The organism is Natrinema sp. HArc-T2, assembly GCF_041821085.1.
Taxonomy (GTDB): domain Archaea; phylum Halobacteriota; class Halobacteria; order Halobacteriales; family Natrialbaceae; genus Natrinema.
Window position 1 is genome coordinate 1 of record NZ_JBGUAZ010000012.1, and the last position, 57,671, is coordinate 57,671.

The 57,671-nt window shown below is 54.7% G+C and carries 51 protein-coding genes and 1 pseudogene (1 of these 52 running past the window's edge); 23 read left to right on the forward strand and 29 right to left on the reverse strand.

Annotated elements, in window-relative coordinates:
• Positions 1-169 precede the first annotated feature (169 nt).
• The 3 genes from xseB to ACERI1_RS17835 all read right to left on the reverse strand — a co-directional run bounded on the left by xseB (position 170) and on the right by ACERI1_RS17835 (position 5,074).
• The gene (gene xseB, locus ACERI1_RS17825) at positions 170-370 is read right to left on the reverse strand and encodes an exodeoxyribonuclease VII small subunit (protein ID WP_373619806.1); all 201 of its coding nucleotides are present in this window, start codon (positions 368-370) and stop codon (positions 170-172) included.
• 431 nt (positions 371-801) lie between these two features.
• Positions 802-1,845 carry an exodeoxyribonuclease VII large subunit gene (gene xseA, locus ACERI1_RS17830; RefSeq protein ID WP_373619807.1) on the reverse strand — a complete coding sequence of 348 codons (1,044 nt, stop codon included), beginning with the start codon at positions 1,843-1,845 and terminating at the stop codon, positions 802-804.
• Between the two features lie 310 nt (positions 1,846-2,155).
• On the reverse strand, positions 2,156-5,074 hold the full coding sequence (locus ACERI1_RS17835; protein ID WP_373619808.1) for a helicase-related protein: 2,919 nt from the start codon (positions 5,072-5,074) through the stop codon (positions 2,156-2,158).
• A 147-nt stretch (positions 5,075-5,221) separates the two neighbouring features.
• Here ACERI1_RS17835 and ACERI1_RS17840 point away from each other — a divergent pair, with 147 nt between their 5' ends.
• On the forward strand, positions 5,222-6,502 hold the full coding sequence (locus ACERI1_RS17840) for a PD-(D/E)XK nuclease family protein (RefSeq protein ID WP_373619809.1): 1,281 nt from the start codon (positions 5,222-5,224) through the stop codon (positions 6,500-6,502).
• Between the two features lie 29 nt (positions 6,503-6,531).
• Here the strand turns inward: ACERI1_RS17840 and pglZ are convergent, their stop codons facing one another.
• Together pglZ and pglX are read right to left on the reverse strand one after the other, a co-directional pair.
• Positions 6,532-8,724, reverse strand: a complete 2,193-nt coding sequence (gene pglZ / locus ACERI1_RS17845; RefSeq protein WP_373619810.1) for a BREX-5 system phosphatase PglZ — start codon at positions 8,722-8,724, stop codon at positions 6,532-6,534.
• 3 nt (positions 8,725-8,727) lie between these two features.
• The gene (gene pglX, locus ACERI1_RS17850) at positions 8,728-13,038 is read right to left on the reverse strand and encodes a BREX-5 system adenine-specific DNA-methyltransferase PglX (RefSeq protein WP_373619811.1); all 4,311 of its coding nucleotides are present in this window, start codon (positions 13,036-13,038) and stop codon (positions 8,728-8,730) included.
• Between the two features lie 152 nt (positions 13,039-13,190).
• Between pglX and ACERI1_RS17855 the strand changes: the two genes are divergently transcribed.
• Together ACERI1_RS17855 and ACERI1_RS17860 are read left to right on the forward strand one after the other, a co-directional pair.
• On the forward strand, positions 13,191-13,760 hold the full coding sequence (locus tag ACERI1_RS17855; protein ID WP_373619812.1) for a hypothetical protein: 570 nt from the start codon (positions 13,191-13,193) through the stop codon (positions 13,758-13,760).
• Between the two features lie 203 nt (positions 13,761-13,963).
• The gene (locus tag ACERI1_RS17860) at positions 13,964-14,770 is read left to right on the forward strand and encodes a Kiwa anti-phage protein KwaB-like domain-containing protein (protein WP_373619813.1); all 807 of its coding nucleotides are present in this window, start codon (positions 13,964-13,966) and stop codon (positions 14,768-14,770) included.
• Between the two features lie 2 nt (positions 14,771-14,772).
• On the opposite strand, the gene ACERI1_RS17865 is transcribed toward ACERI1_RS17860, so the two are convergent.
• Positions 14,773-15,816, reverse strand: a complete 1,044-nt coding sequence (locus ACERI1_RS17865) for a hypothetical protein (protein WP_373619814.1) — start codon at positions 15,814-15,816, stop codon at positions 14,773-14,775.
• A gap of 175 nt (positions 15,817-15,991) precedes the next feature.
• Between ACERI1_RS17865 and ACERI1_RS17870 the strand changes: the two genes are divergently transcribed.
• Positions 15,992-16,852, forward strand: a complete 861-nt coding sequence (locus ACERI1_RS17870; RefSeq protein WP_373619815.1) for a hypothetical protein — start codon at positions 15,992-15,994, stop codon at positions 16,850-16,852.
• A 123-nt stretch (positions 16,853-16,975) separates the two neighbouring features.
• Here ACERI1_RS17870 and ACERI1_RS17875 read toward each other — a convergent pair whose 3' ends face one another.
• The 5 genes from ACERI1_RS17875 to ACERI1_RS17895 all read right to left on the reverse strand — a co-directional run bounded on the left by ACERI1_RS17875 (position 16,976) and on the right by ACERI1_RS17895 (position 27,552).
• A complete protein-coding gene (locus ACERI1_RS17875) occupies positions 16,976-20,818 on the reverse strand; it encodes a hypothetical protein (RefSeq protein WP_373619816.1) in 3,843 nt (1,280 codons plus the stop codon).
• On the reverse strand, positions 20,815-21,396 hold the full coding sequence (locus tag ACERI1_RS17880) for a BREX protein BrxB domain-containing protein (RefSeq protein WP_373619817.1): 582 nt from the start codon (positions 21,394-21,396) through the stop codon (positions 20,815-20,817). The genes ACERI1_RS17875 and ACERI1_RS17880 overlap by 4 nt, the downstream gene beginning before the upstream one ends.
• Positions 21,393-25,076, reverse strand: a complete 3,684-nt coding sequence (locus ACERI1_RS17885) for a hypothetical protein (RefSeq protein ID WP_373619818.1) — start codon at positions 25,074-25,076, stop codon at positions 21,393-21,395. The genes ACERI1_RS17880 and ACERI1_RS17885 overlap by 4 nt, the downstream gene beginning before the upstream one ends.
• Positions 25,073-25,840 carry a hypothetical protein gene (locus ACERI1_RS17890; RefSeq protein WP_373619819.1) on the reverse strand — a complete coding sequence of 256 codons (768 nt, stop codon included), beginning with the start codon at positions 25,838-25,840 and terminating at the stop codon, positions 25,073-25,075. The genes ACERI1_RS17885 and ACERI1_RS17890 overlap by 4 nt, the downstream gene beginning before the upstream one ends.
• Before the next feature lie 686 nt (positions 25,841-26,526).
• Entirely contained in the window at positions 26,527-27,552 is a 1,026-nt protein-coding gene (locus tag ACERI1_RS17895) for a radical SAM protein (RefSeq protein ID WP_373619820.1), read from the reverse strand.
• A gap of 459 nt (positions 27,553-28,011) precedes the next feature.
• Here ACERI1_RS17895 and ACERI1_RS17900 point away from each other — a divergent pair, with 459 nt between their 5' ends.
• Positions 28,012-29,061, forward strand: a complete 1,050-nt coding sequence (locus ACERI1_RS17900; RefSeq protein ID WP_373619821.1) for a radical SAM protein — start codon at positions 28,012-28,014, stop codon at positions 29,059-29,061.
• A 9-nt stretch (positions 29,062-29,070) separates the two neighbouring features.
• Here ACERI1_RS17900 and tcmP read toward each other — a convergent pair whose 3' ends face one another.
• The gene (tcmP, locus tag ACERI1_RS17905) at positions 29,071-29,940 is read right to left on the reverse strand and encodes a three-Cys-motif partner protein TcmP (RefSeq protein ID WP_373619822.1); all 870 of its coding nucleotides are present in this window, start codon (positions 29,938-29,940) and stop codon (positions 29,071-29,073) included.
• Positions 29,941-30,825: 885 nt separating this feature from the next.
• Here tcmP and ACERI1_RS17910 point away from each other — a divergent pair.
• The 6 genes from ACERI1_RS17910 to ACERI1_RS17935 all read left to right on the forward strand — a co-directional run bounded on the left by ACERI1_RS17910 (position 30,826) and on the right by ACERI1_RS17935 (position 35,353).
• Positions 30,826-30,963: a hypothetical protein gene (locus ACERI1_RS17910; protein WP_373619823.1), complete on the forward strand. Its 138-nt coding sequence runs from the start codon at positions 30,826-30,828 to the stop codon at positions 30,961-30,963.
• A gap of 269 nt (positions 30,964-31,232) precedes the next feature.
• Complete coding sequence (locus tag ACERI1_RS17915; RefSeq protein ID WP_373619824.1) at positions 31,233-31,538, forward strand: hypothetical protein; 306 nt, start codon at positions 31,233-31,235, stop codon at positions 31,536-31,538.
• Positions 31,535-32,167 (forward strand): hypothetical protein, encoded by a 633-nt coding sequence (locus tag ACERI1_RS17920; protein ID WP_373619825.1) that lies wholly within the window; start codon positions 31,535-31,537, stop codon positions 32,165-32,167. The genes ACERI1_RS17915 and ACERI1_RS17920 overlap by 4 nt, the downstream gene beginning before the upstream one ends.
• A gap of 255 nt (positions 32,168-32,422) precedes the next feature.
• Entirely contained in the window at positions 32,423-33,289 is an 867-nt protein-coding gene (locus tag ACERI1_RS17925) for a hypothetical protein (protein ID WP_373619826.1), read from the forward strand.
• 427 nt (positions 33,290-33,716) lie between these two features.
• Positions 33,717-34,166, forward strand: a complete 450-nt coding sequence (locus tag ACERI1_RS17930; RefSeq protein WP_373619827.1) for a hypothetical protein — start codon at positions 33,717-33,719, stop codon at positions 34,164-34,166.
• 95 nt (positions 34,167-34,261) lie between these two features.
• A complete protein-coding gene (locus tag ACERI1_RS17935) occupies positions 34,262-35,353 on the forward strand; it encodes a tetratricopeptide repeat protein (RefSeq protein ID WP_373619828.1) in 1,092 nt (363 codons plus the stop codon).
• A gap of 187 nt (positions 35,354-35,540) precedes the next feature.
• On the opposite strand, the gene ACERI1_RS17940 is transcribed toward ACERI1_RS17935, so the two are convergent.
• A complete protein-coding gene (locus ACERI1_RS17940) occupies positions 35,541-36,383 on the reverse strand; it encodes a hypothetical protein (protein ID WP_373619829.1) in 843 nt (280 codons plus the stop codon).
• A gap of 422 nt (positions 36,384-36,805) precedes the next feature.
• Between ACERI1_RS17940 and ACERI1_RS17945 the strand changes: the two genes are divergently transcribed.
• The gene (locus tag ACERI1_RS17945; RefSeq protein ID WP_373619830.1) at positions 36,806-36,985 is read left to right on the forward strand and encodes a hypothetical protein; all 180 of its coding nucleotides are present in this window, start codon (positions 36,806-36,808) and stop codon (positions 36,983-36,985) included.
• A gap of 746 nt (positions 36,986-37,731) precedes the next feature.
• On the forward strand, positions 37,732-38,004 hold the full coding sequence (locus tag ACERI1_RS17950) for a hypothetical protein (protein ID WP_373619831.1): 273 nt from the start codon (positions 37,732-37,734) through the stop codon (positions 38,002-38,004).
• Between the two features lie 266 nt (positions 38,005-38,270).
• On the opposite strand, the gene ACERI1_RS17955 is transcribed toward ACERI1_RS17950, so the two are convergent.
• Positions 38,271-39,998: an ATP-binding protein gene (locus tag ACERI1_RS17955; RefSeq protein ID WP_373619832.1), complete on the reverse strand. Its 1,728-nt coding sequence runs from the start codon at positions 39,996-39,998 to the stop codon at positions 38,271-38,273.
• 111 nt (positions 39,999-40,109) lie between these two features.
• On the opposite strand from ACERI1_RS17955, the gene ACERI1_RS17960 reads away from it, so the two are divergent.
• On the forward strand, positions 40,110-40,625 hold the full coding sequence (locus ACERI1_RS17960; protein WP_373619833.1) for a helix-turn-helix domain-containing protein: 516 nt from the start codon (positions 40,110-40,112) through the stop codon (positions 40,623-40,625).
• A 379-nt stretch (positions 40,626-41,004) separates the two neighbouring features.
• Here the strand turns inward: ACERI1_RS17960 and ACERI1_RS17965 are convergent, their stop codons facing one another.
• From ACERI1_RS17965 to ACERI1_RS17980, 4 genes are all read right to left on the reverse strand, one after another.
• Complete coding sequence (locus ACERI1_RS17965; protein ID WP_373619834.1) at positions 41,005-42,192, reverse strand: orc1/cdc6 family replication initiation protein; 1,188 nt, start codon at positions 42,190-42,192, stop codon at positions 41,005-41,007.
• 181 nt (positions 42,193-42,373) lie between these two features.
• A complete protein-coding gene (locus ACERI1_RS17970) occupies positions 42,374-43,309 on the reverse strand; it encodes an ArdC-like ssDNA-binding domain-containing protein (RefSeq protein WP_373619835.1) in 936 nt (311 codons plus the stop codon).
• 181 nt (positions 43,310-43,490) lie between these two features.
• Positions 43,491-43,925 (reverse strand): PIN domain-containing protein, encoded by a 435-nt coding sequence (locus tag ACERI1_RS17975; RefSeq protein ID WP_373619836.1) that lies wholly within the window; start codon positions 43,923-43,925, stop codon positions 43,491-43,493.
• The gene (locus tag ACERI1_RS17980; RefSeq protein WP_373619837.1) at positions 43,926-44,171 is read right to left on the reverse strand and encodes an AbrB/MazE/SpoVT family DNA-binding domain-containing protein; all 246 of its coding nucleotides are present in this window, start codon (positions 44,169-44,171) and stop codon (positions 43,926-43,928) included.
• Positions 44,172-44,269: 98 nt separating this feature from the next.
• Between ACERI1_RS17980 and ACERI1_RS17985 the strand changes: the two are divergent.
• Positions 44,270-44,395, forward strand: a pseudogene (locus tag ACERI1_RS17985) (alpha/beta fold hydrolase); the annotation flags it as partial.
• Here the strand turns inward: ACERI1_RS17985 and ACERI1_RS17990 are convergent.
• The gene (locus ACERI1_RS17990) at positions 44,357-45,562 is read right to left on the reverse strand and encodes an FAD-dependent monooxygenase (protein ID WP_373619839.1); all 1,206 of its coding nucleotides are present in this window, start codon (positions 45,560-45,562) and stop codon (positions 44,357-44,359) included. The pseudogene ACERI1_RS17985 and the gene ACERI1_RS17990 overlap by 39 nt on opposite strands.
• Before the next feature lie 83 nt (positions 45,563-45,645).
• On the opposite strand from ACERI1_RS17990, the gene ACERI1_RS17995 reads away from it, so the two are divergent.
• The gene (locus ACERI1_RS17995) at positions 45,646-46,302 is read left to right on the forward strand and encodes a helix-turn-helix domain-containing protein (RefSeq protein ID WP_373619840.1); all 657 of its coding nucleotides are present in this window, start codon (positions 45,646-45,648) and stop codon (positions 46,300-46,302) included.
• Positions 46,303-46,348: 46 nt separating this feature from the next.
• Here ACERI1_RS17995 and ACERI1_RS18000 read toward each other — a convergent pair whose 3' ends face one another.
• On the reverse strand, positions 46,349-46,759 hold the full coding sequence (locus ACERI1_RS18000; RefSeq protein ID WP_373619841.1) for a DUF6884 domain-containing protein: 411 nt from the start codon (positions 46,757-46,759) through the stop codon (positions 46,349-46,351).
• A gap of 139 nt (positions 46,760-46,898) precedes the next feature.
• On the opposite strand from ACERI1_RS18000, the gene ACERI1_RS18005 reads away from it, so the two are divergent.
• Both ACERI1_RS18005 and ACERI1_RS18010 read left to right on the forward strand, forming a co-directional pair.
• Positions 46,899-47,210 (forward strand): AbrB/MazE/SpoVT family DNA-binding domain-containing protein, encoded by a 312-nt coding sequence (locus ACERI1_RS18005; protein ID WP_373619842.1) that lies wholly within the window; start codon positions 46,899-46,901, stop codon positions 47,208-47,210.
• Positions 47,207-47,620: a type II toxin-antitoxin system VapC family toxin gene (locus ACERI1_RS18010; protein ID WP_373619843.1), complete on the forward strand. Its 414-nt coding sequence runs from the start codon at positions 47,207-47,209 to the stop codon at positions 47,618-47,620. The genes ACERI1_RS18005 and ACERI1_RS18010 overlap by 4 nt, the downstream gene beginning before the upstream one ends.
• A 28-nt stretch (positions 47,621-47,648) precedes the next feature.
• Here the strand turns inward: ACERI1_RS18010 and ACERI1_RS18015 are convergent, their stop codons facing one another.
• Both ACERI1_RS18015 and ACERI1_RS18020 read right to left on the reverse strand, forming a co-directional pair.
• Complete coding sequence (locus ACERI1_RS18015; protein WP_373619844.1) at positions 47,649-48,221, reverse strand: hypothetical protein; 573 nt, start codon at positions 48,219-48,221, stop codon at positions 47,649-47,651.
• A gap of 291 nt (positions 48,222-48,512) precedes the next feature.
• On the reverse strand, positions 48,513-49,193 hold the full coding sequence (locus ACERI1_RS18020) for a hypothetical protein (RefSeq protein WP_373619846.1): 681 nt from the start codon (positions 49,191-49,193) through the stop codon (positions 48,513-48,515).
• Between the two features lie 170 nt (positions 49,194-49,363).
• Between ACERI1_RS18020 and ACERI1_RS18025 the strand changes: the two genes are divergently transcribed.
• The gene (locus ACERI1_RS18025) at positions 49,364-50,341 is read left to right on the forward strand and encodes a hypothetical protein (RefSeq protein ID WP_373619847.1); all 978 of its coding nucleotides are present in this window, start codon (positions 49,364-49,366) and stop codon (positions 50,339-50,341) included.
• 87 nt (positions 50,342-50,428) lie between these two features.
• On the opposite strand, the gene ACERI1_RS18030 is transcribed toward ACERI1_RS18025, so the two are convergent.
• The 3 genes from ACERI1_RS18030 to ACERI1_RS18040 all read right to left on the reverse strand — a co-directional run bounded on the left by ACERI1_RS18030 (position 50,429) and on the right by ACERI1_RS18040 (position 51,822).
• Positions 50,429-50,821, reverse strand: a complete 393-nt coding sequence (locus tag ACERI1_RS18030; RefSeq protein ID WP_373619848.1) for a DoxX family protein — start codon at positions 50,819-50,821, stop codon at positions 50,429-50,431.
• Between the two features lie 167 nt (positions 50,822-50,988).
• Positions 50,989-51,219, reverse strand: a complete 231-nt coding sequence (locus ACERI1_RS18035) for a hypothetical protein (protein WP_373619850.1) — start codon at positions 51,217-51,219, stop codon at positions 50,989-50,991.
• Positions 51,220-51,507: 288 nt separating this feature from the next.
• Positions 51,508-51,822 carry a hypothetical protein gene (locus ACERI1_RS18040; protein ID WP_373619851.1) on the reverse strand — a complete coding sequence of 105 codons (315 nt, stop codon included), beginning with the start codon at positions 51,820-51,822 and terminating at the stop codon, positions 51,508-51,510.
• 257 nt (positions 51,823-52,079) lie between these two features.
• Here ACERI1_RS18040 and ACERI1_RS18045 point away from each other — a divergent pair, with 257 nt between their 5' ends.
• The 4 genes from ACERI1_RS18045 to ACERI1_RS18060 all read left to right on the forward strand — a co-directional run bounded on the left by ACERI1_RS18045 (position 52,080) and on the right by ACERI1_RS18060 (position 55,175).
• A complete protein-coding gene (locus ACERI1_RS18045; RefSeq protein ID WP_373619852.1) occupies positions 52,080-53,072 on the forward strand; it encodes a transposase in 993 nt (330 codons plus the stop codon).
• 342 nt (positions 53,073-53,414) lie between these two features.
• Positions 53,415-53,693 carry a winged helix-turn-helix transcriptional regulator gene (locus ACERI1_RS18050; protein ID WP_373619858.1) on the forward strand — a complete coding sequence of 93 codons (279 nt, stop codon included), beginning with the start codon at positions 53,415-53,417 and terminating at the stop codon, positions 53,691-53,693.
• A gap of 118 nt (positions 53,694-53,811) precedes the next feature.
• A complete protein-coding gene (locus ACERI1_RS18055) occupies positions 53,812-54,633 on the forward strand; it encodes an IS5 family transposase (protein WP_373619853.1) in 822 nt (273 codons plus the stop codon).
• A 152-nt stretch (positions 54,634-54,785) separates the two neighbouring features.
• A complete protein-coding gene (locus tag ACERI1_RS18060; RefSeq protein ID WP_373619854.1) occupies positions 54,786-55,175 on the forward strand; it encodes a hypothetical protein in 390 nt (129 codons plus the stop codon).
• A 190-nt stretch (positions 55,176-55,365) separates the two neighbouring features.
• Here the strand turns inward: ACERI1_RS18060 and ACERI1_RS18065 are convergent, their stop codons facing one another.
• The 4 genes from ACERI1_RS18065 to ACERI1_RS18080 form a co-directional block, all read right to left on the reverse strand.
• Positions 55,366-55,731 carry a hypothetical protein gene (locus ACERI1_RS18065; RefSeq protein ID WP_373619855.1) on the reverse strand — a complete coding sequence of 122 codons (366 nt, stop codon included), beginning with the start codon at positions 55,729-55,731 and terminating at the stop codon, positions 55,366-55,368.
• Positions 55,732-55,737: 6 nt separating this feature from the next.
• Positions 55,738-56,238 (reverse strand): hypothetical protein, encoded by a 501-nt coding sequence (locus ACERI1_RS18070; protein WP_373619856.1) that lies wholly within the window; start codon positions 56,236-56,238, stop codon positions 55,738-55,740.
• Between the two features lie 393 nt (positions 56,239-56,631).
• Entirely contained in the window at positions 56,632-56,793 is a 162-nt protein-coding gene (locus tag ACERI1_RS18075) for a hypothetical protein (protein WP_169319060.1), read from the reverse strand.
• Positions 56,794-57,327: 534 nt separating this feature from the next.
• A protein-coding gene (locus ACERI1_RS18080) for a hypothetical protein (protein ID WP_373619857.1) crosses the window boundary here: on the reverse strand, positions 57,328-57,671 show its 3' portion. The gene runs 541 nt beyond the window's last position; only the last 344 of its 885 coding nucleotides appear in the window; its start codon lies beyond the right edge, outside the window — the gene reads right to left on this strand; it ends in the stop codon at positions 57,328-57,330.

Sequence of the window (57,671 nt, forward strand, 5' to 3'; positions counted from 1 at the left end):
TATTCCAGCGGTCAATAAGCAGATCTACTTATCGGCCAATTCATCATATATCTGGGTGTAATCAACACTGGTGAGTGTGTTATACAACACCTCTTCTTTCTGATCAAGCAGGTAGACGAAACAGATTGACCAGGTACGGATCCGGTCAGGTTCGATGGTAACTCCGAGGCTATCGATTTTCAGTGATTGCCCCGTCGCCAATATCCAGATCTTCTCTTAACTCTTCTAGAAGATGAGTTCCTTCCGTGTGAAGCTCATTTGCCCGCTCGAGGGAGACTTCTCCATCCTCAAGCTGTGCGATAATCTCTTCGAGGCGCTCTGTTTTCTCTGAAATCGGTGCATCGTCTGGGATGTCTGGTGTGTCGCTCATAGGTTTAACAGAAGGATGCCGAGCAACAGCAACACGAGGATCACGAGTACGGCGATCGTGATCTGCTGCCGGCGTTGTGACTCGCTGTACTCTTGCGCAACTGCTTCTTTCTCTTCCTCGTGGGCTTTCTGCTGTTCGAAGGACTATAGTGCGTGATCGAGTTCTGTCTCAAGCGTCGTGAGTCGTTCAGACGTTCCGCTTCAAATGCGTGGTCGAGGTCTGCTGAGGAAGTAGCGAGTTCGCTGGTCACATACTGTTTGTAGGCATTGTCGAGCTTCTCCTCTGTTCCCTCGAGGTGTGTCTGGACTGTCCGCTGGTACGCACTGTTCAACCACCCCGTGAGCTCCCGAACTTTCTGTTTCTCGTGGACTTTTTGCTGTTCAAAAGATTCCAGCGCATGCTCAAGTTCTGTCTCAAGCGCCGTGAGCCGTTCAGACGTGGAGCGCTTCAAACGCGCGATCGAGGTCTGTTGAAAACGTCGCGAGGTTGCTATCGACCTGCTGTTCGTAGGCAGTATTCAGGTTATCAACAGTCGCCTCGAGTTGGGTCTGGACGGTTCGTTCGTATGCACGGTCCAGCCGGTCAGTGACGTCCTGGAGTTTGGTTTCGAGATCCTCTTTCTTGGGTACGATCTCGCCTGCGTGTGTCGGTGTCATGACTCGCTTGTCTGCGACCTCGTCAGCCAGTGTCCGATCGTTTTCGTGGCCGACACCGACAACGAATGGCGTTGTGGTGTTGTGAATCACTCGACAAAGTGGCGTCTCGTTGAATACGCGGAGGTCCTTTTCTGATCCTCCACCACGGGTTAACACGATCACATCAATGTGTGCGTTATCATCGAGTTCACTGATCGCTTGCATCATCGACAACATCGCATCGTCACCCTGGACGGTCGTATGGTGGATGACGATATCCACGTCAGGGTGGCGGCCGTGAATGCTCGTGACGGCATCTTCACGCGCATCACTGTCTGCGCTCGTGACGAGTCCGATCCGGCGAGGGAACTCTGGAAGTGACTGCTTTGTTTTCTCGCTTAAGAGGCCGTCCTCCTCGAGGATTCGCTTGTTCTCTTGGTACGTTTGCTGGTAGTTTCTCTCTCCGACTTCGACAAAGTCCTCCACAATGAGTGAAACACTACCGTTTGCTGCGTAGTACGACAGCTCTCCTTTGACTGCGATGTGTGTCCCGTCATCGATCGTGATGTCGAACGAACGGAGCCGATGGCTGAAGATCACACAGTGGATCGTGGAGTCTTCGTGAACGAGATCGAAGTGTGCATGTCCGTTTCCGGAGACGCCATAGTCGGAGACGTCGCCAAGAACGTAGTCGTACTGGAGATCGGACGTATTCTCGAGAACTGTGCTAATTTCGTCGTTGAGGGCGTCGACGAACGTGATGTTGTCTGTGTTGAGTGTCTCCTGATGTGTCTCAAGGGTGGTTGTGGTCTCCTCGTCACCACTCGAGTTGACACCCATTACGCCGCACCTGTTCGTGTCGGTACTAAAATACTTGCTTTGGCTCTGGTGAATCGCCATATAGCATCGAGCTCTCGTGTTTTGATGGCGTCGTGAGAGCGTCTACCCGCTTCGCCACTGCTCGCTTCGCCACTGCTCGCTTCGTTACTGCTAGAATTCTCAGTGTCACAGTCAAATCCGGCGTTACGGCTCGAGCGATGTGATTTCTCACCGAAGATCGCCGCCGTCTAGCGATTCATCAAACCAAAATTTCATACGTGAAGACGGATGTGCCGAGAACAGCTACAGTCAGCTATGAGATACTACGGACTCAAAGGGGTAGCGTGAGACAGTAGTTCTCTACCTCGGGTGCAAGGGAGATAATCTGCTCCCGACGCCGGAGTTCTTCGCGACGCGTTTCGATTCTGTCCTCGAGCTGTTCAAGACGCTCCTGTTGGCCACGGATCGCGATGTCCATATCTGAGCCGGCATCGGCTTTGCGCTCGTACTCCTCGATGAAGGACTCGATCCGTTCTCGTTCAGCCTGTGCGTATTCCTCGAGATTCTCCAGCTCCCGAGCGGTCTCCTCGTGACGCTTCTCCTGAAGATGGTTCTTGATCTCGTTGACCCGCACGCTCACATAGCGATCGGCAGCCGTCCGTAAGTCGGCTTGCACGTCGAGTACCGTCTGAAGGTCGTCGACATCGGGCTTTGCTGTTATGGAGTCGCCCTCGACAACACGTTCACCAAGCGCCTGCTGGGCGTCCTCTTGCGCAGCATCCACGAAGACCGGGATGGTTTCCTCGCGAATCACATCGCCGGTGCCGTCCTCGAACGCGACGCGATAGTTGTAGGTGATCCCCGGCGTGTCGACGAACGGAAGCAGTTTGAGTCCGACTTCGCCGCGCTCGTCCTCCAACACGCGTGCCATGAGCCGTTGCAGGACATCTGTGCCGGGAGCGAGGTAGGTGATGTCCTCGTGATCCATCGCGAAGTCGCGGTCGAACGTGAACGGGCCGAACGTCGCATCTTGGCCGGGCGAATTGATTCCGTCTGGCAATTCGGCTTGATAGAGGTTGGTGCTGCGCTTCTCGAATTCGCCTCCGAAGGCGCCGACTGCTTGCTCGAAGAACTCGCGGATATCTCTCTCACTTCCGTAGACGTCCTCCGACTCATCGACGACTTCCTGAATCTGCCGGCGGCTCTCCGCGTCGAACGTGCTCGTATCGACCAGGCTCCGCTCGTACCACTCCTCGAGCGTCCGCTGACGCTCCTCGATCATCTCCTCGAGTTCCTCTTTGGTCGCACTCGGTGGTTCGTCGTTCTCGATGGACTCCATGATGAGCGAGTCTACGTCGATGTCATCGAGGATGCCGAGTACGTCCGCCGTGTTCCCGAGCTGGGAGCGAATCTCTTCGACCTTGGTTTGGAGCATCTCGAAGATCTCGCTCTCGCGGGTATCGTCGAAGAGGAAGTTCCAGACCTTGACTTCCTCCTCCTGTCCGTAGCGGTGAATGCGTCCGATCCGCTGCTCGAGCCGGTTCGGGTTCCACGGAAGCTCGTAGTTGGCCATAATGTGGCAGCTGTGCTGGAGGTCAATCCCCTCGCTCGCTGCGTCGGTCGCGAACAGGAGTCGCGACTGGCCGTGATTGAACTCATCTTCGATCCGCGCCCGTTCATCCTTGTCCACGTCGCCGTGAATCACGAGAATCTCGTCGGCCCACGGCTCGTCCTGCACGAACTCGAGGAGGTAGTCGAGCGTATCTCGGTACTCAGTGAATAACAGAAGTTTCTCGTCCGGTTGTTCCTCGAGGAGTTGGGAGATGAACCGTCTGACCTTCTGGGCCTTGGAGTCGACCGGCAAATCCTCCGCCAGCGAGACGAGGTCGCGGAGTGTGTCGATCTCCTCTTGGAGCTGTTCGTCGGTGCTGGTGACGGTCAGGCCAGCGATCTCGTCTTCCGCGTGTTGCTTGTCGTCCTCGTCTAAATCCTCACCATCGAGGTAGGCTCGTGCTTCCTCGGAAAGACCATCCGTTTCCGCCTCTTCGTCGAGGAGGTCGTCCAGCCGTCGACGGAGCGTCGCATGAATCGCACCGACGCTACTCACCAGCCGTTTCTGCATGAGGGCCATCGCGAATCCGACCGCAGGCTCGTTCAACTTCTCCGAACGGTTGTAGACGTTTTTGACGTAATCGGTGACCGCCCGGTAGAACTGCCGCTCATCGTGCGTCATCGAGACCGATACCGAGTTGACCTCTCGGTCTGGGAAGACGCGTTCACCATCCTCGTTGTAGATGTCCGTCTTCCCCCGACGGATCATCACGCGGTTGACTGTTTCCTGTGAGAGATCACGGTTCTCGGCGACGAGGAAGGGGTCGATGTACTCGACGAGTGAGCGGAACGCCTCACCCTTCCCGTCATGTGGCGTCGCGCTGAGAAGCAGCAACGAGTCGGAGTTCCCCGTGACGGTATCGACCGTCTTTGCCGTCTTGCTCGGCGAGTCACCTCGCTTGGCGGCCTTGTGTGCCTCGTCGACCACGACGACGTCCCAGAACGCGTCCCGAAGCGCAGGCCGGAACTCGTCCTGTCGCAGAAACGCCATACTGGTGACGAGCTGTTGTTGGTCTTGGTTCCAGATGTTGGCCTCCTCGCCAAGTCGCCGACGCTCACCTTCGACCCACGCCCGGTCTGCGACGGTGAGATCAACGTCGAAGAAACGATCCATATCCCGGATCCACTTCTTCTGCAGGTGTGCAGGAACGACGAACAGGACGCGGTCGGCGCGATTCCGGGCGGCGAGTTCTTTGAGGATGAGTCCCGCCTCTATCGTTTTCCCGAGCCCGACATCGTCTCCGATGAGCGCCCGCTGACGGAGTTTCTGCATTACCCAGTTCACGGCGTCGAGTTGGTAGGGCTCCAGTCGAACAAGCGAGTTCGAGATGCTCAAGAGTTGTCCCTGTTCGTGGGCGAGTTTGAGTTTCGTCGCTTGCGTGTGGAGATCGAACCACTGCGCGGAGACCGAATTGTGATCAGGATGGAGGGAGTCAATTTGCTGATCGGGAATTCTCTCAAGGCCACTCTGAGCAGGTTTGACGTCGATGTCGTCGAGACAGACCGTCTTGACACCCTCTCCTTCGAGATACGCTCGAAGGTATTCGATGTCACCCACAGTCCGAGTCCGAATAACCTCCGCAGGAGTACCGTTGAGAATCACCCGCTGGCCGGGAGAAAATTGTGGAGATCCCGTCATTAACTGATACTGATGGCAACGGTTGACGCCGTCTTGAATGTTGATGAGTCGCGGTCTCCAGCTTCCATCGATACCGACCTGTAATGGGTTCCTGCTGGAGCCTATTCCTGTCGTAGATTTATGTCAGTTCGTTCTAACCGTTGTGTAATGGCGACAGTCGGCGAACTGGAAGAGCGGTTTCGTGAACTCCGAACCTCACTCGAGGCCCTACCAGACGTGTCCGAGCCGCCAAAGTCGACGCTTCGAATTCTCGGATCAGTGAGATCGGAGCAGACGTGGAATACGCTCTTGGCGTATTTCCTTGACCCCGATCAGCCACACGGCTTCGGCATCGACCTTCTGACGAGTTTCTTGGACAGGGTACAACAGGAGGCTGATCCCTCATTCGAGTACTACCATCGTCATCTCGAGAATATCGAGGTCGAGACCGAAGTCACGTCGCCCAACAATAATCGCCCCGACGTTGTACTCCGCGTTCCGGGGGACTGGTTCCTCTGCCTAGAATCAAAGATCGACTCGACGGAGGGCAACCAACAAACCACCCGATACGTCGAAGACACACATCTCGGAAGCGAGGAGAAAGCGACGTACTCCGACGACGGACACCACTACGTATTCCTCTCGAAAAAGTACGCACCAGACTCCAACGCGGGCGAGTTCCGTGACCTGTATTGGCGGCACGTCGTCGAGAGTTTCAAGACGGTACTCGAGCGCTCACACGGCCGCTATCCGGAACGGAGCGTCAGCCAACTGCGGGAGTTCTTGTCCACGATAACTCAAGTGACCAATATGGAAGACGACGACTTCGCGGAGATACAGAAGGAGAAAGTCCAGTTGCTCGGGGAGTATCGAGACGACATCGACACGCTGCTCGCTGCCGCGGAATCTCTTCGAGAGCGGGCAATCGAGGACTGGCCGGAACTGTTCAAAAGCCACGTGGCCGAGGAGCTATGGACGGACGAGTGGCACACCCGTCCGGATCACGGGAAGTGGGGCTGTTTGTTCAAAGACGGCTGGTACCTCGATGACGACAATCTCGAACCCACGATAGATCACACAGACACTCACGGCCAGACCGGGTTCCGATTGCACTTTGTCCACCTCATTCGAAACGAGGAGTCGTTCAGCCGCGGAAAACTCACGTTCATACTCCGTACTCCGACGAGAGTTGACTTACGGGACGAGTTCAACCGCCTCTACAACACTGATCGGTGGCAAGATCGCCTTGTTCCGATCCTCGATGATACCGGAATCACGAACAAGGGACAAAAGAAGGACTATACGCAGAAAACGTATGATGTCGACCAGTCCAACCTCCCAGAGAGTTACTTTGAGACACTCGCAACAGCATTCGCGGAACATCAACCTCTCGCGGATGTCGTCGACGAGATCGTTATCGAGGCCACAGAGAACGTCCGCGAGGACTGAGCGCGTACTGGTTACCGACGCTAGCGGTGTTAGCCTTGTGTGATGCTGATGAAGTCGAGGACGAACTCTTGTGGCAAGAGTCCACCGTGATAGAACCGTGCGTCACCGAGCCCCTGCTTTTTGAACCGCTTGAGTGGGTTCGCAAGGACGCTGACGTTGGCGTCGAGATACCCCAGCCGGGTACTGGAGTCGAGTAGCACGCCGGGAGAGTCCTCGTCCACATCCTCACCGGCAATCCATCGCCGGCCGGAGTCGGACGTTTCCATCGGCCGCGAAATCTTCTCCGGCGACGCATTGTCCGGGAGCAGGACGAACCCGTGATCAGTCAGCACGTAGGCCTGATCCCACTCTCCCTGTTCGAGTTTCGTGCCGATGAACTCTGCGAGCGAGTCGACGCGTCGGGCGAGCATCGCCTCGAGGTCGCTGAGTTCCTTCTCACCGATGTCGTCGATGTCGTTCTTGAAGTAGGCGACACGCGTCGACTGCCAGCCGTCGTCCTCTTCGCGAGTGACTGTCCAGCCGTCGCCGTTCAACAGCGACTCGCGGCGGTTGGTCGTCACGCGACGGTTGTTTCGGAGGGGCTGTAACTCGCCATCGACCAGCGAGACATCGAACATCTGGATCTCTCCCGGTGTGAGCGCAGCCTTCCCGAACTCAGTCTCCGAGGGAAGCGTTCCGAGCCAGACGTCTTCATCGACGGCGAACTCGGGTGCGTCGGTCGGGAGCGTCGCCACGTAGTCGCGCAACTCGTCCGCGAGTCGGCGGGCAAGATCGAGTCGGAGCGCGTCGATGACGAACAGTGCGACCGTCTGACCGCTCTCGAGACCTGCCGACTCCTTGGTGAAGAACTGGTAAGAGTGATCCTCGTCGACGAACGGAGCGCCAGCCTCGACGGTTTCGGTGACGAGATCGCCGAGGTCTTCGAGATACTCGATGTATTCCGACTGGAGCCGTGTGCGGAGATCGTCGAGCGCAGCGGTCGCGGGGTGATCGTCGGGAAGGTTGGACTCGGGTTCGCCGGCGACGACGAGGTTGAGTACCGCGTTGTCGATCTGCCACGTGCCGTCGTCCGGATCGGCGTACAACGAAACGACATCGTCGGTGGCGCTCTCGTCCCACGTTTCGAGCTGGTGCGCGAGTCGAGCGATGTCCGCGGCCTGTTCCCACGTTCGCGTCCACGGGCTGTCCGGGCCGTAGGCTCCTCGGTAGGTGCCGCGAAAGTCCTCGCTCCCGAGGAGGGCGTCATACCGCTCCTCGGCGCGCGTGAGGCACTCTTCGTAGTTGCCAGCATCGAAGGATGCGTTCCACTCCTCCCAGAGACGACGTTCGAGCGCACCGTCGACGATACAGTCTGCGAGTTCCCATGGGTCGTCGACATCCGCGATCACGTCGGGCCATATCGCCTCGCCGAGGTAGCGGTCGGCGAGAAGGTCAGACGAGGTGGTGTTGTTCAACAGTGACTTGAGTTCGGGGAGGTCGTGAGCGCCGGCCGTTTCGGCTCGGAACTCGATTGGGAAGCGTTCGGCGTCGGCGCCAGCGTGGATCAGCCACTCGGCGACGGCCCACCGATGCGTCGCCGCGACGATCCCCACTGGTTCGTCTTCGTTGGCGACGGCGTTGACGCCCTCGCTGGTGAGCAAGTCCTGCATCTGCTCGATAGTGTTGGGTCTGTCGTTGATGTCACCCCAGCCGTTCTCCAGCACGAACGCGACCGGGTCAGTGTAGCCGCCAGTGACGATCTGCGTGCGGAGCTGTTCAAGCGTCGGGAGCTGTCCGCCAGTGAGTTGGTCGTGGAGAATCCGTACGATCTCACGGCGCTTTTCGGGATCATCCGCCTGTGTTGCGGTTTTCAGCTCCCACGCATCGAGTTGCCCACGCCCAAACGCGTGGACGGTGAGGTCTTCGATGCTCATCTCCACCTCGCCGCCTGTGTGTTCGATGTCGCGGAACCAGTCGTAGTCTCCCTCGGCGTCTTCGGGTTCCTTGACGTGCGGGACGTACCAGACCTGTTCGCCGCCGACTGGATCGGCACGGAGTTCCAGCGGCGTTTCCTCAGCGACCTTCAAGTGAACGCCGAGTTCGTCGCAGGCCTGCTCGATGATGTCCTCGAGGTAGTTCCCGTCGTCCCACCAGAGAACGATCGGGTCGGACGACTCGGCGCGGTCGAACTCGCTTCGGATTGTGTCTTTCGCGGCGTCGGGGAGGGTCTGCTTCGCTTGCATAGATCAGAGCACCTTGTCCTCGACTACCTCCGGAACGATGTCCTTCTCCGCGAGCGGCGTGATGTTGATCGCGACGCCGTGCTTGTGGACAGGCTGGTAACCGGCTGTCGTGATCTCCGATAGCGCACGATCCGACCAGTCCGAGGGAATCTGCTTATCCACCGTCTGACAGCGGTCATCGATCTCCTCAGCGAGCGCCTTGAACTCCGCTAGCGGTGGTAACTCGTCCACGACGTCGACGTCTTCATCATCCGCAATCTGTTGGAGGTACTCGTCGTCGATGACTGACGCGTCGTCCACTCCAGTTGCGAGTGAGGCAAGCATCCATTCCTCATCAGTCAGATTCTCAAAGGGCACCCCGTCTTCGTTCAAGAGGTCAGCACCCTCGCGCTCGAAGTAGTATGTCATGAAAAGGATGCCTGTACTGGAGTAGTGATCCGTGCCCTTGAGTCGCCAGTTGAAGTAGTCGAAGAGGTCGGCGAGATGGGCTTCGACGGGTTCGTCGCTTGGCTTGGCGTACTCCTCGCAGGCGTGTTCGAGTTCGTTGAGCGCACCCAACCACTCGTTGCGCCATTCGTCGATGGCATCCCAGAAGTTGTCCGAGAAGGTGTCTTGGAACCACTCTTCACCATTACGCTCTCGAAGTTCGGTGAGCGTCTCGATGCGATCGGCTGTCTCCTCGCGGAACGTGGCCACCTTCGGTGCGAGTTCTTCGACGAGTCCACGGTCATCCTCGTCGAAGTCGCGCTCGCTCGTGCTGCCGAGTTCCTGCATCACTTCTTCGAGTTCGGCGATCTGTTCGAGGGCGCTGGAGCAGAACTCGAACTCCTCAGTGGCTTCGGCCCGCTCGCTGGTCGAGAGCGACTCGTCGTTTTGCCGTCGGTTCGCAGCCGATCGGCGCTCGCGGAGTTCGGCCTTCCGCGGCTCAAGGTACTTGTTGCTCAGTCGGTCGAAGAGGCCGGCATCAAGCTGGTGGAAGTCGACAAAGCACGCGAACCCTTCCCCCTTTGCATCGGCAAGAAGGCGTTTCGTACTGATCTTCCAGAGAACCGGTGTATGCTCCATCGTGTCGACATGGTATTCAAACAGGTCATCATTGATGAACGAACGGAGATTTGGATAGTTCTCCTCGGCGGCAGTCTCAGTACCGAGCATCTCGTCGACCTCAACAAGTCGATCTTCCGCATATTCGCCATATGTATTCTGGAACTGTGTAACGATATGTTCAAGCAGGGTTTTTTCCCCGTTTGTACTCTCGATTGGAACGATCCCGTCGTTTACCTCCTGAAGAACCTTTAATGCAAAGTGATGTACAAGCTGCTTTACCTTCTCATCGGCATGCTCTGGCACCCCAGTAATAGTATTGGGGTCAGCTACCTCTCGATCCTCGGGATCTTCTGCTGTTCGGAGGAAAATTTCAGTGTAGATGTCATCACGAGTTTCCTCAGAGATGCCAAGTTCATTATAGATGGTATTATCTATCTGGTCTGCGAGATTTTCAAGACGATGGCGGCGTTTGAGGTCTCGCTTTTCGCTTTCACGAACAAGATCTGAAATCGATTGATCGTAGGAAAGAGATGGTGTGTCTACATCTAATAGACTAGTTATCTCATCTATGTGCGGGTGCTGATAGAGGAATTCGCGATCAGAGCTTGGGAGAAGATCAGGGCCGCGATAGAACGGACTAGTAGGGTCGTTTGACCTTTGTTGGATCTTGATTTTATACTGTTCTTTAGATAGATCTTCTAACCCTTCCAATTCATCTACTTTATCAGGCCATGGTAAACTCCCTATATCTCCAGCGTTCCATGTCCGTTCTGTTGTTTGCGACAGCATCAAGCAGTGATACAAATTCGAATTTATTACGGCCATTAGTTTCCAGAGAGACATCTCCTCCAAGGGGAATAACATGAAACCTACGTTACTAAACAATCCGCCCGGGAAGTATCCGAACCGACGGCCCGTTCTTTTTATATAATTCCAAGTGAGGCCCGGTTTCCCGTACATTTCCTCATTACGGGTTCTGATACTTTTTCCAGAACGTTTCAGTATTGTTCCATTCTCTCCCCATTCAACAGTCTCGACCACTTTGGGAGTTAACCAAACGTTTTCTCCTCCCTTCGAAATCGGTATATAGGTTCTGAAGTCCTCAACCTCCCAGTGGAAGCGAGAAAATCTCGCGTCATTCGATGTCTGCAGTCCCGGAATTGCGGTGCAAATTGAGGTTCCATCGATACCTGCTTGTTTAGCATCAATCTTTGATTCAGTTTTATGGAGATTACGGACTTCTCGAGGAATTGAATAGCAAATTGGGTTTCGAGGGACGATCGAAAATTCATCCAGATCAACATTGAAAATACGCTTCACGCTCCCCTCGGTCTCGGATAATATCTCTAGGAATTTCTCCTCTTTTTCTTTCGGTTCTATATCATGAAGCCGAAGGAACGTCCCATCTCGATCTGAAGAGGATGTGCCAGTTTGGATGACAGTCCCTACAGTACCTACTGTGGCATTGTCAAGAATCCCATAACCAAATTCAGCTAAGAAATCAAACTCCCCCTTTTCCCCAATGAAATCCTCCCTAAAGTCGCGAAATCTTTGTCGAAACATAAAGCTCCAAGGAACTAACATCCCGATTCTTCCGTTTTGCTTTGTGATTCCGTCACAGACTTCGAAGAAGTTCAGATAATACTCAGCAGTATATTCATATCGCGTCTCTACATAGTCCTGTACTACATCAGGCATTCTATTCTTTGATCCATATGGTGGATTCATTAGTGATACATCATAATCAAGGGATAGAATTTCCAACAATCTAATGAAGCTTTTGAGATCTTGAGCTAAGAAGGAATCTTCTTCCTGATACTCAGATATTGAATCTTGGAGGGATTGGAGAAAATCAGACAAAGAATGATCAATATCAAACGATTCGTTCAATGTGAGTTGTTTCCCCCCTTCAAATTGTTCTGCGAGAGTTCCACGTACATCAAGGAGGCTACCTAAACCATGTATATCCTCGAAAGCTTCCAAAACAGTATGTAGTGCTTCACGCACCTTTGGCTGTTCTCCAGCCACATCTTCAAAGACCTCTTCCGCAGACTCAATATCCGCAATCTTAGAGTCGGCACAAACAATTCCCATTTGAGGGACTTGAAAATTGTCCTTACCTTCTGCTTCAGAACGTGTACGAGCCTTCAAATAAAGGCTAAATGAGGTAAGTTGACATGCGCGAAGATCTAAGTCAACTCCATAGAGGTTATATCGGAGGATTTTCTCCGGTATCTTCGAAAAGTCCATTTCTGGCCGTTCCGTTCGCCATATCCGCTCCAAAATATCAAATGCATAGAGAAGAAAGTGACCGCTCCCACAGGCCGGGTCAATAACACGGATGTCTTTTGGGCTGTCGAACTCCGGGGGTTCGCCTTCTTCTTCAGACGGAACGAGATAGGTGCAGAAATCGGCTATGTTCGGGGATTCGTCGGGGGAAAGTGTTCGATTCTTGCGCTCGTCAAGGGTCAACGAGTCCTGTGTATCGATGACATCCTGTAACTCACCAGTATCCTCCAGATAGAGTTTGCCAAGCGAGTTATCGGTGAGCATCCGCACGACCCAGTGCGGTGTGTAAAACTGATTAGCTGGAGGTACTTCTTCAGGTTCTAAGCCTTCATAATTACCTTTTCTACGTAAATCCTCTAATAAATCGACATTGTAATACTCGTAGACCCAACCCAGAACATCATCAGCTCGCCATACTTCGTCGGGTACCTCATCGAGCATCTCACAGAGATCCTCGAAGGTGTCGTCGTCAGGGTCGATCTGGCTATAGGCCGTAGAACGGTCGAAGAGAATATCGATCTCCTCAGCGAGATCGTCGCAGGCGTTCCGATAGGCTTCGAGAACGGCTTCCTCTTCGAGCATGAACTCCTCGGTGACCAGCCGGTCTGCGGCCGGCGTCAGGCCGTCGTCGCGGAAGGCCGTGACCTCGTCATCGATGAAGTCTCGAACCTCCATGCAGCGGAGCGCAGCCAGCCGATTGACGATCGTGTAGCCGACGCTCGTGATGTACTGTTCGTAGCCATCATCCCAATCGTTCCCATCGACGGCTTCGAGTTCGATAGCCTCGACGAGGTCTTCCTGCTCCTCGCTCAGGGACGCGTCGTCGCCCGGCTTCTCGTCGAGACCGTGTTCGTCCTCGAGCTGGTAGCGAACGTTCGCCTCGACGCGGTCGCGCATCTCGGTGACGATGTCTTCGAGATGCTCACGCTCCTCCTTGTCGAGCTGGGCCTTCCGGGGTTGGGTAGATTGTCCGTCCATACGAAACTCAGTGATGTTTCAAGCAGAGCCATTGAGGTGTCTTGAAGATTGTCCATATACTCTCGGACGGCGGCCGGGTCAGTATCCATGATGTTCTCCGGAAAGTGGATACAAAACTGACTTTGACCTCCGAATAGAACATAGCGAACCTAATGGGGCGCATTCCGAGCTGGGCAAAGATCGTCCTGTTCCTGAGCTCCTATAGCCCGCTCTTCGCTATCGTCGCTCTCCGCGCCCACGATTCGACCCACTCGGTTTTCGGGTACCAACTGGAGCCCGTCGGAATCGGGCCTGTTGAGTTATCCTATCTTTCGCTCAGTTTCTCGGTTCTCACCGTAATTAGCGTCGTCTTCTTGGCTCTGATGATACGGATGAACCGCACGAGACAGGGCCAGTTGAGCGAAATCGAGCACTACCGAAATCGGTCAGATATGTTCACAGAGTACCTCTTGGTCTACATCTTCCCGTTCATCGTGTTTGAGTTCTCGAATATATACGATGTAGCGGCGTTTCTCGTGCTATTTATCACGGTCGCTGCGATCGTGATCCGCTCTAACCGGTTGTTCGTCAATCCGGTTCTGATCGGCTTCCGTTACCGCGTCTACGAAATCGAAACTGAGCACGACAGACGAATCCTCCTCACCAAGCAGGAACTCGATGGGAATGATATGACACTCAATACAGCAAGAATAAGTAGTGATGTCTATATCACCACAAGATAATGAGTTCAGCGAGCCGGGGTGACGCTCGAAACCACTTCGACGAACTGGTCGCATTCCTCCAGCGGATCGAGGACATCGATACCAGCGAACTTGGGATCGACCTACTGCTGGCTCGTCTGGACGGGGAAAGCGCCGAAGACTATGACTACACCTTTGACCGCATCTCGCTAGATCAAGAACTCCCCGAGGATCTGGAGAATCTGGTGCGCGAGAAGGTCGAACACAAGCAATCTGTGCTCGAAAGCGACAAGATTCGGTTTTCGGATTACGGCATCGAAAACCGAGATCGCGACCAGACTTTCGTTCAGTATGAACCCACGGAGAACATCCCTCAGTTCGATAACTTCGAACGCCTGCTGGAGGGACAGCGGTTTAGTCACACGACATATACGGAGCCGCCGAAACCCGAATTCCAAGCGATCCGTATTCGAGATGCCGACAACGACCAGATGGCGATTGCCTTTCTAAACTACAGTCGGCGCCAGATTATGGGTCGAACGTCTCGTACTCGTATGCTGGTCGGAAGCGAGAAACACAGGAAGGTGGATGACTCGCTAATCTCGATCCCCGACCGCGTGGATTCTATCTACTACGATGGGATGATGTACATTTTCGACCAGTCCCGGTTCGAGAAGGTATTCGATTATCTCGCAGAATATGAGCGGTGCGCAGACGACGTCTTAGACCGGATCGAGGAGACGGATATTCCGTTCCACGACTTTGATATGTTCAAGGATGCGGTTTACGGGAACAACCGTGTGCTGAGACTGATGTACAAGGTACATGAACGCGGCGTGTACGAGGATATGGATTTAGACGACGCGACGTATATCCGCGACAACTTCGATACTGACGTGAAGTTCGAGGAGAACGGTGACGGAGAGATGTCCATCAAGATGGACGACAAGCGAGATGTTTGGGCTGTTCTCCGCTTCTTCAACGACGATCACCTCGACTCGCCGCTTACGAATGAGCAGTATATCTCGCTCTCAAAGCAAGATGCTGGATAGGCTCACCCAGTAGTCTCGCCGAGTATCTCCCGAGTCTGAGATTCAAGCGCGTCGAAATCGACCTCCTGATTCGGGTTACAGGTAATTCTCACCCCCCTCCGACCATTTCCTCGCATATCGTCTTTCACCTCAACTGACTCAACATCAATTTCGAGTGCATCCGCAATCTTTCCAGCATCTAACGAAACAGTATCAACGTCGTATAGTTCGATGTGGAACTGTGTCCGTTGCGTCCAGATCGAAATACGACGCTTTCGGCCCTTGTTGAAAGCAACGTAGAGCTTTTGCCCCCACTCCGGCCCATTCAGGGACTCCAGTTCCTGCAGCGCAGCTATGACATCTTTCAGCAGATCCGCTGTCTGTTCGTTGGAACGCTCGTTGAGGTGCCAACTCTGTCCGTCCTCTTTCCATGGCTCGTCAGAGGTATCAGGACTTACGTCCGTTACCGTGTGTTCCGGTATCGGGATCGTTTGCTCTGCATCGAGATACAGCCGGTCGCCGTCCTTGAGGAGCTGAAACTCGATGACTGAGATGTCGATCGACCTGTCGCTGAGCCACCGGAGCACGATGTCTAGCCGCTCGCGGACGGATTCCCCGACAAAAACGATCCGCTGATCCTGATTGAGCGTGTAGTCCTCGTTGCAGAACTCGTCGAGTACCTCGGTAAACGTGGTTTCCTCCTCGTAGAGCGTCTTCCCCCACGTCGTGGACTTGAATTTCTCGAACTGGTCGCGGAGCTTGGAGTAATCCCAGTGCGAAGTGTAGGCGGCGTACTTGAGCCCCTGAAAATCGACTTTTGGCTTCAACGCGCCTCGCTTGAGTTCGATGGCGACGACGTTGGCGTCTCGGTCGATAGCGAGGAGATCGATGCCATCGCCAATCTGCTTCACGGAGACCTCCCGACCGATGAGCCGAAAGTCCTCTCCAAGGATGCTTTCGGGGCTGTTGATGATCCACTCTCGGAGGTCGTCCTCACGAAAACCCTCATCCTTCAGGGAGACCGTCTCTAATGTGGAAACGTTTTCTTCATCTCCAACTCTAAGCATGATGTCGAAATAGTATCACAGACGCATGATAATCCTTTGGAGCCATCAGTAAGCGATGGGCGCTGGACGCACGTTGCAGATTCAAATGGGGTAGACTACGAGGGTATATTCAACGTGGAATCAGATAACGGGCGTTCACCGCGATTTAACAACTCTCGACCGAAAGTAGCCGACAATGAAGGGGATTCTTAGCTCGGTCATCGGGCTTCCAGCTCGGATAGGGGTCTCGGCACGAGCAGCCCTCTATCAAAGCGAGGCCGAATTGAACGACGAGGCGACATCCTGCCTCCCCGACTCCAAAGAATTGCGCACCATCAGCGAAGTCGACATCTGCGTCCGGACGAGAGCATCGCATTCGGGGTTGAGCGAGTTCTATTCGAGACAGGCCTTAGCCTCGATCTGCGTGGAACTGGTCGAAGAAGCACCTCCATACGACATCGTTCGCCTGCAGCGCCAGCTACGAGAGTCGGATATTCCGGTCGTACAGGTTTTTGGAGACATATTGGTTTCCCGAGGAAACCTCGGAATGAACGAGAAACTCCTGTTTTCTGGTCGTGACAACTCCTCGTTTGAGGTCTTGATAGAGTTAGGGTCTGACGTAGGTGATGTCGAGCGGTGGGTTCGTGATCTCGATTCGGAGCTATTTGAGCATCTTCGTGCCGTGGAAAACGACGTCGACGAGGGGAACAATCGCGAAAGGTACGATCACGGCGAGCGAATCGCTACGAGCATCACAGCACACCTCGAGAGAGTGTCTTGGAGTACGTCCCTCGACCAACTTCTAACGCAAGTCGAGGAGGAAACAGATGTTGTGACCGTATTCCGGCGTTACGAGCCCGACTGGTACCTCGAACGCGTAGGGGGATCAGATCACTCCGACACGACGGTTCTGACTGTAAGCCACCGCTATCGTATTGACGATGGATGGCACGATGGTGCGGGGACTCACGAGGAAGAGTTCACTGAAACAGAGGCTGCACTTCGGTGGCTAAGTGAGTTCCGCGATGACCCACCGGATTGTCTCGATATACGATAGGCCAACCTCGTTCTCACAGATTGATTTTGGACAAGTACGTCGTTTTCGAACGTGATGATGTTCCTGTATTGCGTAGTTACGAAATGAACGTAAATGAGTTCGGTATCTTGCAACAGCAGGTTGTCAGTCGAGCGGTTCGATCATCATAACAGAGCCATCTGGTAGTTCATCCATGGTTTCCTGAATCCGCCGCAACTGCTCATCCACACCGTCAAGCAACTGTTCGGCTTCTTCGATCAATTCACCCACGCGTTCCTCACTCGGCGAGCTGGTTCCCTCCACTGCATCGACAACCTCTTGCGTGAGAACGTGACTGGGATATTCTGACTGTAGCTCGCCGGCGAGTTCTTTAAGCCGCTTATCGATCTTGAAGGGGTTCTCTGCCTCGTCAAGGAGTTGTTCCACCTCGTTGACGCTCGGTGGCTGCGACCGACTGAGCATTTCGTTCACATTGGTCGTGGTCGGATGGTTCGGATATTCCTCCTCAAGTCGTCTCGACGCATCGCGAAGTCGCGACCAGAGCGATGCCTCGCTGCCGGATGCCTCGAGGAGTCGCCGTGCCCGTTCGTATCGCTTGGCCTGCTGGACGACCGTCGGATCGACGAGAGCTACCTCCGAGAACGAGTCACCGTTCCACGCCGTCTCGAAGAGATCGTAGAGATCATCGATGGTCACACCGTCGAATTCGACGGCAACGCGGTCGGCAGTTTCCTTGCTGCTCCCATCGTGGGTGGAGAGCCACGTCGCGAGACTGGAAACCACGCTCTCGGGCTCTTCGTCCGTCGGCGGTTCCCCCGTGATGCGTTCGTACTGCTTACGAACAACGGTTCGTCTGTGAGCGTCGGCTTCGTTGATCTTTGCTCGAAGCCGGTCGGCATCAGGTACCTCGTCTCCGCCGACGATTGCTTGCATCTCTTTTGTGATGTTTTCACCGTGGTAAAGCCGGTTCATCTCTGCCGCCCGCTGGCTGAAACGCTCCCAGAGGGAGTCGCCATCTTCGCTCAGTCGGAACAGCTCTTTTGCCCGAGCGAACCGCTCGGACTGCCGTTCGATCTCGTTGGATGCGAAATCATCTGTTTCGAGAGACGCACCACCGAGTGCAGGCTGGAGAGCGGTTTCAAGATCGTCCAGCGAAGCGTCTTCACCGAACTCTCTGCTGACGCCTCGCAAGACGCGTTTCACCAACACGCTATTCTCGTCCACCCATCCAGCTAACTCAGCGAGCCACGCGTCGGGATCGGTACCGTCTGACTCCTCGCCAATCAGCGTCTCGACAGTCTCCCGGATCTGGTCAGGATCAATACCGTCCAGTGACTCAAAGCGAATCTGTACGTCAGTAAGGTTCGTCTTGTTTCTGACCGCTCGCCCGATTTCGTCAGGTTCGGTAATGTACTCGTCGTCTCGCCGTAGCGCGATTTTGTTAGCCGTTGCAAGCGTGATCAGCAGTGCCGAAATCGATTCCTGCGGTGTCCCACGATACGTGCCTCCGCGCTGGACGGTCTGAGTAAGCAAGTCTTCGGCACGAAGCGACTGGGTGTTCTCGTGCTCGTTAAGGAATTCCTGACACCGGCCGTCGGCGAGTTCCGCTCGGTCGGTATCCACACCGAGTCTAACGGCATCCTCGCTCGAGAGCGGCCAGTCGTCGACACCGCGGAAGAACCGCGCCATCTGCTTGGCGTCCTCGACTTCCGTGATTCCGTTGGTCAGGACGAAGCGCGTCTCGCTGAACACGGACTTGACTTGCGTTTCCACGACCTGTTCGAACACGTCCCCGTATCGTCCTCTCGTCCCGCCTGTTCGGACGTAGACGTCCGCGTCCTCGAGTTCCTCACGAATTGTCGACTCGAGTGCCCGCTGTTCGTCGCGGTGGTCGGACTCCAAGTCCGGATACGTTTCCGTCTCCTCTGACAGCACTTCCTGCATACCCATCACGTCCCGCAGGCGGTCGACCGTCGATCCCTGTAGCTCGACGGCGACGAGGACATGTTCGCCCCCGTCCCGTCCTTCGTTCGTCGACTGCCATGCATCGACCTGATCGCTAACCTCCTCGTCGCGGCCCGCGACCAGCCGCACACGAACGGCGTCAAACTCCGGCGTCGGTGCTTGCTCGATAGGGTCGAGAACAGAGTAGCCGAAACGGAGCGGGACTTTGCGCTCACCCTCGAAATCGACTTCGTGTCGACTGCCCTCTGAGAGCAGGAGGTCGCTTCCCTCTCGAAGGGAGTTCTCCAACTTGGCCGAAAGTCGATGTGACGGGATCTGCTGTGCGCGAGTCTTCGCCCGCGTCAAGATGTCTTCCTGTTCTTCGGAGACCAGCAGGTACTCCTCGTCACCGCGATCGTTCGTCTCCGTCAGCACCTTCCGATCCTTGAGGAGGTCGGTCAGCGCCGATTTGACATCGTCCCGGACGGATTCGAATGACTCGTCGGTTGACTTGACCATCAGCCGGGCAAGATTCACCGGCGTCGACGGCACCTCGGAACGAACCTGATTCAGCAAGTACAGCGCCTTTGCAACGCGGACAGAGAACGCGTCCTCGTCGCCGCCGGCCGAGGGAATGAGTTTGTTCTCGACCATCTCCTGCACCCATAGCGGAATGTAGGTCGTCTCTTCGACCAGTAGATCGTACAACTCGTCCCACGTGACGAGGGCACCAACCTGCTTGTCGCCCCACTCGAACCGTGTGAACAGCGACCGGACGAGGATGAGCAACGCCCGGCCCTGAACGTACTCTTCTTCGGTCACGCGTCCCCGCGGCATCAGTTGTTGAATCACTGTACGGAGCAACCCGAGATCGTACTCGCGGAACGGGTACGACTCGACCGCGTCGGGGTCAGCACCAGCAATATCGGAGTATGCATCGAGCGTCAGGTCGGACATCTCCCGAAGTGCAGACTCAACGTCCTGTCCACCATCGGTGTCTTTCTGCAGCCACCGTTTCCGGACGATGATTTCGGTGTCGGCGCCCTCGAGTGGTTCTTGAGCTCCGTACCACGGCTGATCTGTGACTTCGGTATCTTCGAACTCGCCGTGAATACGCTCGATCGGATACTGTCCAGTCCCGATGACTGGCGGATTAGGCCCGACGCCCAGTTCCGTCAGGGCTTCCATCGTCTCTTGGAACTCTCTATAACGATGTCGTCCATCGCCGATGAACAGCGCCACCTCGTCGAGCCCGATCAGCAACTCTGTCTCAGTCTCCGGCGTACTCAGCGACTCTTGAGCCGCTTCGATGCGATCGACGAGTTCGTCGGGATCGAACTCGTCGGGATCGACCTCTTCGATGGCGTCGTCGATCGACTCCTTGACCTCCTCTCGGGACGCGAACGGCGAGTCCTCGAGTGTCGGAACGACGTCGTAGAGCCAGCTTCGTAGCGAAGCCCGCTCGTCGTACACATCCTCGAACGTCTGGCCGTCATACTCGACTTCCTGTAGATGCTCCCAGCAGTCACCGTGGTTCATGTCGAGCTGCCACGCCCACTCAAGTAGCCAATTCGGGTCGGTGGGATACCCGAGTTCGCGACCGATTGCCTCGTAAATGAGGTAGGGGAGTGGCGGTTCCTGTGATGCGTCCCGGTTGAGGAGGTTCAGGAAGACGGGTTTCAGGCGGTCAACGTGAGAGTTAGCGACGCTCTGTCGGAACGACTGGAAGCCCGGCCATCTGTTCGCCAGCTCTTCGCCGAGATCGGCAAACTCCGATTCGGTGTCGGCAGCGAACCCGATGAGTTTCAGGAGGTGCGTCTTCCCCGACCCGAACGTCGCGGAGATGTAGAGGAAGCGCGGTTCCTCGTGTGGATACTTGTCGACGAGGTTCCCGAGCGTGGTGAGCACGTCGCGAGCGCTGTCGGTCTCGTAGAACTCGCGGACGTCGTTTTCGGCCTGCGCTCTGGCGTTGACCTTCTGGACTTCCTCGAGTTCGCGGGTCGGTGACTGCTGGAAGATGTCGTGAATGTGTGTGTCGCTCATTGGAGATGCACCCCCTCAACCCGGCCTTCGATCTGGTGGGCTGGGTAGTAGTTGCGCGATTCCTCGCCGAAGAAGCTCAGTTTCCCACCGACGATGTCTCCGGGGAACGGAATGCCGATCGTAGACTGGACGTTGCGGCGGTCGAGCTCGTCGAGGAGTTCTGACGCACGCGTGAACGGGTAGAGACTCCCGAGGTGCGTGAGGAGAACGACGTGTCGCTGCTGGGCTGGCGCCTCAATTTTCTCGACCATAACCGCGACGAGTTCCTCCGCTAATCGGTCTTGCATCGTTTCAGTGATCGTCGCTGGTTGGCTGCTCTCACCGAGATCGACCGCAAGTTCGAAAACATCGGTTTCGACGAACAGCTCGTCCAACCGGAGGACTTGAATGGTTCCATCGTCCGGGAAGTCCTTAGTACGATGCGGGTTCGCTGCCCACTCAGTGAGACGTTCGGCGACCCGTCGCTCGTACTTCGGCTGAACAGGGACGATCACGAACGGGTTTCGGATGCCGCGTCGCCCGTCAGCGAACTGTGCGAGCCGTTCTGTGAAGTCGTGGAAGGGACGTTTAGTCGTCATCGGATGATCACCCCCATCTCAGTCCGCTCGATACTGAGGTCATGGCGTTCGACGAGCCGTTCTAGCTCGGAGTCCAGCGATTCGCGATCCGACGGGAGAACTCCAATCGCCGTGATGTCTGTCGGAGACTGATCACCGACAAGTGTCCGTAACTCCTCGAATGTATCTCGTAACTCCTCGACATCGCTGCCGGCAACCACAGCAAGAGGTTCGCTGTCGAGCAGTGCGTTCGTCGCGCGAATGAAGTCGTCAGCCTTGGCGTTGGTCGTTCCGCCAGTCACCGTCGACACCGCGTTCGAGACATCTTCGTACCACGATGCGGCCCGGTGGAGCGGTGTGATGTATTTGCTCTCGAAGGCCGGCCGAACGTTCGATCCAAACTCGCTTGCGGGCTGAATCCACGAATGCTCCTGTAACTCGTCAACGAACACATCGACATCGGTTTCCTCTTGGAACGAGTCCCACGCGGTCTCGATTGCGTCATCGAGCGCTGGCGAGGCGGTTTGGGCGTCGTTGAACCGATCCCAGCCGTCGTGTGTCCACCATTCACCCTCGTAGCCATCGATACTCTCGCGGAGCGTCTGGCTAGCCGTTTCACACTCCTCGGTCAGCCAGTCGTACGACTGCTGGGCGAGAGTCAGCTGCGCATCGATTTGTGTGAGCGCGGGAAGTCGCAAACTCCACACTTCCCCGGCGTCGTCGTACCACTCCTGAGCGTCGTTGGTTGCTTCGACGACATCCTCCCAGTCGGTGTCACGTGATTTGACGGCCTCTCTTCGGTCGGTCGCGCTCTGCTGCTCGGCTTCTAGCTCCTCGACGAACGACTCGAGGAGGTTGCGAACGGCTCGCGTTTGGATGTCAGTCTCGGCGACTAGCCTGACGTCCTCCACGAGACTACCGAGCCGACCGGCAAGCGTGTCGTTCGCGGACTGGAGCCTGACGATTCCGTCCGGTATAGTCTCCGTCGAGTCGATGAATCCTCCCTCTCGAAGAATCCCTCGTACGCCGCCGTTCCCTGCAATCTTGAGACGCGTCGTCGTCAGTTTGTTCAGGTCGATGACGATGTCGAGTTCGAGGGAGTCCCCTGTCTCGTCGACGGGCAGGAAGTCTCCCTTCCGGCAGAGGCCCCAGATAATCGCACACAGCGCGGGGCGAGCATCCTCGTAAATCGGCTTCTTCTTAGTGATCCCGTCGAGGAGCGTAGCCATCGCGAGGTTTCCACCGCGTTGCTTCAACTGCTGGCCGGTGAAGGCGCGCACGTTGTTCTGGATCGAGCCGCCGTGCGTTTCCGGGTCTTCTGTCGCGACATCGATCTGCTGAGCCCACGAAGGTAGTGGATCTTGTGCGGAGAGTCCTCGAAGTTCCTGCAAGTGCTCGTCGCTAACCTGCAGCATTACGGGATGGAAGTCGTCGGGATAGTTGACGTCGAGATACTCCTCAACTCCCGAGACCATGCCTCCGATCTGATCGCCGCGATCCTTGACATCGAACGTCCCGCTCTTGAGAGCCTCGACGAGTTTGCTTTGAACCCGAGCTGCGCGATCTGAAAGATCACGCTCTACGGACTGTGGGAGCGTGTGGTCTCCGACGGCATCTCTGAGTGACCACCACTCGATGAGACTATCTTGGAGATCGTCAAGCCCGTCTTGTCCGATCGTCCATTCGAGCAGATCACCATCGTAGTCGGTGTCTGCTGCAGTGGAAGAAATCCCCTCGACGGCGACCTCAACATCGAGCGCGTCCTCAGCATCGACCGTCGTATCGAGATCGATCCCGTCAATACTGAATTCGTAGCGAACCGGATACTGCTCACCGGTATCTCCGTACTCGGCCGATGTCGGAAGTGAGAGGTCACGTACGATGTCCTCCCAGAGATTCCTGTCCACGGCTTCGATAATGGACTGCCAGTCCGGGTTGTCGAGGTTCTGCTCGGAGGCTTCGATGATCTCGCGCTCTTCCGGATGAGTGAACGCGTACTTCGGCCCGGTCTCATCGTGCGTCGGACGGATATATTTCCGAAGTCGACCGAGAGAGTCTTCGACGCGGTTCTCCATCTGGAACTGAGTCGGGCCGTCAAGATCGCTCAACACGGCGACTGCGAGATTCCGCTCGGACATCGGAATGGTGTTTGGGATGTGTTGGAGGAGCAGCACGGCCTTCGCGACGTCCACGTCGATCTCCTCCAGTTCGCCTACCTCGTGTTGTTCTTCGATCTCGTCGATGACTGCCACGTCTTGTGGCGTAATGTCATCAAGTTCTGGCTCGATGAGGTCGTAGAAGTCGACCAGCGAAATGACGTGTGTCTCGTCGCCGGCCTCTATCCACTCTTGGAGGAGCCCGTGAACGAGGGCCAGAATCGCCCGCGCGGTTCCCGAGAAAATCGACTTCGCCGGATCGTGAGCTTCCTGCCGGAGGTTCGAGAGGATCTCGAGGAACAGCGGTGGCTGATACGGAAGGAACGGATAGAACTCGATGAGGCGCTCGCGATCGATGTCGTCGAGCGGTGGTTCGGTGTTCTGTTCGATGCCCGAGTACACGAGTAGCGTCTCGGGCTCGTTGCTGGTTCGTTCGAGGACGCGTTCCGTGTCTGCCCTTCCGGCTTCCGTCTTTTTGAGTAACCTTTGCGTCGATATTTCGCCGACGTGTCTGCTCGGAAGACCAAATCGGTGCGGGAACCGATCCTTGACGATACTGAAGTCGGCGCCGCGAGCCGCGAACTGCGGTTGGACATCCTCGATTTTGGCCTGTGCCGTTGCCACCAGTTGGATGTCGCCGTCACCGGTCTCGTCGACGCTCTCTGCGAGCGTCTGCAACTCCGTGAGTCGATCGAAATCCGTCCCGATGAAGAGACTGACCTCGTCGAGCAACAGTACGAGCTTGACCGGGCGGCCGAGTTCGTCTTCGCGATCGCTCCGTAACTGTTCGAGACGCTCGACCATCGCTTCAGGGTCGAGATCTGACGGCGTCAAGTCGTCCAAACCGTCCTCCGTGCCGGTCTCCTGCTCGAAGAGTGTGGGAAGAACGGCGTCGGCAAGAGCGTTGTACTGCTGAACGTCCGTCCAGTCGTACTTCTCGGGGCTGTCAACCGTACTCCGCAGTGCCGTTTGGGTGTTGGCAGTTCGGTCATCCCACGCGTCGGTCGTCCGGTACCAGTCCTCGAAGAATGCGACGTCGAGTTGCGACGAGAGCCCTCCCTCGGTGCCGGTGAGCCGTTCCGACGTGTGAGCGCTTCGGAGAACGATCTCGCTGAAGCTCAGCTTCTTCTGGCCCTGATGCTTCAGGAGGTTCACCGAAATCGGGATAACCTCGTATTCGTCGTGGATCGATGACCACGTGGACTCGAGCGCCTCCAACTCACGACCGTCGGTCAGCTGCTCCCAGACATCGTCTCGCTGTCGGAGCCATTCGCTATCCAGAAGCCCGCGAAGCACGCTGAGGAGGTGGCTCTTCCCGCTCCCATAGTATCCGTAGAGCCAGTAGTTCGCACCCGACCGCATATCCTCGGAACGACCGAGTAGACGTGAAAAGAAGTCGGATATGAAGTCCTTGGACTCCTCGGTCACGTGGTAGGTGTCGATCGATTCCAGCCGGTGATCGCGACCGTCATCCTCGCGGTCGATGCGGACGGACTCCTCGAAATCACTCCCGACATCGGCAGCGAACCAGTCTTCGTCTGTCATACTTCGCCCTCCCACGGTTCCGCCCAGTCGTATGTGTCATCGACCGGCTGGAGCCTCAGTTCACCGTGAATCCCGCTTGCTTCCCAGTTCGGATCGTCGCTCACACGTTCGGCTAAGGAGTCCCAGTACTGTTCCGGCTGGAAGAGACAGAGCCAGCCGATCGGCTGAGACAGCCAGTCATCGCCGTGGGTCTTCCACGAGTATCCTGACGCAATAAGTAGTGGAGTCGTTCCGAGATTGGGGATTTGTCCTTGAAGGGCCTGTTGTGTGTCGATAACGCCGATCTTTCGCATCACCGATCGGAGCCCTTCACCCCATCGACGCGTCGTGGATTCTGCATAGTCAAACTCACTCCCGTCGTCGTAGTGGAACTCGTTCAGGAGGCGCTCGACAGTATCCTGCTCGAAATCCAGTCCATCGACACCGGACTCCTGAAGCCGGTCGACGTACCGGTGGACAGCGTACTTCACAAGGGGGTCGTCCTCCAGTAAATAGAAGTACAACACCTGCGCTTTGTCGCGCACCGTCTCACATTGGTCTAGTACGGAGGGCAGTTGGACAATAGACGGAAGCTCGCTACCAGTGGTCTTGAACCGGGAACTGAGAGCGCGGTAGATTCCCTTTGAACTCCCACGTGTACTTCGCTCATCGAATCGTTCTTCGATCCACTTCTCTTCGACGACCGTCCAGTCCCGATGTTGGGCGTACAGCCGAGCGAGCGTCTCTGCTCTATCCACGAGAAGCCCGCATCTAGTGAGAGTCATCGACACCTCTTTGTGAGAAAATGTTGAGTCGAGCGACGGTAGGGAAGCACCCCTTCCGTCGGTGCGGAGAGTCATACTGTATCCCGAACCATCCGCACCACTTAGTTGATATGGATAAACGAATCGGAGAGGTCTGTTATCAGTTGCAGGAAGCTTCTGTCCTTCGAATTCTTACGGATTTGTCCGACGTTGTGACGAAGCAATTTTGAGTTCTTACCAACACATCTGTAAAAAATGTCTGATACGACTATGAGAAATATAAAAGATCTCGGCCCAGACAATCTCGAATCTCATCCGATCCTGGCGTCGACGACGATGGCCGCAAGGATCTCGAGACGCTCTCGGCGGAGATTACGGGGAGTGTCAAGATTCGTCTCAAACACGAATTTCACTTAGCCCACGAGCAGGTTGTACTGACCGAACTGCTTGGCTTCTGGTTGACGACGAGTTCAGGCTTCACATCACCGGTGGTCTGCGAACCGCCGAGCGGCAGTAACTCGCCCGACGAGTCCTCAAGACTAACTTCGGATTCGACGTTGCAGTGTGTCATAGAATACGATCACGCCCTCTACCTGACGATTATACAGCTCTCAATGCGTATGAGCCTGTAGTTTCGCCAGCCACCTATTTATTCAATACATATGCCATGGATAATATTTGTTGAGAACCATTATATGACACGGTCACTATATCAGTTGTTGGAACATCTCGTGATCTTCCACGAGTTCAGACTGCGCTGCTGGAGTGTCCGGCTTCGTCGGTCCGAATGACTCTGGTGAAACGGCCTGTTGCATCGCCTCGAGTTGTGATTGGAGTTGGCCGCTCGTCGATCGAATGAGTTCGTCGTCGGGCCACGAGTGGACCTCCAGCCCGTCGAATCGCCGCGCAACTTGCTGGACTGTGTTGAGCTGTTCGAGTGCGTATTCGACCCAGTATTGCCGATCGTCACGCATCCGTCGAAGTTCCCTCTCGACATCCTCGTAGCCGGCGTCGGAAGCCGCCTTGAGACATTGTTGGAAGTTCTTTCCACGAGGATTGATCGGCTCGTGGAAAACAACGATTTCACCCAGCGCTCGGAAGTAACTCAGCAACTCGTGAAAGTCGTCTTCATCCATCGTCGGGTATGTGGGTGACATTGAAACGAATACTGGAACATCAGCTTGCTGAAGACGATCGAGTGCCTCCCATCGTTTTATTGGCGGTGGTGCGTTCGGTTCGACCGCGTTAACCAGCGGAGCCTCGAACGAGGGAATCGATGAGCCGACCGTGATGCGGTTGCCGGCTTCTCGAAAGAGATCGATATCGCGAACAACTGCTGGGCTACGCGTGAGGATTCGGACTGGGATATCATGCATAATGAGTTCAGTGACCGCCCCGCGAGTGATCTGGGCGGCACGGCGGTCCTGGTAGCAGTCGGTCCCGCTCGAGAGCATAACAACACCACGGCCGCGGTTGGTTTGTTTTCGGTCACTTGGAACCCGGTCCTCAAGAACGCGGCCCAGTCGTTCTGGGAGGTCGTCACGGTACAGCAGGTAATTGCCCCAGTCTGACTGTGGGTCGCCAACGTCGGCTTGGTCAGCGAGCATTTCGTCGCGATTGTCGATCGCTGGCGTGGTTGGGACATAACAGAATTCACAACCGTGCCGGCAGCCGGTCGCGACGTTGATGACGTGGTCACAGAGGCTCTTAGTGTGGAGATGCGATTCGCTCACCACCGATTTCGTTGGATCGGTATTAACACGGATTCCGTTTCGATCTGTGCTTTCGGTATTCATCGCACAGTCCCAGCAAAGGATGTCACTGTCTGGATTGGCAGCGAAGCGGTCGTTAATCTCACTGTTGCAGTCGGTACAGAGGAGTCCTGCTTGCCACAAGTCTAATCGATCGGTCGGACCGCCGTACTTACGTTCGATTTTACGGAGCTCGTCAAGCGTTGGCTGGCTTCCGAGCGTCTCGAGTGTTTGACCGTTCGATCGTTCGACGGTGTATGTTCGCTCAAACCAGCTACCACCTGTTTCCCAAGTGAGCTCCATAGAGTTTGCCTCGGTTCTATCTTCTAACTGTAACCCAAAAGAGGTCAGCCTAGTGTAGTGAAAGTAAAAGGATAGAGTAACCAATAGTGACTAGCAAGAATTTTGTGAGTGGGCCGATAGTATTTAGATACTAGAATAATGTCTGAGGATTACGGTAGAGTACGAACTGGAGACGACCCGACGAAGGCGATCCTCAGTGAATCCGGACTCAATAGCAAGCATCTCTGTGATTACGTTGTCAACGTTGCTACCGGTTGTCGCCACGGATGCAAATTCTGTTACGTCCCGTCAACACCGAACATCCGTACCCGTCCAGATATGCTTGAAGAGGAACTCGGAGTAGAGAACGGGCAGGAGGAGTGGGGAGATTACGTCCTTTACCGCGACGGACTGGGTGAGCGGCTTGATGCGCACCTAGATCGTAAACGAAAGTGGCGAAAAACGAGACGCGGACGTGGTGTCGTCGGTGTTTCCTTTTCTACGGATTGCTATATGGATGGTCGTGCAGGAAAAATCACACGCAACGTTGTTCGATCACTTACGGATCGTGAGAAATATACGCGTGTTTTGACACGGAATCCCATTCTTGCGCTTCAGGACTTGGATGTATTCATAGAAGGGGGAGAATATGTCACGATCGGCTCATCGATTCCCTGTATGGATGCCGATCAGGTTGGAGCCATCGAACCAAAGGCACCAGTACCAGAACATCGGCTTCGCGGGCTCAAGGAATTCAACGAGAACGGAGTCCAGACGTTCGTGAGTATGAGCCCAACCTACCCAACACAGGACAAAGACGACCTTCGCGATCAACTTGAGCGCGTGTCAGAGTGTGATCCTGCCGTTGTCTTCCATGAACCGATCAATCCTCGTGGTGGAAACTTCGAGATGACCGTGCAAGCTGCCCGAGATGCAGGTGAAGATGAACTGGCACAAGAGTTGGACCGACTTCGCGATCGTGAGCGGTGGGTTGAGTACGCGACTAACCATCTTCAATGGGTTCAGGAGATCGGTGAAGAGTTAGGATTGCCGATACACCTGTGGCCAGACAAGCAACTCATCAAGTATGCTTCTGATGAAGAACAAGTATGGTTGCAATCATGGCGAGATCGTCAGTCACCAGAGGAATTCGCAGAAAGGGACAAACCAGATTCACCTGCGCCAAATATTCCCTGTACAGAGGTTTAATGACATGTACTAAATAAAATCGCCTAAGCCAGACTGACCAAGTTCGTCTTGAGCTTTTTCCCAGAGAGTATCTTGATTCATGATTGACTCCATTGCACTACGGGCTCCGTCATTTGTGCAGGCAAAGACCAAATCAAATCTGCATCGTCGGTCATCAGGAGATTCAAGTCCTTTTGTTAAAACAGGCTGAATGTCTCCATTCTCTTCCAGCTTTTCTCTGTATATTTGGACATACTCCTCTCTTGAACCTGCCTCTGGCCAATCGTCATCACCCATTGTACGTCTCACCGCACCGTGAGCGTGTTCAGCTGCAGCACTCCTCATTACACCCGTTGTTTGATAGTTCAGTAGAATATCTACGTTCCCTCTATCTAATAAGGTGTCTAAAGTTGACTTTTTAGCTGTCAAACCTTTAGGATCAATAAATGAAAACCAATGTGAATTACTATTGGCATTGTTTGCTAAAAAGCTCACCCCCTGATTAGAATCCATCTGCATTATCCTGATATACGGGTCGTCACATCGGGCGACTAAGAAATCCTCGCCATCTGTCTCTACCGGCCCCACATCAAATTGTATATCGAATGTATCTGATAGTGTCCTGTGTAGTGTGTGGAAATGTTCTTCATTCAATTCGTATAGGTAAAATCTATCAAAAAACTCTGAATAGTCATCAATGGCCCGGATTGCCGATCCGTCGATATTGATACCCTTATCATCAATATGGGTTTTTCCTGTGCCCGAATGTGTGTCTACATACCATAAATCGCCCCATTCCCAATTGGAATCAAGAATCGTTGTATATACATCTAAATACTCTTCTAAAATCACCAGTTTGGCCGCTGTTTTGAGATCCCCTCCCGAGAAGTGGTCTGACATATTGGACAAATCCCCTTCTGTACCAACATGAATGTTCGGGTGTAACCGTAGATCATCGCGGACTATCAGTAAAACAACGCAATCCGAAATTTTATGTAAACCATCAAAATATGCAAATTAAACCCCTTACCTTCGCATTGTCCCTGAGAAGACAGTACCAAAAATCATAGCACCTCGCACCGCCTCTGCTTGCAGTTCTCCAGTTGAAGAACTTGCGACAGGATAACTGTTATTTCCGTCGAATTGTTATCCCTTTCCATGGGTGCAAAAGCAGGACTAGATAGAAGCGGCACATGGCACATTATAGATCCTGACGAAAAGAGTTGTGTTATGGGCCATAAGTTACGTAACTGGGACAAGGAGTACGAAACGCTATGGCGCGAAGGGCTGACGGATGTTAGATATTGTCTTGGGAATAGAGCCCCAGAAGCGAATGAAGATATTTGCAGAGAATGTGATTGGCCAAGTTACTAATTAAGCGGGTTGTTTCTCTAAGCAAACTCTCTGCTGTGTTCCTTCTGTGTTCCTTTCCTCTCTCCTCTCCCCCTCTGGGGTTGCATGTCGTCAGAACCCGATTCCCAAATATGCATACGAGTCGCGACTTGTCGTGTGCATGTCGTCCATTTGAGGATTCCGAAGTAAACGAACTGTCTGTGCCTATTTAGACGATCTGCCTACGTATCGATGTCAACCTCACTTGAAAAAGCTGGGTTCGTGTGTACGAATTGTCTCAGAGCTGCTGCTGAGAGTGAGCAATCTCAGTACCGAACATGTCAATGTCCGATCAGCAACTGTGGGAGTGCGGCGAGTGCGTCGCGGACATAGGCGAGCGACTGTTTGTGAACCTCAAGATCCGACAATGGCTGCTGGTCACTCATCGTAATCATGCTCCTCGCAGACAACATCGCGAAGTTCCTCGAGCAACTCCGGGTGGTGTTCCTCGAGGACTTCAATATCCTTCGACAGCTCATCATTAATCCGCGAACGCACACGCGAGATGGACTGCATCCGCTGCGAGTCTGATGGATCCCCCTTACCAGAGATGTACTCGCGATCTGTGTCCGTCATGATCGCACGGTACCGTCCCATTCTGGGTGTTTGGTTTTGCGCCATTGCAAATGAAGCTTCTTTCCTATAGTCTAATAATTTTGCTCCAGTGCATATGTTTGCACTACTGCAAAACTATTAATATGCACTAGTGCAAAGTGGTGACTGAGCACGGAAGTTCGGCTGCAGAAGTCTGTGGCCGGCGGGCGTACCAGCGCCCCCGACCGTGCTGGAGAGAACCAGCAATGAGCATTCAGCCGCGAACCCACGAAACGGTTTCGGAAGCACAGACGACCGATCCACGCGCCGACTACATCTCTGTCGGCGTCGACAACGAGGGTGCACACCACATCTACCGGACGACCGACGAGTCCGTTCACGTTATCGAGAACGGCGAGCGCACCGTCCGCTACGACCTCGAGGACGTCGAGAAGACGATCGACGACTGGATCGACTATATCGCCGACCGTCGCGGCGGCTTCGAAGTGCAGTACTTGTTCAAAACGATGGCTGACGCGATCGTTGGCGCTATCGAGGTGACCGACCAATGACGATCGTCAACGATCACGAGGCTGTCGCAAAGCGTGCCGAGCAACTCGAGCGCGAAGGCGCTCGCGAGATGCGCCTGCGAGCGGAGGCCCGCGCCGTCGCCGGCTACGAACCGGGCGACATCGAAGCGACCGACGGCTCGGAGATCATTATCGCTGACGACGATACCCGAACCCACACTCTCGAGACCGAGAACGGAATTCTACTCGTCGATGCCGATGACGACCCATGTCTTGCAACCGACGGCGGCTGTGACCAGTCCACCGAACCGACCGTCGAATTCGTGTTCGAGTACACGTCGATCAACGGCCGTCGCCGACGGGTGATGGTTGTCCCCGATACCGGTGGTGAGGCCTGGAGGATCGAACACGAACGCCGCAATAGTAAGTGGAGAGAAACTGGTCGAGAACCGATTACCGAAGTCGATCTTCACGTACACGGACGGCCCAGCGAGCACGACCCCAGTGAACTCGAGCACCAAAGACAGTCTGCTGTACCCGATGGCGGCCACACGAAACGTGAGACGTTCCTCACCGAGCAGAGACATTACTGCGATATCTGCGAGTGCCCGTTCGACTCGCTCACCACGCTGGCAAGTCATGACTGCCGACTCCAACCCGAAGGTGGATAGCTGATCCAGCACACCTCGGGGTCGCCTTGACTTATCCAGCGCAGTAGACCAGACTTCGCCACTCGAGACGGAGCCACCAACCCCCGGTAGACCGACATCGGTGTTCCTGAACACGAAGACGTCTCTCGGGGAGACGGCCACTGCGATTCCTCGAGACGGCTCTCGAGTCAGTAGGCTACTGCTCTACCAGCGTTCCCGACACCGACCAGCAGCGCGAGTCGAATCGCCCGACGATGACACCGAACCCAGAACTAAATGAGCGCGAACACAGACTGTCCCGATCCTGACGCACAGACACTCCAAACACTCGTCGACGAACTCGAGCGCCTTCACGAGCGTGTCACAACCCTCGAGGACGAACTCACCCGAAAGGACGACCGTATAGGTCACCTCGAGGCCGAACTCGAGGAAGCTCACACTGAAAACAAGGATCTCGAAGCACGGCTCGAGGACTTAGAAGAATCACGGACACCGATCGAAGCACGACTGGACGCCCACGAGAAGAAACTCAACGCCAACAAAGACCGCGTCGGGGAACTCCAGGCACGCGAACTCGAGAAAGGTGCACACCTCCTAGAGGAACACATCGATAACGGGGAGATCGACGTTGTGGATGGCCGCCTCGAGCGCATCCAGAAAGACGACGGTGAGTGCTACTTCCGATTGCCCGAGAGTGACGACCCACTCGACCGTGGTGGCGATGTCTCCCTCTCGTATGGGGATCTGCTTCCACTCCAGCAGCTCGCGAAGATGGACGAAGATATGCTCCGGGCGACGACATCATCGCTTCCGTCACGGCTCGCTGCAAAGCTCTGGAAGGCACGTACCGATCCGGCAGTTGGAGACAACCCCTGGCGGAAGGGAAGTGCAAGCGTTCGAGAGTACGTCACCGCTGGCGACATGAAACACTGGATTCGACGACAGGAGAAGGGCATCAGTGACGACTACGCGAAGAAGTTGGTCTCCCGAACGATCGACGCGTTACTCGATCTCTCGAAGAGCAGACTGGCAGTCAAAAAGCGGACACAGCGCAAGAACGGCCTCGAGTACACGGAACGACGCGTCTTGTTGATGGACGATGTCGACATTCCCGGTGAGATGGCCGGTTCCGGAGACACCTGACGTCGACGGTTGCGGGTGTCTCTCGACTACCCACAACCCCTGAGAAGGGTTTCACTCTATCCGCCCACCTAATATCCAGCACAGGAGCGGTTGTATGCAGTGTACTGTTAGTCTGTAGTACGTCATTTGATCGGTCGTTGTCGGTCTTACTCCAATGACTTCCCTGTGGGTGTGTCTAAAGACGCCAGCTGTCACCGGAATCCTCTCGAGAGCACTGTGGAGATTCTCGGATCGACGTTAATACTGTGCGCTGACTTGACTGGGCCAGTCGGCTGTTGCAAGATAGCGAAGTCACTTATATATCAATCAGCTATTATGCAACAGTATGCTCACTGATGGCGAGCTCCACACCCTCACTGCTCTTCACGGTGAGCAGACGCTCTCCGAGTTCGATGTCAAGTGAGGCCATCACACCACGGTGATACCTATGAACGATACCACGCCGCCGCTGCACCCGATGGAGCGCGAACAGCTTCGGGCCGAATCAACCCTCGTCGTGACTGTCAAGTCGTCCAGTGAGTTCCACGATGATGTCACCGACGGCATTGAGGCACTCGAGCGGGGCGACGCGGTGGATTCCCCGCCGACGCTCTCGTTCACCAGCCACGACGACCTCATGGAGACGCTGACGCCGCGCGTCCTCGATCTCATCGAAGCCATCCGCCAGGAAGAGCCATCCAGCATTAACGAGATTGCACAGGTTGTTGACCGGGATGTGAAGAACGTCCACGAAGAACTCAGTCGACTCGCCCAGTTGGGAATCATCTTCTTCGAGGAAGACGACCAGAGCAAGCGCCCGGTCGTCTGGTTCAACGAACTCGTCATCAGTCTCTCGTTCGATCCAGCGACTGATGACACGGTAGCCGCCGCACCGTGAAGGCGACGTCTCAGGCTACACACTCCTCGTCGATCTTACACATACGCCCCGTCCACACCTGTTGTTTTTCCTACCCGCATACGTACTCTCGAGTAATGGTCGAGTGTCGCTACTGCGAGCAAACCTTTGAGGAGGAATCTGCGATCCGTGAGCATCTATACGAAGATCATGAACGTAAGGAACTCAGCCGGATTGACCGGAAGCGTGTCGAGCAATACGTCGACGAACACGGATTAGGTGAGAGTGGCAACGAAGAGGCCCAAGAAGCAAGTCAACCCGCTCACCGTGAGCAACGAACAGCCGACACATCAAATGGGACCCACCCTGCTGATGCGTGGGAACTCAGCGACGTCGAAGCCCTCTCGACGGACGAAATTGTCGAAAAACTCGCCGATCACGGCATCGAAACGAGCGAGACGATGTTTCGGAGTCGAATTGAAGGCTTAAACTCGGCGACGACACTTTCCGAGCAGTGGGAAGCTGAATACGAGGTTGATGTCACGGGCTATGATCAGGACTTCATCTGGATGGCGGCAGAAGTACTCTGGGAGCGCTGGGCACCCGACACCCCGAACAAAGAACGGATCTACGACTTCGTTCAGGAGGGACGCGATCTCCGCGAGAAAGGAAATCGCGCTGAGGCTTGCGATCGGTGGCTAACTGCCTGGGAGTACATCGTCGCCGTAACACCCGACGAAATCACGACTATCGAGGAAGCAGACCGAAAATTGCCGTCGTTTCTCTCGCTTGAGGCCTTCATTCGATCAGCGGACAACGACCTTGCCACTGTAGCGGAGGACGAGCCGACGTACCACGAGCACCGACTCGAGTTCTGTCAGGAGGTCTGCGAGCAGTTCCCGGATGCATCTGACGAGTTCTTACTCGACTTTCGTCACTTCGTCGCTGACTCGCTTGTGGAATTGGACAGAACCGCCGACAGCAGGGCGGAATTCGAGTCACTCATCGAGGAGTATCCCGAGGATCCTTGGGCATACAAGAAACTCGCAGATAGCTACTGGCTCGAGGACCCAGACGAACTAACGAGAGAGGAGATGGAACGCACTGCAGAACTGTACCGAGCGGCACTGGATGTCGACGGCCCCCTCGAGGGAGCGTCGATTGTAACCGAGCGCTGTGAGGAAGTAGAAAGCCGACTAGCTGATACAGAGACGTCCAACCCAGAGTGAGCGCTTGAGCACGAGAACTTACTTAGTCCATGACGCACTATCTGCTTGTAGAGGAGCACACTCCCGTACACCATGGAATTCGAAGAACAACTTCGGTCGCTGGAAGAACGGTATGGCATCTCTGAGAGCGAACGTGCTCGGGAACTCGGACGGACCGTTGCCCAACTGCGGGACTAACGCGTACGTCTTACTCGCTAGCTTCCAGATACTCGAGGAACTCCTGTTTGTCGACCCCATTCTCAAAACGCAGATGCGACGCTCCGGCTCGCGTCACTGACTCAATCATGAACTCGGTACAGAGTTCGGTATGATGAGTCGCATACGTCGACAGGGCTTCTGACTGTGGCAGCTCGAGGTCGTACTCCGAGAGCTCGATTTCAATCCCACCTTTTCGCAACACGATCTCACAGCCCCACTCATCGAGCAACCTGAACGGGGTTGTGTTTCGCCGTACGGTGAGAAGTCGCTTCGAGTCGGCGATATACGTGTCGACCCATTCTTGCCAGTCGTAGCTCTCGGTCGCCAACTTCGGGAGCGAAAACGACGGCTCGGCACTCTCGAGGTACCACTCGGCGAATGCGATCGAGGTTCGATGGTTGGCGTTTGGAAGCGGGTGAGCCAAAATGAGTGACGACATCAACTGCCCTGCGACCTCGACTACCGATTTTGACCAATCGACGTGCTCGAGTGCAGCTGGAATTCGACCAACGTCGATCTGCTTGTAAATCTCGAGTTTTTCTCCCTCCTCGAGTTCTGTGGCTTCAAGGACACCTTCGAACGTCTGGAGAATTCGCACTGTCACGAGCCGGTCTGATTCGTCCATTTCGTCCAGTATCGCTTCAAAATTCTCGGTGATGTCGTCGACCGTTCCACTCGCACCGGTGTTGGTGTAGAGGACGTGTACTGTTTCCTCGAGTTGGTAGGTTTCGACTTTCCCATCGTCGGGGTCGATCTCGTCGTGATCGAGCGTAACGTACGCGAGCGAATATTGCTCGTCGTCGGGGTGATGGTAGTGGACGAGACCGGTCATTACACTTGGGAACGTACCGGAGCAACATAGTGACTTTCTTCCCACCCTACTCGCTCACGGCTGACGCCGTTCGCTCCTTGAGGTGGGGCTTCCTGTTTCCACGACGCGCTTTGCAGGAACCGAATAGGTGTGTCCCTGAAGACGCCAGCTGTCACCGGAATCTTCTCGTCTCGAGATGCGTTCTACGTCCGTGGGAAGAGCAGGGTGGAGAATTGGCTCGGCGTTACCAGAAACAATTTCGGATGTCAACGATTGCGGCAATCATGGGTGTGATCTGTATCTTCAACATTTACAAACCACTCTCTCAGAGTGCAGTCGCTGTCTGACCGACGGACTGGGTTGGCTAACTCTGAATCTGGCGACTGCTAAACTCACATCCTTCAGTCTACCGTTTATATAAGAAGCCGCGGCCAACGCCCGTGATGCAACTGACCAATCGCCAAGAAGATCTCCTGATTGCCGTCGCACTAACTGAGTTCTCAGTCCACTACGAAGCTGCTGACCCTGAACTCGCTGAGTATGCCTGGCAGCTGGCCGCCGATTGCCTCCTCGAGTACGATGTCGAACCAGGCGAAGCTGTTGACGAACTCGAGATCGAGTAGCTACCGCTCACCGTCCTTGATCAGACCTCAAAAGCCACCCGGATGGGCGTAGAACGGTGGCCGCCGGGCGGACTGAGACAAATAGGGTCGTGGATGATTTAACTGGCCTGTCGCGCGGTAATGGTCCAGACGTGAATTGAAAACTGCGAGCACAAGCAGACGAATTAGACGCTCTCTCAACTGTTTTGAGATACGATTTGCGCTGGATTGTCAGTTTATATGTGGGTGCGAAAAACGACCTGTATAACCGTTCTACTGTCTATTCTATCTCTGCCTCAACCGCTTGTGTGAGGCCTGTGAATGAGACTAACCATAGCTATGAGTCAATATAAGACTCTTAAATCAGCGCTAATCCGCTTTCATCCACTTTCTCTAGCATCGGCCAGTAACTTTCAAACCTTTTCTAAGCCATTAGTAACGCGACAGATGGGATATTTGGGAGAGTTACTATCAACCTCGCTTCGATTCTCAGTTGGTCAGAACTGTCTCTATTGACTCTGTGATCACCCACTGTTCCGTTGAGGTGCTTGGAACTGTTCTGTATGGCTTTGTGATCGACCACCTTTGTGCGTGATGTCAAACTCGAAGGAAGCTGCCGACGAATTCGTCATCAACCTCCCGTTTGACCCAGAGGCTGGCGACACGGCAGCCGCCGCATCATAAAATCTCACTCGATTGCGAGCAAAACCCGTATTCAACGGGTACTGTTAAGCGGATGACTGTCGAAACAACCAGACAGAACTGCAATGGCTCGCGTCACAGATCCACGGCCACCACTTCCGGAGTGGATTCTTGAGTGCTACGACCGGCTGTGTACGCAGGCATGTCGGCCAGACCACGGAGAAGACAGCGTTCCGCTGGTTGATTACGACGATGCCGTTGACGTGCTGATCTCTGATTCAGAGTTAGTACTCGAGCAACGGGACGTCGAGCACGCACTTACTCGGCTGCTCGAGCGGGGCTACTTTTACGAAGTCGAGGATGAACTTCGGGTCACATCGCCGGAAGAACAGTGTTAGCGACTGTTGGTTCTATTCGGATTACAAATATGGCGTGTTCTCTCTAAGAGTGCGTCAAGGAGAGGGAACGGTCATTTCGAGTGGTGCTGGTAGCGAAATATCCCGGTCCCGCCGGGACCGACACCACGGGAATCGCCCTCCCCAATCACCTATCGTTTCAGATCCAACATAAAGTTACTAGTCTTATATTTCATATTTTACTGAATGTAATTCAAACGAATATTTTATCTGTGAGTAAAAGCACTCTATCTTTCCGCTCTGTTACCCTACTGGTCAGAGACGACCGCTGCGCTCTGCTGGAGGTCTACCTCATACTCTTCGAACACGGACTCGAATCCCTCGTCAACAACCTGCTGGACAAGTTTCGCGAACGAACGTCGATTACCCGGATCCTCAACAAGCGACCGAAACGTGCCCTCGAAGTGATGCCCATGAGAAGGCCGATCACGACTCGAAGTCTCGTGGGCTGCCTCGTGTAACATCACGAGATACAGATCGTGCATCCAGACTGCACGCTGGCGGCTCGTCACGGCTGAGTCGGTGATCACGATGTACGTCCTGCCGTCGGTCCAGGCATCGGCACTTGCCTCACCGTAGTACACATCTCGTTCAATCCCAAGCTCCCGTGCGAGTACTCGAGCGAAGCGAAGATACCGCCGCTGATCAGCGTTCAACTGCGATTCGTCCTCAACCCGATGATAGCCTGTCCACACACCTTCTGACTCTGCTTGCTCGCCAACATCGAACGTCTCCGGTACCGCTATCGATGTGTCCTCATCAGCGGCGAAGTCGCGAAGCCGCTGCGTCGCCGAATCACTCGTATCGAGGACGACGTAACCACGCTCGACGAGTTTGTCCGCGCCTTTTTCGGCACCGCCGACCCACCCGATTTTCGGGGCCGCCTGGATCTCCTCGAGACTGATGCGGGACTCGGTCGCCAGCTGGAACAGCTTGCGATCGGCCCACTGCTCGTCCGATGACTCGGATGCCATCGCCTCGATCATTACCTCCCGACTCTCGGCGGTCAGCCGATCGTCTGAAACCTCAGCATATAGATCGTCACGTGTCTGCTCGAGTGCGTTGTCGATCCGCTGCCAGCGGTCACAGCCCGACTGGATGTCGTTTCGGGCAAAGTTCAGCGTCAGATTCCCTTTCGAGACGACGACCCCGCCGAGTCCGTACTCGCGTTTTGTCGTCACGTACAGGCCATTGCTGTAGATATCGAGTCCCTCGTGGGGCGTGTACTCGAGTGCGAGGATCGCATCGTCAGTTTCGCGCGTGAGTGATGGGTGTGGTGAGTCAGCCACCGCTTCGAATGGATCGCCCTTGTCAACCGGTTCGCCGTTGATCACGACCGAGACGCCGGTTCGGGATTGCACGTACGCGAAGCGCTTGCGAAGATCGCGAACGTAGCGCCGCCAGCGGTAGCTGTCCGGATCAGGCACCTCGTCTTCGTAGTGATCGATCTCGACGAGCATCCCCTCGAGATGATGCTCAGCGTCCACGAGATGGCCATCGCGCCCACTGACGTCTGCCCACGGTCCTGAATCGCGTCGATCTCGGTAGTCAAAGCACAGTGCGGCGTTGTGACTCCAGATGTGAACCGCGCCCTTCGCGATGATCGCACCCTTTCCGATGCCCCACTCGCCGATCGTCTCATCGTCCGATCGCTGCTTGCTTCCTGCACCCAGCACCGACAGGTTGCGTCTCCCGTCAGTCGACTCGAGATCGACACCAGCGCCGTCATCGAGGATGATCGATCGTTCAGGCGAGATGCTGACCAACACACGGGATGAACCCGGACTGTCGATGCCGTTTTGGACGGCTTCGCGAATTGCGTCTGTGAGATCCGCCATTTGGTCTTCGATGAGATACGTTGCAACCCGCTCGTCAGCCGTCATCGTCACGGTCTCGTCAGTCGATGGCTGACTGCCCGGTCTCGAGTCAGTCGCTTCGTTCGTAGCGAACTCCGATAACGTCGGATGATCTGTCATGGTGTCCACCCCTGTGGCACCACAGAAACTGAACGGCGGAACTCGAGCGCTTTCGCTAGTCGTAGTTTCCTGGAAAGGATTATTGTGATCTGCGTGCAATTCGCTATTAGGATGTCTACAAAAGAAGCAGATTGGAACACGCCTCTCGATACTGGAGGAGAGGCGTTTGAACTCCTCAGGAACGCCCGGAAAGCGTGGATATATACCTACATTCGTCATAATACGGACACCACGATTGACGATATCGTTGACTCCCTTGAGATTCCACAGCGGACTGCTTACGACTATATCAACGATCTCGAATCTGCAGGGTTCATTGAGCAGTCGAACAAGGGACGACCGGCACGATATGCCGCTCGTGAGATCGATCTCCAACTGGTACAGGATGATGTCCAGCGGCAGATCACGCCAGCATTGATCGAGGCGATTGCACGTCGAGAGAGGGATGGCGATATCGATACGTACATCGAACGTCACGGCTTGGATGGGCTTGCGGTCGCTCTCGAGTATGCTCGGGAATATGCTGAGGGGTCAGTAACCCATCGAATTATGGCCCGGGAGCAGGAAATCTCATCGTTAGAAGCAGGTATTATTCTGGACGCACTTCGCCCCATTGTTGAGGAATAACAACCGTATGCGACTGAAAACAGATCTATCTGGTAAGCGGTTCACCACAGTAGATGTGCTGACTCACTCACCCCACTGCTTCCGCTGTTAGCGATTGAACAAGGGCATATCCTCCATGTCAGGAGGATAATTTATTGTTCAGTGTTGAACAACCTACGGTTTTGGTTATTACTGTTTATACTTAATACTACTGTAAGAATATATATGATTATTCGACCGTAGAAGAGCTACCTGCACAAGTCCATCAACTCTTAACAGCGGAAGCAGTGGGGTGGGGGTAAGCCCACCTTCTCTCTCATTGACTGTGAAAGGGGTGTGGTAGATTACATTCTGTAACAGAACAGTCAGTCCTAACAACGGAAGCAGTGGGGTCTGTCTATCACGGTGTCGTTCCTATCAACTCTTCAAGACCTGCTTTCACGCTCGAGGTCGACTGATTCAATTCGTGTTTTTTGAACTTTCCGCCACTTTTACCGCGATTGATCTCCGCCGATTTGATGATTCCCAATGTCTCGAGTTCGGCAAGATACTCACGAACAGCTCGGTCTGAGACGGGATCGTTACCTTCCCGTTCACAGAGCATCTCGTAAGGTTCGCGAATCTCTCGTGTTCGAGACGGTGTTTTACCCTGTTCTTGGAGCAACGTTAGTGCCCACAGAACCAGTTGTCCGTGGTATGAGTAGTTGATAATTCCTTCTATTACTTGATCAGTCTGTAGTCGCTCACGAGCTTGGGCGACATACTCCTCTGCTACATGATCGGCGTTCCTCTCGCGAGCGATGTCGCCACTTTCGAGCAGCAGGTCCAGTGCCTGCCGGGCGTCACCGGAATCTTTCGCTCCGTACGCGGCACACATCTCAATAACGCCCTCTTCAAGGACACCGTCGTGAAAGGCAACTGACTCACGCTGTTTTAGGACTTTGGCAAGATCAGTCGCATTGTATGCGCTAAATGACACCTCTTTCTCGCACAAGCTTGATCGGACTTTGGAACTCAGTTGATTCCGGAAGCTCAGATCATTCGAAATCCCAATCACACCAAGCCGAGCATTCGTAATATCGCCGTTTGACCGTGCTCGAGGGAGTTTATAGAGGAGGCTGTCGTCTTCGATATGATCAACCTCGTCGAGAACGATCAGAACCGTGCCGCCCAACTTATCAATTTCATCAAACAGGAACTGATAGACAGACGCTTGTGGATATCCAGTATTCGAGATTTGATTTGCGGGATCGCGGAGTTCGTTCACAAGCGCAACGGCAGTCTGATAGCTGGAATTTAGCCCATCACAATTAACTTCTACAGTATGGAGTTCAAGATGGTCGATGCCGGCGGCACTCTTCTCGAGTTGATATAGCAGAAAACGAGTTGCGGCGGTTTTTCCAACACCGCTTTTTCCGTATAGAAAGATGTTTGACGGTGTTTCCCCCTCGATCACAGGCTGGAGCGCCGCATGGTATTGTTGGAGCTCTTGATCACGCCCGACTAGTTTCTCTGGTGTCCACTCCTCAAGGAGAGCCTCCCGTTCTTTGAAAATACGACCAGTTGGCTCGAAACTGAAATCGCTCATTGCGTGGAGTATCTTATTCTATCCTCTTAACCTTTGGTTCCGGTGCTTCCGCTGACCTCTTTTATTTATATACTTCCGACCCCACCATTTCCGTTGTTAGAGTGATTAATATTCAAATCTGAAATGCGCCTCCACTGATTTGTGGTGTTTGCCCTGAGAATTCTCCAGAAGACGCTATCGATCACTCATTGTCGGTCACCTCGCTGACGATGTCGATGATCTCCTGGGCGGTCGAACTGATCCGCTCAAGCCGGTCGAGGATCGTCTCCGGTTCGTCACCGTGCCACGCAGCGAGGTAAAACGCTGATCCACTGGTATCCAACTCGAAGTACCGCCCAACGATGTAGCCGATCGCTTCGGCCTCGAGCTCACGTTTCGATCGCTCAGCCTCGTCGTCGACGCCACTGTGTAACAGCGCATGCGCGTACTCGTGAACGAGCGTGACGGCGAGGTCAGCGTCGTTCTCACGATCTCGGACGGCGACGCGTGGCCATTCCGATGGGCGGTACTCACAGATTCCCTTGGCACTCCCATGCGACCAGTCCTGGGGTGGCACGACCTCTACGTCTACCTCGAGGGGATCTGCTGCCTCGAGGAGTGCGGGAACCAACTCGTCAGCCTGTCCCTTGGCTTCTGTCTCGAGGTCGGGCAGTGGCTCGCCGTCAGTCTGTGAGATATCGAAGACGGGTGCTGGTCGAAAGCCCACGAGTCCTTTCTCCCAGCTGTCCGGCGGTGTCTCATCATACTCACAGTCACTGCGCTCGTGGTACGATGGCGAGTTCCCACAGTTGGGACATTGCTTCGCGATGATGGGCGCCCAGATCCAGATCGCTGTTTCCCCCTCTTTGACGTGTCGGTCAAACTCGTTTTGCCACGTTCGGTAGCCGGCAACGCGTGTTGCATGCGGACACTGGAGTTTGATCAACAGCGTGTTTCGGTGCGAGTAGTCGTGGAACCGACTCTGAACATCCAACCACTCTGTGAACTGTTCGCTCGAGACGGCGTCATCGACTTCGTCGACGAGGTCCTGGATCCATGCTTCGATCGTACTGTGCATCTCATCGTGCCGGGTGTCCGAATCGTCGAACGTTTCCCGGGAGCTGCTGCTCGTAGCCATATTTGATCACTGCTTCTCGAGTCGGATCGAATCGAACTGAACTCGAGAAGACCTCCACCCCTCGGGGATCTCACAAAATGCGCCAGACTCGAGCAGTTGGAGGGTCGTTAATCAGTAGGCGCCAGCGTCTCGTTTCTTCTGAAGACAGTGACTGGTAGGAATTCACCACCGTCTGTCGGCGTCAGTTGGGATCGTAGGGGTTCGTAGCTGTGTCGAGTCGATAGACATCCTCTGTTGCATCGAAGTCGTCATCGAACGCATACAGATAGCCGAGCCCTTCGGTCTGCATATACGCGATAATGCAACTATCGACGAAGGACAGTGGCTCGTGCTGTCGGAACAGTGCTTTTCCCGTCGCAAGGGCGTCGACAGTGAGCGAGTCGATATGGAAGCGAGCGTTTTCCTCAATACGGTCGAGGAGGTCGACAGCTGCGTCGTGGCCGGCGTGGGTAACGAGGCCGTTGAGCGTTTCTGCGAGGACGTAGTCGAGGACCACCGCCTCTGGAAGGGCTCCATTGTCGATGCCATGGAGTATCGGGAGCGCGGCTTCGTGGGAACTGTCCCGTCGGTATGCTGCTGCGAAGAGGACTGTTGTATCGATGAGAGCGCGTGGCATTTACTCTACGCCCCAAGCGTCATGATCGGTCGTGACGTTGGTATCCGTCTCGCCCTCGTAGCCATCGAATTCAGCGAACGTGCCTGTTTGCTGTTGGATAACTTGGATGCGAACGCTCCCATCGTCTTCGATACGCCACCGGAGCTGGTCACCGTCGTCAATACCGAGTTCACGCCGAATTTGAGCCGGGATGTTCGCTTGATTCCCTGACACCTTGCTTTCGGCGTCGATCCGCTCACTGCTCATATCTCTCACTATGAGACTGGCCCTGAAAAATCTAGTGTGTCGCCACACTACTCAGAAATACGTCTCGTATATAGCAGAATGAACCGCCCGGCAGCGTAGCTCTTCATGAGGCACTTCCGCACAGCCGTCTCGTCGAATTCGACGGTATCAGCCACAGTGGTCCCGGTGAAGCGCCGGAGTTGATTTCAGCGGAGGTCGATTCCTTCCTTCATCACAGGGAGTGAGGTACCAGTCGTTCGCCGGTAGCGAAATCGGCGGAAGATACTGTTTGGAAGAAGGTTGACTGCGTGATTACGCACTCGGCAACCGAGATTCGATTGTATTGTCGCGAGTTTTCCAAGCCAGTGTGATTCCGAGCGGATCCGCTCGGCACGGTGCTTTCGCTCGCGTTCATATGTTTCTAGCGCCGTTGTGTGATCAGAATACCTACTGAGTGCGGCGGCCAACGTGAGTGCGTCCTCGATCGCCTGTGCTGCACCTTGACCGGCGAACGGTAACATTCCGTGAGCAGCATCTCCGGCAAGAACCACAGACCCGCGTGACCACTGGTCAAGTGGTGGCACAGCCATGAGGCCAGTCGTGATTATGTCTTCGTCAGGGGCGAACGAATTGATGATAGTCGGAACTGGTTCCGGGAAGCTACTGTAGTATTCGCGTAACTGTTCCGTGATGGTCTGTCGGCCAGTAGTCGCCGTCTCGAACGGACTCGGACTTGGTGTCGTAGCGAACCAATAGAAGCGATCAGAGCCGATCGGAGCGCCACCAGTGTAGGTTCCCTCTCCCCAGACCTCTACTCCTCGAGTGCAGTGGTGCTCTGGCAATGCACAGGTTGCGGTGGCTCGATAGACGGTGGCGTCGAGCGTTTGCAACTCGATATCGGGAGCGATCACGTCACGCACAGTCGAATTAATGCCGTCTGCACCAACGAGGATGTCTGGGTGGATACGTGTCCCATCTTCGAATCGGGCGGTTGGTGGGTCCGTGTCTTCAATTTCTGCACAGGCTTTGCCTGTTTTGACTCGTGAGTCGAGTTCATCAAGGAGGAGTCGCTGCAGGTCGCCGCGGTGGATTGCAACATAGCCGTAGTCGAAGTGCGCCCGTTCAACGCCATCCAGATCGAATCGCTGCAGGGTTCGACCACTCGTCGAGAGGATCCGACCACTGTCGAGTGGTACTCCTGTTGACTGGATTTGGTCTGCGATTCCGAGCCGGTCGAACACCAGCAACGCGTTCGTCTGGAGGAGAATGCCGGCACCGACCGGTTGGTATTCGGATGCTGCTTCGTATACCGTCGGCGACAGCCCCCGCTGCTCGAGCGCGAGTGCAGTCGTGAGACCGCAAATCCCGCCGCCGATGATCGCGATCTCTGTTGTCTCTCCGAAATGCTGCATAGCTATCAGTACAGCCTTGAAGATGGAAGCACGACTGCCGGTCAAACACGTGTTTTTAAGTTGGCAGCGTTATTCTCCAGTCAATGCGATATCTCACTGTCAAAATAACTCCTGCTGAAGGTGAGGCGTTTCACCCAACTGCGGCGGCGCTGCGAGACGAACCGGCGATCACCCGAGAGGCGATTCATCACGTCGAACTGCTCGCCGATGATACAGTGTTGGTGTTTGCTGAGGGGAGTGGCGATTCGGGCCGATACGAAGCGATCATGCGGGACTCCTCTCTTGTGGAGGAATATCTCGTCTCCGGAGAGGACCGGTGGATGGCGGTGAGTCAGTTCCAGCCCTCGGACGTGATGCGGCGATTCTTGGAGTTCGAACGCGAGTCGGACATCGTCATCGAGACGCCGATTACGATCAACTCTGATGGATCGGTTCGAGTTACCTACGTAGGGAGCGATTCAGCATTTCAAGAGGCTCTTCGACGCGTCGATGAGGAACTCCCGCTGACGTACGAGGTCATGGAAACGGGAAGCTATGACCCGGACGTAAATAAGCTTCTGAGAGTATTAACAACGCGTCAGCAAGAAGTACTCGAAGCGGCTGTCAAAGTTGGGTATTACAGTTCTCCCCGGGAGGCGACTCACAAGGACGTGGCTGAATGCGTTGGGATCGCACCCACAACCGCGGGTGAACACCTTCGGAAAGTCGAGAAACAAGTCTTTGACGCGCTCGTTCGCTAAGTCGTCACTTTGCTCGTCGAACCTTCTGGGCTCTGCTCTCGCTCGTTCATAGACACTGATTGTACCAACTGAGTCGTTCTCCGATCAGCAGCCCCTCCGTCGGAATCTCTATTGTAACGTCGTGGTCCTCGAGCAACGGGAGTAGTTCCTCGTAGTATGCCTTCCCCGCATGGAACACGAGCGTGATGTCGGACTCGAGCAGACCTACTTCTTCCAGTTCCTCGTATACAGCTTGGGACCACTCTCGCTTTCGTGCGACTCGCGCGCCGGTCAGCGTCTCGTCGTACGGTTCGATCGGTGGGCCGTCTAGCTCGAGTAGCTGGTGCTTTGCTGAAAGAATATACCAGTCGTCGTGATACTGCTCACAATACTGTCGCGCTTTGCTGAACAACGACGACGGCGAGTAGAGTTCTGCTGGTGGTGCCGCGTGTTCGCGCTTCGTTTTCGTGCAGCTCACCAACCCGATTTCAGTCATAGGACGATATTTTCACGCCAGATGGTAATTAGCCGACGATTTGGTGGGCAGGATGCTGAAGCCCATCTACAGTCGGCGAGCCAGGAACAGAGTCAAGTAATTCGGTGTGGAAGTATTACCTATGTCAAGTAATACTCCGTCTAATGGTGAGGAGCGTGTCGTCTCTGTCACCGAAAAAGGGCAGGCGACGATCCCCAAGCAGCTTCGGGAGAAACACGGCATTCCTGCGCCAGGACGGGTCAAATTCGTCGAAAACGAGGCTGGGGAAATCGTTGTCCGGCCAGTTGGCTCAATGCGGGAGTTCCGCGGTCTCGAGCGGGAGGGCGATGAGGACCGTCCCGCAACAGCGGTCCTGCATGAGGAACGCGAACGCGACAAACAGCGAGCCGATGACGTCGTAGAGCGCTTTTCCAGCGACCCGGAGGACGAATGACGGACACGATCGTTTTTGATACGGAACCGCTCGTTGCCTATCTGGACGATGAACCAGGGAGTGATACTGTCGAAGAGTGGATCGATCGCGTCGCGTCTGGCGAGATCGAGGGCTACATCAGTCCAGTAACGAAAACAGAGGTCCTCTACGTCGGCTCTCGAGTGGGATTCCGCCCTGCTGATGTCCGGGCAAGTCTTGAACGGCTCGAAGAGTTGGGCGTCACGGTCTCTGATCCTCGAGAGTGTTGGGACGGTGCAGCCGCGCTCAAGGAAGCGTATACAATGGCACTCGGCGATGCATATTCGCTTGCGACGGCCGACGCTGTCGATGGAACACTTCTCGTCGGGGCAGACGATGATTTCGATGACGTAGAAGATGACGTCGTGAGGTTCCGCGACGAGCCAGTCTAGTTTATTTTCAGAACTTCAGGGTTTCTGGTCACGCAAGTTCGACTCCCAGTTTCTCGAGAGCAGTTTCCAGCGGTCCATGAAACTGCCAGGACGCTCGCTTGAACGCCTCGTCTGTCGGCCCGTCCCACCGCGGAAAGCCGGCGTGATCGCTCACCTTGACGGTCCACTCGGCCGGTTCGTCGGATGGATTTCGCGACGGCAATTCGACGATGTAGAGATACTCTTCGTCACCATGAATGCCATTGGCAGGGTTCTCAACGCCGTGGCCGAGCAGGAACAATGGCTGCTCGAGATGTGCCATGTTCGACGGGTCCAGCAAGTCATCCGGCTGATCTGCACGAATGCTTCGCTCACGTCCTTCGTCCACGTAGAGGCCCATACTCGAAAGCATCTCGAGGAAGATGAACTGTGCAGCGGCGTAGCTGGGTCCACGTTCCGTTCGTGTCTTCTCGAGCAGATGCTTGAGCTGGGCAAGGTCACGGAGGACGCTTTCGGGATAGCCATCGGAATGCCGGTAGACCTGTGCGATGCGATTGGTTGAATCCTGTTCTGCTGCAGACTCGTTTCGGTGAACGAATCGGAGTTGACTTCGGGTTGACATCGATCTCTCCTCTCCGGCGCGAGTGCGCCGGCGCCCATCACCGGCGCACAAACAACTCCTGCGGACGGGGTGCTCTGGCGTCTAAGTACGGCTACGTCGACTCTCCGTACTGGGTGGGAGATGTCTACGGTTTCGTCCATGGTGTTGGACTCGCCCTGCTCAATAAGTTCTCTCCGTAGAGAGAGTCATCGAACTGTTCACACTGTCCATATTGAAGTCTCCTGAATCGACAAGTACAGGTAATTCAGTAAGCAGCACTGGGTATCTCCGATTCTCAGTAGAGATGCTGATTTAATTTTCTGTCCATGGGCATCGTCCATCATCTGCATCACCATAACTGCTTACTGAGACCTGATCCTCAGATAGTGATATTCGAATGCTTCCGGTCCCTCTATTAATTACAAATCGGTCTGTTTCGCGCCGGCCATCTTCAAATTCGATAGTCACTTCATAGGCGCCGAATTCATCAGCTATCCCAACAGTCTCATATACTTCCTCTGGTCCAAGGGAAACTCCTCTATCGCGTATCCTCTCACCATCTACATCTGTCAAACGACCTCCAGCTTCATAATCAACTGTAAAAGTGAAATTAAGACTATTGTCGGTTGTATTCCGTATCCTGATAGATTTTGGAGGGTCAAATGTTGGCGTTACTTCATTGAATTCTAAATTTGACTTATCTTTAGTTATATCAATATCCGCCATATAATATTTGTCATCTTTAAACAAATATTGCTCGTCTTTATCTTCAATTAGTAATTCATAGTACAGATTCCCCTTAGTTTCATATTCACCTTCCGCGAACGCAGTATCAACCTCGTTTTTCACGTTATCCGGGAGATTCCAATAATTAATAATCATTCGGTCACACGCTGCTTGATAACTCCACCCGTCAGAATTATCGCTGCCCATACAGCCAGCAAATGTACCCATACCAGTAATGATTGTAGTAAGAAGGGTTCGCCGCTTCATATTCCCTCATCTGATACGACCTATAAGTGTTTTTGGAAAGTCAACTGTTCAGTTCGCACATCTACTTACCGGCTAATTCACCGCAGCAGTCGGTGAACCAAATCAGTAGAAGAGTTCTCTGATACCCGTCGAGAGCAAGGTTTAGTCGGGACGGCGCGTAACTTCCCTGTATGCCATTCAGCGTCAGTTGGCACACGCTTCTCGAGCATCTGGATGAGCTGCCGGCAGACGCGACACTGATCACACCGTTGTCGCACTCTCGCATCCACATTACAGATATCCAGGAACACCGCGTTATCGTCCAGTTTGATGAGTCAAACGAGAAGCGTCCGCTCCAGTGCGATCAGTTTGAGACACTCTATCATCAGATACAGACTGCGCACGATGGGTTCGATCTCGACCGGCTGCCACCAGATGCTGACCCGTATCCAGCGGTATTGAGCGTCCATCCCCGGTTCGAGATCGACGAGGACGCGGGTGTGATCGCCGAGACAGACGGGCCGACAACGACCCAACTGGCCGACGCAGCACACGAACCAGATATCGATAACGACGACCGCACCGAACCAGACGGTCTGGACGTCTACTCGGATGCGCTGCTACTGATCGATGCACTCGAGCGCCACGACGTAACCGACCTACCTGACTTGGAGACGGCCACCCTCGTAAATCTCTACACACTGCTATCGGATGTCCAGCGTGATGCCAACGACTTTCGACAGGAAGTCGCCGACGTGCTTCTCTCACGGCTTCATCACGACCGTCCTGTTGCCGGTCAGTACGGCTCCGTCCAGCGCACGAGTCGCCGCAACCGCTCGCTCAAAGATGACGAAGACGTCCTCTCGATGCTCGAGGCGGAAGGGATCGACCGCGAGCGCGTCATGAGTGTTGATCGCCAGAAGGTCGACGAAGCACTCGAGGTGACGACGCTTACCGAGTCCGATGTCTATGAGATCGATGAGAGCGAGTACGTTCGCAAGGCAGAGGTCGACGACGACGTCAAGGAGTCACGCCTTCAGGGCTTGAAGGACCGGCTTGCCGCCAGCGAGGAGACAGAAGCCGAGGAACTGCAACAGGAAATCGAAGCGCTCGAAGAGCGTATCGATGATCTCACGAGTTTCCGAGCGGGGACGGAGGTACAGTACTGACTGCTAACGGCTTGTGTATGCCAGTGTCTTTCGGGAACCGTTGGAGTGGTGCCCGAGACGGGTCACTCCAGGCAAAATCGTGTGCTGTTAGTTCTGACGTGCTCGCTTGAAGAAGGCGATAGCGGCACCAAGGAGTACCAGATTCTGAAGGAACGAGGTAAGTTCTTCGTCACGCGAGTCTTCGTCGACGGCCCAGAAATCGTGCATGACTGGAGTCACGCCGATGAAGAACGCGGCAACACTGGCTGCAGATAGCTTGGGAAGTTTCCAGAGGCCGATGCCAAGGCCGCCACCGAGAAGGAGACCACTCGAGGCAGGGACGAGTTTGTCTGCGAGGGGGACGCCTTTGGCATCTGCATAGGCGATTCGTCCGTCAAGATTCGTCAGGTTGCGGAGTGCGAGTGCTGCAAGCCCGCTCCCAAAGAGGAGTCGACCGAGCAACGACGGTGGGCTCTCGTGAGCAGAGTCGGAATCAGACATCAACTAGAGGAGAGGGCGCTGGCGCGTTAACTGCCACGGTCTCTGTAGCGCCTGATGGAATCTCGAGAAGAGTACATAGACAGTGACACACAGCGAATTGTGGCGTCTGTCCGAAGATGCTCAACAGAACGCTATCGGTGAGTGACTATGTCAGATGATGTGTCGAATTAGTCGTCATCCTTGTCCTGCGAACGGAGTTCGCTGGCCCGTTTCTCGAGTTGGCGGAGAATTGGGACGCGTTGTTGGTGCTGGTTTTCGTAGGCGATACAGGCTCGGAGCGTGTCCATATCGTTGATCGTCGCGATTCCGGCGTTGATGAGTCGCGTGTTCGGTGCTTCGAGCCGCTTGGCTGGTGAGAGTTCGCTCAAGTTTCCAGGTTGCTCTGGTGTATCGCTCATTGGGTATGCTTCCGCCCCTAGTGGGGCATGAAAAACGGTATTGCTCTCTGGCTCTTTCAACAAGTGAGATATTACTGTTTGTTACGGTACGTACAGAACAACCATCTAACGGCTGGTTCATACTGTCGGACAGAACTATTTGTAGCTCGATCACTCGGGTTCGGCTGTCACCGCTGGAGACAGCCGGCTTTCGCGAGCGACTTCTCACTGACTTCTGTCCGACAGTATCAGTAGTGGAAGTGTCGGATTAGTAGGATTTCAACAGAAGCTGTCGGGCAAATCTGACGGTCAGTTATCGAGTTCGGAGTACGTTAACTGGAGTTCTCCATTGAGCGTGTAGTCTCTTTCGAGGACGCCACTACTTGTGAGTTCGATTGTGGTGTGAATAGTGAGCTTGGTGGCGGTTTCTGTTACTGGTTTGATGAGCAGATTGAGGATACTGATAGTCTCGTCTGCAAGGTCATTCAAATCAGAGACCTCGATAACGGTTCCGAGAGCGCGGTCAGGCGTGTAGAGTGTCACTGAGGGCGGTGGCGAACTATCACCTTCTACTGGCGAGGCGATAGCGACCTTTGGGGGAGATTCCGTCGCTACTTCAGGCATCCACACTCTGAGCTTGACGGAATTCACAGCTGTTCCTTCGCGGTGCCAAATCTCGAGTGGTGCATCGATTACCCCAGAGTCAACACGGCCATTTATCCCAAATTTCCCGATTTCCCCATTGTTGGTTGCGAAGACGAGCGTCTTTCGTCCGCTCGAGTCCGCACGAACGGTCGGGTCGGAGAGTGTCTGTTTACTTCTTATTGGAGGGTGTCATAGAACGAGTAGCACACCAAAGAGCAGGGTGAACGCTGAGGTGGATGAGTTCAGCGACCCTGCAAGATGATCCTTCGGTAGAGTCGTTCTTCAATGTCGCGGAAACCGAGACGCTAGCGTTGTTTGAGCATCTCTCCTTCGAGTTTCTCGAAGAGTTCGACGTGTTCGCCCCGGCGGAGACGGGGCGAACACGAGATCACGAACCACCAGAGCTGATGCGTGGCTTCCTCCATTGCTACTACCACGACATCTACGGCATTCGTCCCGTTGAGCGAGAGCTTCGAAACACGGTCGTTTGGCTCAGCTGTGGGTTCGATCGACCGCCGTCGAGAGACGCGGTCGATCGCTTTCTCACCGACCTCGAACACGTCGTTGACGAAGTCTTTGACCGACTCGTCGAGCAGGCCGCCCGGCGCGGCCTGCTCGACTTAACCTACTGTATCGATTCAACCGACGTGAGGGCGATGCCCGCCGATCAAGACGCGTCGAAGTGCTACGATCCAACCGACGACGAGTACTACTACGGCTACGGTTGCACGATCGTCTCGACCGGGCAAAAGATCCCGATTGCAGCCGAGTTCACCGAGAGTAAGCAAGCGCCAGAGGAGACGGCGATGCGCGTCACACGTGACGCGCTCGCCGTCGCCAAGCCGATCTGGATGGTCGGTGACAGCGCCTACGACATGCTCGACTGGCACGACCACCTGCTGGCCGCAGGGGTCGTGCCAGTCGCTCCGTACAACGCGCGAAACACTGACGACCCGAAAGACATCGAGTACAGGGTCGAAGATCGCATCGAACAACACAGCGAGGACGTTCAGCTAAAGCAGTCCACGTTGGATGAGACGTACAACCGCCGTACTGGAGTCGAACGAACCAACGAATCAGTGAAGGACTGCGGCCTCGGGCGAACGCACGCCCGAGGCCGCGTCCACGCACGAGCGCAGGTGTTTCTTGCCCTGTGCCTTCGCCTCGTCGTCGCTATCACCAACTACGAGCGTGGAGACAATCCGGGAAGTACGATCATCACGGTGTGACAAGAGTTCTATGACACCCTCTCTTATTGCGCTACACCCCGCCATTGCGACGACTCCAGTACTACATACTGCCGCGAGACACTCACGTCTATTCACATTGGTGACAATCCTATGATTAGTGAACTATTTTCTGGTATTCAATGACTTTTCTCAATCATACACAATTGATATGTCTACTCATGTAGTGACCGTCTGCTTCCTATTGATTAGGTTCAACAGCGAATATCTTCGTAGGATCTTTCTCAGTCGTGAAAGCAGCTGTCTTGGATACTGTCACCGAATGGCCATTATTAATATAAAATCGCGATAATGATCACCAACAATGGATGGGGAATGGCGATAATGAGACTTCGACGCCCAACAGACTTCTTGATCCTCGAGGCGCTCGATGAGAGGGGACGCAACGTTGCGACGAATCTTGCAGCGCACACGGGGAAGAGTCGGCAGAACATCAATACTCGGCTACCGGTGCTTGCAGATTATGGTCTCGTACGCAAGATCGGACCCAAAGAACGGTCTGGGCTATACGAAATCACACCAAAGAGGCAAGCCGCACTCGCTCATAGAGATGAGTACAGGAGGGTAGGGGATTTCGAACAGTTGATCGAAGACGCGAAGTAACGACGACTAATTGAACTGCGACCGCTCCTCGAGACACATGATTGCTCTGAACGATTAGCTTGCGCTGGCTCTGTTGAAATCCTCAAGAAGTTACAGATATGTCCGGTAGTCTGACCGGATGGAAACCCTCCCGAAGTCGCGGTTACTCCGGTTCGTCGAGCAGGCATTTCACTTGGCACGCCGAGCTGTCGCTCGCTACTCATCGAAGTTCTCCAAACGCCGGTACACACTCCACCAGCACATCGTTTTACTCTGTCTCAAAGTTCGGAAGAACACGACGTACAGGACGCTCCTTGACGAACTCATCGAGATGCCCCGGATTCGGAATGCCATCGATCTTGAAGAACTCCCGTCACCTTCGACGTTATGTAAAGCGTTCAACCGGCTCGATATGGCAGTCTGGCGTGTTCTGCTCAATCTCTCGATCACGCTTCTCCCGACAAACGGTGTCGTGGGGATCGACGCTTCCGGGTTCGACCGCAGTCACGCCTCAAAACATTACACGAAGCGAACAAAATTGACGATTCAGCAGTTGAAAGTTACACTGCTCGTAGATACGAGAGCGAATGCAATCATTGATCTCCACGTAACGACGACCAGAAAACACGACTCACAGATCGCACCGTCACTCATCAAGCGGAACACCGATCAGGTGACGATTCTCCTCGGCGACAAAGGATACGACGACCAGAAGATTCGGGCGTTAGCCCGTGAAGAGAGCCTTCGTCCGCTTATCAAACACCGAGAGTTTTCGGCACTTCACAAGGCGTGGAACGCTCGGCTAGACGCCGACCTCTACGGCCAACGGAGTCAGAACGAGACTGTGAACTCCCGTCTCAAGCGAAAATATGGGGCATTCGTGCGCTCACGACACTGGTGGAAGCAGTTCCGTGAACTCGTTGTCGGCTGTCTCACTCACAATATCGATAAAACACTCTGAACAGTGTAGATGTAGATCGACGGTGGAGCGAACCAGGTCGTAACATCCCTGATTTTCGTCAGAAGCGCCGTGACCGATACAGAGGGATTAGTATAGAGGGAATCTATCTTTGTGAGCAGAGACATTACAATAGGTGATTACAAGTATCAACTATGGGTATTGAAAGCGACCCGTTTAAGATTCGCCGATCATTCGAATCTATTGCCACTTACACGGACAAATGGTGGTATTTACCGGCACTGTCGGGTATGAGTTGGCTGTTTTTAGTTGGTCTCGCTTTTCTCACGTCTACACCAGTATGGGCATTGGAGACATTCGGCGTATTGATTATTTTCCCCACGACTGTTCTCGCTATTCCAGCCATTATTTTCGACATATTGAATAAATGTGGAGGCGATACGCCTCCAGGGTTGTTCCTTTACTCACCTGCTCTCTTGGGTGCGCTCTTTATCGGTTCCACCGCAGTCATCACTGTCATCGTGATCTATCTGATTATATGGGTATGGCCCGGTAAAACGAGGCTTCACAATTTGCTCAGCTAACCTATCACGGGTTAGTTTCTCAATGCTAAATCTGCTGTATTTGCGCTGTGTATGCAGCACGCCCGCATAATATCCATCGAAACTGGTAATTTCTCTAACTATCAGTCCCCCACCTTCCTAACGACTATTCTGGCAAGAAAAGTATCGAGAAAATAGGATTTCAACAGAGCCCTTGCGCTCTCAACTGCTGCTAGCGTTCTGCGCCATAGACGATTTGCGAGGGGGCTTCGTAGCCACAGTCAGGACAGTCGAACCATCGCTGGACCTTTGCACCAGTGGCAGATTTCTGGCCGACGATGACGTCGTCGTTCGGACACTCCGGACAAGCGAGTTCGGGAGCTGGACGATCCCGAAGTGTATCCCGAAAGCTGGTCGCCTCCTTCGTCTCGAAGCCGCGCGACCACACTGGATAGCCATCGACGAGGATCGCTGCCCGCCACTTGTACGCGTAGGAGTCCGGGGCACGATGCAGGATGGCTCGTGCTCCAGTCTCCGTGTTTCGATATGCCAGCGTGGGTGTTCGACTCTCTCGCGTCCAGTTGGTGATTCGGGGCATGAGTACTCAGAAATGGACGTCTGCCAGCACGATCCAGCACGTCTCGCTCTCGTCAGTGTCCTCGAGGAGGCGATCGAGGTGTCTGCGATGGCGGATCCCAGTTGCGTGCTGATCATACAAGCAGATCGACGGGCCACGGGAAGCACCAACCTGCTGGAAGGCGTGCCGAGCAAGGCCCTCGTCGCGCATGATCTCGTCGTCGCTGCGTTCTTCGAGTGCTTGCTTCACCCGATTCAGATTTCGTTGGAACGTTTCCGTTGTGGTCTCCCAGGCCCGCTCGAGGAGTTCTTCACCTTCGTCGGATGTAACGGGTGCAGCTGTCGGCAGGTCGCCCCACCGTGCTTTTCCAGCCACTGTCGTCTCCTCTTCGTCGAAGGTGACGTAGTAGTCGAACACTGCACAGGAGTCCGGCTCTGCGCCAACCAGTCGGTCGAACACGGTCTTTCCGGTTGACAGTGCCTCGTCTGCTGTCGATGCCTCTACTAGTGCGTAAATGATCATATGCATCTGGGATACCTCACTGTGCCGACGCTCTGGTCAGTACTCGTCTGTTCTTACTCAGTGCGCCGGCAGCCATTACCGGCGCACAAAATCACGGTGCAACGCGTCTGTCTCACGGAGTAGAGTGATCCGTATCGGTAGTAGCATCGACAGCGGGCATCAAGTTGCTCGACTCGTCGATAGCTTCGAAAAGACAGTAAGTGCCTTCGGAAACTTGCACCCCTGCCTCAAGTGGAGTTGCTGGTTAGGGTGCACATCATAGAAGACTCGTGAACGATTTCTTTCAACTCTCTTTTATTGAATCAGCCGGTAAGTAGATGTGCGAACTGAGCGGTACCCTATATGGAGGACAGATGTCTGACTGTACGTGTCAGTATTGAAGTGAGCAATTTATTTGACCTATTCTTTAGTAGTGTCTATCGAGCGGTAGATCTTGGATCGTAATTTAGATGCTTGCTCTTCTCCAATCGTTTCGCTCTCTTCAAGCACATCTACAATTTCAGCTATTGTCTCGCAGAGTTGTTCCGGATTGTCGATGTGTGTTTTAGGTTCGTCTTCCATACGCTATCGTCTACATCAAGTGTATTCAACAAAGGGGACAGCTGTCCAGCATCTCTTGTCAAAAATGATGAATTTGACACAACAACTAAACAATTCTCGGATACAATGTTCGCAATCAGACTGCTGGCTTTGTTCACTGATACAATGGAAACTGTATCATCTGTACTGACTGTTCACTACAGCGCCAAATAGATCCGAGACCGATTCTATGACCTGCTCGGTTAGGAGTTACTGTGGGTATCAGTAGGTTCACCACGCTCTGGTCGAGTGAGATGACTCACTTCTTCAAGGAGTGCTGTTGCTGTCTCGATTCGTTCTCTGTCTGCGTCACTCAGCTGATCGCCCTCGAGATCATTGAGTTGGCTGAGTGCACGATGCAGTCTGTATCCTGGTGTGTTGCGTGGGTCCATTGAATGCGCCTCAGCCGATCGCGGCGCAGACAAACATGACACGATAGCACGGGCGACCGTTCTGTTAACCAACAGCCACGCTGCACCATCGCCGTCTGTTGGTTAAGCCCTGACGCGGAGCAAGTCATTCTGGGCTCGGCCCATAGCGCGGCGTCCCGCAGACCTGGCACTCCCAGATTGCGTGGCCGGTCCAGGTTTCGTCGGGAGCCGATTCATGCTCGCTGAATCGATGATCGGTTGTGCGTCCGCACTGGTGACACTCGAGGCGTTCTTTGGTCGGAATGCCACTATCTTGATGCTCAGGTTCACGTTCTTGAGGTGCCTGCTGGAGGGCAATTGCAGGAACTAGCCACGCATGATCACCGACATTGTCGAGCAGCGTCGCAAGTCGCTGCTCATCGCGAATGCCGGATCCCCCCTCGTCGTAGAGATAGGTTGTTGGTTCGCAGTCGCTCTCCACCGCTGATT

Coding starts and splice junctions, on each gene's coding strand:
- xseB (WP_373619806.1), bottom strand. CDS start 370: ATGAGCGACACACCAGACATCCCAGACGATGCACCGATTTCAGAGAAA.
- xseA (WP_373619807.1), bottom strand. CDS start 1,845: ATGGGTGTCAACTCGAGTGGTGACGAGGAGACCACAACCACCCTTGAG.
- ACERI1_RS17835 (WP_373619808.1), bottom strand. CDS start 5,074: ATGACGGGATCTCCACAATTTTCTCCCGGCCAGCGGGTGATTCTCAAC.
- ACERI1_RS17840 (WP_373619809.1), top strand. CDS start 5,222: ATGGCGACAGTCGGCGAACTGGAAGAGCGGTTTCGTGAACTCCGAACC.
- pglZ (WP_373619810.1), bottom strand. CDS start 8,724: ATGCAAGCGAAGCAGACCCTCCCCGACGCCGCGAAAGACACAATCCGA.
- pglX (WP_373619811.1), bottom strand. CDS start 13,038: ATGGACGGACAATCTACCCAACCCCGGAAGGCCCAGCTCGACAAGGAG.
- ACERI1_RS17855 (WP_373619812.1), top strand. CDS start 13,191: ATGGGGCGCATTCCGAGCTGGGCAAAGATCGTCCTGTTCCTGAGCTCC.
- ACERI1_RS17865 (WP_373619814.1), bottom strand. CDS start 15,816: ATGCTTAGAGTTGGAGATGAAGAAAACGTTTCCACATTAGAGACGGTC.
- ACERI1_RS17870 (WP_373619815.1), top strand. CDS start 15,992: ATGAAGGGGATTCTTAGCTCGGTCATCGGGCTTCCAGCTCGGATAGGG.
- ACERI1_RS17875 (WP_373619816.1), bottom strand. CDS start 20,818: ATGAGCGACACACACATTCACGACATCTTCCAGCAGTCACCGACCCGC.
- ACERI1_RS17880 (WP_373619817.1), bottom strand. CDS start 21,396: ATGACGACTAAACGTCCCTTCCACGACTTCACAGAACGGCTCGCACAG.
- ACERI1_RS17885 (WP_373619818.1), bottom strand. CDS start 25,076: ATGACAGACGAAGACTGGTTCGCTGCCGATGTCGGGAGTGATTTCGAG.
- ACERI1_RS17890 (WP_373619819.1), bottom strand. CDS start 25,840: ATGACTCTCACTAGATGCGGGCTTCTCGTGGATAGAGCAGAGACGCTC.
- ACERI1_RS17900 (WP_373619821.1), top strand. CDS start 28,012: ATGTCTGAGGATTACGGTAGAGTACGAACTGGAGACGACCCGACGAAG.
- tcmP (WP_373619822.1), bottom strand. CDS start 29,940: ATGTCAGACCACTTCTCGGGAGGGGATCTCAAAACAGCGGCCAAACTG.
- ACERI1_RS17910 (WP_373619823.1), top strand. CDS start 30,826: ATGCTCCTCGCAGACAACATCGCGAAGTTCCTCGAGCAACTCCGGGTG.
- ACERI1_RS17915 (WP_373619824.1), top strand. CDS start 31,233: ATGAGCATTCAGCCGCGAACCCACGAAACGGTTTCGGAAGCACAGACG.
- ACERI1_RS17920 (WP_373619825.1), top strand. CDS start 31,535: ATGACGATCGTCAACGATCACGAGGCTGTCGCAAAGCGTGCCGAGCAA.
- ACERI1_RS17925 (WP_373619826.1), top strand. CDS start 32,423: ATGAGCGCGAACACAGACTGTCCCGATCCTGACGCACAGACACTCCAA.
- ACERI1_RS17930 (WP_373619827.1), top strand. CDS start 33,717: ATGAACGATACCACGCCGCCGCTGCACCCGATGGAGCGCGAACAGCTT.
- ACERI1_RS17935 (WP_373619828.1), top strand. CDS start 34,262: ATGGTCGAGTGTCGCTACTGCGAGCAAACCTTTGAGGAGGAATCTGCG.
- ACERI1_RS17940 (WP_373619829.1), bottom strand. CDS start 36,383: ATGACCGGTCTCGTCCACTACCATCACCCCGACGACGAGCAATATTCG.
- ACERI1_RS17945 (WP_373619830.1), top strand. CDS start 36,806: ATGCAACTGACCAATCGCCAAGAAGATCTCCTGATTGCCGTCGCACTA.
- ACERI1_RS17950 (WP_373619831.1), top strand. CDS start 37,732: ATGGCTCGCGTCACAGATCCACGGCCACCACTTCCGGAGTGGATTCTT.
- ACERI1_RS17955 (WP_373619832.1), bottom strand. CDS start 39,998: ATGACAGATCATCCGACGTTATCGGAGTTCGCTACGAACGAAGCGACT.
- ACERI1_RS17960 (WP_373619833.1), top strand. CDS start 40,110: ATGTCTACAAAAGAAGCAGATTGGAACACGCCTCTCGATACTGGAGGA.
- ACERI1_RS17965 (WP_373619834.1), bottom strand. CDS start 42,192: ATGAGCGATTTCAGTTTCGAGCCAACTGGTCGTATTTTCAAAGAACGG.
- ACERI1_RS17970 (WP_373619835.1), bottom strand. CDS start 43,309: ATGGCTACGAGCAGCAGCTCCCGGGAAACGTTCGACGATTCGGACACC.
- ACERI1_RS17975 (WP_373619836.1), bottom strand. CDS start 43,925: ATGCCACGCGCTCTCATCGATACAACAGTCCTCTTCGCAGCAGCATAC.
- ACERI1_RS17980 (WP_373619837.1), bottom strand. CDS start 44,171: ATGAGCAGTGAGCGGATCGACGCCGAAAGCAAGGTGTCAGGGAATCAA.
- ACERI1_RS17990 (WP_373619839.1), bottom strand. CDS start 45,562: ATGCAGCATTTCGGAGAGACAACAGAGATCGCGATCATCGGCGGCGGG.
- ACERI1_RS17995 (WP_373619840.1), top strand. CDS start 45,646: ATGCGATATCTCACTGTCAAAATAACTCCTGCTGAAGGTGAGGCGTTT.
- ACERI1_RS18005 (WP_373619842.1), top strand. CDS start 46,899: ATGTCAAGTAATACTCCGTCTAATGGTGAGGAGCGTGTCGTCTCTGTC.
- ACERI1_RS18010 (WP_373619843.1), top strand. CDS start 47,207: ATGACGGACACGATCGTTTTTGATACGGAACCGCTCGTTGCCTATCTG.
- ACERI1_RS18015 (WP_373619844.1), bottom strand. CDS start 48,221: ATGTCAACCCGAAGTCAACTCCGATTCGTTCACCGAAACGAGTCTGCA.
- ACERI1_RS18020 (WP_373619846.1), bottom strand. CDS start 49,193: ATGAAGCGGCGAACCCTTCTTACTACAATCATTACTGGTATGGGTACA.
- ACERI1_RS18025 (WP_373619847.1), top strand. CDS start 49,364: ATGCCATTCAGCGTCAGTTGGCACACGCTTCTCGAGCATCTGGATGAG.
- ACERI1_RS18030 (WP_373619848.1), bottom strand. CDS start 50,821: ATGTCTGATTCCGACTCTGCTCACGAGAGCCCACCGTCGTTGCTCGGT.
- ACERI1_RS18035 (WP_373619850.1), bottom strand. CDS start 51,219: ATGAGCGATACACCAGAGCAACCTGGAAACTTGAGCGAACTCTCACCA.
- ACERI1_RS18040 (WP_373619851.1), bottom strand. CDS start 51,822: ATGCCTGAAGTAGCGACGGAATCTCCCCCAAAGGTCGCTATCGCCTCG.
- ACERI1_RS18045 (WP_373619852.1), top strand. CDS start 52,080: ATGAGTTCAGCGACCCTGCAAGATGATCCTTCGGTAGAGTCGTTCTTC.
- ACERI1_RS18050 (WP_373619858.1), top strand. CDS start 53,415: ATGAGACTTCGACGCCCAACAGACTTCTTGATCCTCGAGGCGCTCGAT.
- ACERI1_RS18055 (WP_373619853.1), top strand. CDS start 53,812: ATGGAAACCCTCCCGAAGTCGCGGTTACTCCGGTTCGTCGAGCAGGCA.
- ACERI1_RS18060 (WP_373619854.1), top strand. CDS start 54,786: ATGGGTATTGAAAGCGACCCGTTTAAGATTCGCCGATCATTCGAATCT.
- ACERI1_RS18065 (WP_373619855.1), bottom strand. CDS start 55,731: ATGCCCCGAATCACCAACTGGACGCGAGAGAGTCGAACACCCACGCTG.
- ACERI1_RS18070 (WP_373619856.1), bottom strand. CDS start 56,238: ATGCATATGATCATTTACGCACTAGTAGAGGCATCGACAGCAGACGAG.
- ACERI1_RS18075 (WP_169319060.1), bottom strand. CDS start 56,793: ATGGAAGACGAACCTAAAACACACATCGACAATCCGGAACAACTCTGC.